Source organism: Marisediminitalea aggregata, assembly GCF_900129565.1.
GTDB classification, from domain to species: domain Bacteria; phylum Pseudomonadota; class Gammaproteobacteria; order Enterobacterales; family Alteromonadaceae; genus Alteromonas; species Alteromonas aggregata.
This window is the reverse complement of the sequence record NZ_FQWD01000010.1, coordinates 1-41,646: the sequence shown is the minus strand read 5'-3', so window position 1 is coordinate 41,646 and position 41,646 is coordinate 1. Positions and strand designations below refer to the sequence as shown.

General features: G+C 47.6%; 56 protein-coding genes. 29 read left to right on the top strand and 27 right to left on the bottom strand.

Annotated features, from left to right (window positions below; genetic code table 11):
- Positions 1-216: 216 nt before the first annotated feature.
- From BUB81_RS21390 to BUB81_RS21295, 21 genes are all read right to left on the bottom strand, one after another.
- Entirely contained in the window at positions 217-483 is a 267-nt protein-coding gene (locus BUB81_RS21390; RefSeq protein ID WP_073325402.1) for a hypothetical protein, read from the bottom strand.
- A gap of 312 nt (positions 484-795) precedes the next feature.
- Entirely contained in the window at positions 796-2,127 is a 1,332-nt protein-coding gene (locus tag BUB81_RS21380) for an SGNH/GDSL hydrolase family protein (protein WP_073325400.1), read from the bottom strand.
- Between the two features lie 10 nt (positions 2,128-2,137).
- Positions 2,138-2,386, bottom strand: coding sequence for a hypothetical protein (locus BUB81_RS22000; RefSeq protein WP_139241659.1), 249 nt, complete (start codon positions 2,384-2,386; stop codon positions 2,138-2,140).
- 9 nt (positions 2,387-2,395) lie between these two features.
- Entirely contained in the window at positions 2,396-3,280 is an 885-nt protein-coding gene (locus BUB81_RS21375) for a hypothetical protein (RefSeq protein WP_073325399.1), read from the bottom strand.
- Complete coding sequence (locus BUB81_RS21370; RefSeq protein ID WP_073325398.1) at positions 3,281-5,209, bottom strand: SGNH/GDSL hydrolase family protein; 1,929 nt, start codon at positions 5,207-5,209, stop codon at positions 3,281-3,283. It lies immediately after the preceding gene.
- Positions 5,206-8,643 carry a phage tail tip protein J-related protein gene (locus BUB81_RS21365; protein WP_073325397.1) on the bottom strand — a complete coding sequence of 1,146 codons (3,438 nt, stop codon included), beginning with the start codon at positions 8,641-8,643 and terminating at the stop codon, positions 5,206-5,208. The genes BUB81_RS21370 and BUB81_RS21365 overlap by 4 nt, the downstream gene beginning before the upstream one ends.
- On the bottom strand, positions 8,643-9,056 hold the full coding sequence (locus BUB81_RS21360) for a DUF6950 family protein (protein ID WP_073325396.1): 414 nt from the start codon (positions 9,054-9,056) through the stop codon (positions 8,643-8,645). The genes BUB81_RS21365 and BUB81_RS21360 overlap by 1 nt, the downstream gene beginning before the upstream one ends.
- Positions 9,053-9,664, bottom strand: coding sequence for a hypothetical protein (locus tag BUB81_RS21355; protein ID WP_073325395.1), 612 nt, complete (start codon positions 9,662-9,664; stop codon positions 9,053-9,055). Before BUB81_RS21355 ends, BUB81_RS21360 begins: the two co-directional genes overlap by 4 nt.
- Positions 9,657-10,253, bottom strand: a complete 597-nt coding sequence (locus BUB81_RS21350; RefSeq protein WP_073325394.1) for a hypothetical protein — start codon at positions 10,251-10,253, stop codon at positions 9,657-9,659. Before BUB81_RS21350 ends, BUB81_RS21355 begins: the two co-directional genes overlap by 8 nt.
- Positions 10,253-13,060 carry a tape measure protein gene (locus BUB81_RS21345; RefSeq protein WP_073325393.1) on the bottom strand — a complete coding sequence of 936 codons (2,808 nt, stop codon included), beginning with the start codon at positions 13,058-13,060 and terminating at the stop codon, positions 10,253-10,255. The genes BUB81_RS21350 and BUB81_RS21345 overlap by 1 nt, the downstream gene beginning before the upstream one ends.
- Positions 13,061-13,282 (bottom strand): DUF1799 domain-containing protein, encoded by a 222-nt coding sequence (locus BUB81_RS21340; RefSeq protein ID WP_073325392.1) that lies wholly within the window; start codon positions 13,280-13,282, stop codon positions 13,061-13,063.
- Between the two features lie 95 nt (positions 13,283-13,377).
- A complete protein-coding gene (locus BUB81_RS21335; RefSeq protein WP_073325391.1) occupies positions 13,378-13,695 on the bottom strand; it encodes a hypothetical protein in 318 nt (105 codons plus the stop codon).
- Positions 13,696-13,702: 7 nt separating this feature from the next.
- Positions 13,703-14,632 carry a phage tail tube protein gene (locus tag BUB81_RS21330; protein ID WP_073325390.1) on the bottom strand — a complete coding sequence of 310 codons (930 nt, stop codon included), beginning with the start codon at positions 14,630-14,632 and terminating at the stop codon, positions 13,703-13,705.
- Positions 14,632-14,793 (bottom strand): hypothetical protein, encoded by a 162-nt coding sequence (locus tag BUB81_RS22235; RefSeq protein ID WP_175555852.1) that lies wholly within the window; start codon positions 14,791-14,793, stop codon positions 14,632-14,634. The genes BUB81_RS21330 and BUB81_RS22235 overlap by 1 nt, the downstream gene beginning before the upstream one ends.
- Positions 14,790-15,245, bottom strand: coding sequence for a phage tail terminator protein (locus BUB81_RS21325; RefSeq protein ID WP_073325389.1), 456 nt, complete (start codon positions 15,243-15,245; stop codon positions 14,790-14,792). The genes BUB81_RS22235 and BUB81_RS21325 overlap by 4 nt, the downstream gene beginning before the upstream one ends.
- Positions 15,242-15,688, bottom strand: a complete 447-nt coding sequence (locus tag BUB81_RS21320) for a phage virion morphogenesis protein (protein ID WP_175555851.1) — start codon at positions 15,686-15,688, stop codon at positions 15,242-15,244. Before BUB81_RS21320 ends, BUB81_RS21325 begins: the two co-directional genes overlap by 4 nt.
- Positions 15,685-16,176 (bottom strand): phage protein Gp36 family protein, encoded by a 492-nt coding sequence (locus tag BUB81_RS21315; protein ID WP_073325388.1) that lies wholly within the window; start codon positions 16,174-16,176, stop codon positions 15,685-15,687. Before BUB81_RS21315 ends, BUB81_RS21320 begins: the two co-directional genes overlap by 4 nt.
- Complete coding sequence (locus BUB81_RS21310; protein ID WP_139241658.1) at positions 16,176-16,526, bottom strand: hypothetical protein; 351 nt, start codon at positions 16,524-16,526, stop codon at positions 16,176-16,178. Before BUB81_RS21310 ends, BUB81_RS21315 begins: the two co-directional genes overlap by 1 nt.
- Before the next feature lie 71 nt (positions 16,527-16,597).
- Positions 16,598-17,527 (bottom strand): hypothetical protein, encoded by a 930-nt coding sequence (locus BUB81_RS21305; protein ID WP_073325386.1) that lies wholly within the window; start codon positions 17,525-17,527, stop codon positions 16,598-16,600.
- An 11-nt stretch (positions 17,528-17,538) separates the two neighbouring features.
- Positions 17,539-17,895: a capsid cement protein gene (locus BUB81_RS21300; RefSeq protein ID WP_073325385.1), complete on the bottom strand. Its 357-nt coding sequence runs from the start codon at positions 17,893-17,895 to the stop codon at positions 17,539-17,541.
- 2 nt (positions 17,896-17,897) lie between these two features.
- A complete protein-coding gene (locus BUB81_RS21295) occupies positions 17,898-19,052 on the bottom strand; it encodes a hypothetical protein (protein ID WP_139241657.1) in 1,155 nt (384 codons plus the stop codon).
- Between the two features lie 255 nt (positions 19,053-19,307).
- Between BUB81_RS21295 and BUB81_RS21290 the strand changes: the two genes are divergently transcribed.
- The gene (locus tag BUB81_RS21290; RefSeq protein WP_139241656.1) at positions 19,308-19,538 is read left to right on the top strand and encodes a hypothetical protein; all 231 of its coding nucleotides are present in this window, start codon (positions 19,308-19,310) and stop codon (positions 19,536-19,538) included.
- Between the two features lies 1 nt (position 19,539).
- Complete coding sequence (dnaB, locus tag BUB81_RS21285; RefSeq protein ID WP_073325382.1) at positions 19,540-20,868, top strand: replicative DNA helicase; 1,329 nt, start codon at positions 19,540-19,542, stop codon at positions 20,866-20,868.
- Positions 20,869-21,013: 145 nt separating this feature from the next.
- Here the strand turns inward: dnaB and BUB81_RS21280 are convergent, their stop codons facing one another.
- The 6 genes from BUB81_RS21280 to BUB81_RS21255 all read right to left on the bottom strand — a co-directional run bounded on the left by BUB81_RS21280 (position 21,014) and on the right by BUB81_RS21255 (position 24,350).
- Complete coding sequence (locus BUB81_RS21280; protein WP_139241655.1) at positions 21,014-21,400, bottom strand: hypothetical protein; 387 nt, start codon at positions 21,398-21,400, stop codon at positions 21,014-21,016.
- Between the two features lie 116 nt (positions 21,401-21,516).
- Positions 21,517-22,461: a hypothetical protein gene (locus tag BUB81_RS21275; RefSeq protein WP_073325380.1), complete on the bottom strand. Its 945-nt coding sequence runs from the start codon at positions 22,459-22,461 to the stop codon at positions 21,517-21,519.
- A 2-nt stretch (positions 22,462-22,463) separates the two neighbouring features.
- Positions 22,464-22,676: a hypothetical protein gene (locus tag BUB81_RS21270; RefSeq protein WP_073325379.1), complete on the bottom strand. Its 213-nt coding sequence runs from the start codon at positions 22,674-22,676 to the stop codon at positions 22,464-22,466.
- Positions 22,677-22,716: 40 nt separating this feature from the next.
- Positions 22,717-23,199: a hypothetical protein gene (locus tag BUB81_RS21265; protein WP_073325378.1), complete on the bottom strand. Its 483-nt coding sequence runs from the start codon at positions 23,197-23,199 to the stop codon at positions 22,717-22,719.
- Positions 23,200-23,341: 142 nt separating this feature from the next.
- A complete protein-coding gene (locus BUB81_RS21260; RefSeq protein WP_073325377.1) occupies positions 23,342-23,938 on the bottom strand; it encodes a hypothetical protein in 597 nt (198 codons plus the stop codon).
- A 31-nt stretch (positions 23,939-23,969) separates the two neighbouring features.
- Positions 23,970-24,350 carry a helix-turn-helix domain-containing protein gene (locus tag BUB81_RS21255; RefSeq protein ID WP_073325376.1) on the bottom strand — a complete coding sequence of 127 codons (381 nt, stop codon included), beginning with the start codon at positions 24,348-24,350 and terminating at the stop codon, positions 23,970-23,972.
- A 131-nt stretch (positions 24,351-24,481) separates the two neighbouring features.
- On the opposite strand from BUB81_RS21255, the gene BUB81_RS21250 reads away from it, so the two are divergent.
- The 27 genes from BUB81_RS21250 to BUB81_RS21125 all read left to right on the top strand — a co-directional run bounded on the left by BUB81_RS21250 (position 24,482) and on the right by BUB81_RS21125 (position 41,348).
- The gene (locus BUB81_RS21250) at positions 24,482-24,745 is read left to right on the top strand and encodes a helix-turn-helix domain-containing protein (RefSeq protein WP_073325375.1); all 264 of its coding nucleotides are present in this window, start codon (positions 24,482-24,484) and stop codon (positions 24,743-24,745) included.
- Positions 24,746-24,756: 11 nt separating this feature from the next.
- Entirely contained in the window at positions 24,757-25,221 is a 465-nt protein-coding gene (locus BUB81_RS21245) for a hypothetical protein (protein ID WP_073325374.1), read from the top strand.
- A gap of 19 nt (positions 25,222-25,240) precedes the next feature.
- A complete protein-coding gene (locus BUB81_RS21240) occupies positions 25,241-25,516 on the top strand; it encodes a hypothetical protein (RefSeq protein ID WP_084526787.1) in 276 nt (91 codons plus the stop codon).
- Positions 25,513-25,959, top strand: a complete 447-nt coding sequence (locus BUB81_RS21235) for a hypothetical protein (protein ID WP_073325373.1) — start codon at positions 25,513-25,515, stop codon at positions 25,957-25,959. The genes BUB81_RS21240 and BUB81_RS21235 overlap by 4 nt, the downstream gene beginning before the upstream one ends.
- Before the next feature lie 3 nt (positions 25,960-25,962).
- Positions 25,963-26,430, top strand: coding sequence for a hypothetical protein (locus tag BUB81_RS21230; protein ID WP_139241654.1), 468 nt, complete (start codon positions 25,963-25,965; stop codon positions 26,428-26,430).
- Positions 26,423-27,439: a hypothetical protein gene (locus BUB81_RS21225; RefSeq protein ID WP_073325371.1), complete on the top strand. Its 1,017-nt coding sequence runs from the start codon at positions 26,423-26,425 to the stop codon at positions 27,437-27,439. Before BUB81_RS21230 ends, BUB81_RS21225 begins: the two co-directional genes overlap by 8 nt.
- A complete protein-coding gene (locus BUB81_RS21220; RefSeq protein ID WP_073325370.1) occupies positions 27,439-29,160 on the top strand; it encodes a Mu transposase C-terminal domain-containing protein in 1,722 nt (573 codons plus the stop codon). The genes BUB81_RS21225 and BUB81_RS21220 overlap by 1 nt, the downstream gene beginning before the upstream one ends.
- On the top strand, positions 29,150-30,181 hold the full coding sequence (locus BUB81_RS21215; RefSeq protein WP_073325369.1) for an AAA family ATPase: 1,032 nt from the start codon (positions 29,150-29,152) through the stop codon (positions 30,179-30,181). Before BUB81_RS21220 ends, BUB81_RS21215 begins: the two co-directional genes overlap by 11 nt.
- A 9-nt stretch (positions 30,182-30,190) precedes the next feature.
- Positions 30,191-30,901: a DUF3164 family protein gene (locus BUB81_RS21210; RefSeq protein WP_073325368.1), complete on the top strand. Its 711-nt coding sequence runs from the start codon at positions 30,191-30,193 to the stop codon at positions 30,899-30,901.
- Positions 30,891-31,043, top strand: a complete 153-nt coding sequence (locus BUB81_RS22230) for a hypothetical protein (RefSeq protein WP_175555850.1) — start codon at positions 30,891-30,893, stop codon at positions 31,041-31,043. The genes BUB81_RS21210 and BUB81_RS22230 overlap by 11 nt, the downstream gene beginning before the upstream one ends.
- A 226-nt stretch (positions 31,044-31,269) precedes the next feature.
- Complete coding sequence (locus BUB81_RS21205) at positions 31,270-31,545, top strand: HU family DNA-binding protein (protein WP_073325367.1); 276 nt, start codon at positions 31,270-31,272, stop codon at positions 31,543-31,545.
- Between the two features lie 42 nt (positions 31,546-31,587).
- Entirely contained in the window at positions 31,588-31,806 is a 219-nt protein-coding gene (locus BUB81_RS21200; RefSeq protein ID WP_073325366.1) for a hypothetical protein, read from the top strand.
- Positions 31,803-32,057, top strand: a complete 255-nt coding sequence (locus BUB81_RS21195) for a hypothetical protein (RefSeq protein ID WP_073325365.1) — start codon at positions 31,803-31,805, stop codon at positions 32,055-32,057. Before BUB81_RS21200 ends, BUB81_RS21195 begins: the two co-directional genes overlap by 4 nt.
- The gene (locus BUB81_RS21190) at positions 32,032-32,277 is read left to right on the top strand and encodes a hypothetical protein (RefSeq protein ID WP_073325364.1); all 246 of its coding nucleotides are present in this window, start codon (positions 32,032-32,034) and stop codon (positions 32,275-32,277) included. The genes BUB81_RS21195 and BUB81_RS21190 overlap by 26 nt, the downstream gene beginning before the upstream one ends.
- 16 nt (positions 32,278-32,293) lie before the next feature.
- Entirely contained in the window at positions 32,294-32,467 is a 174-nt protein-coding gene (locus tag BUB81_RS22225) for a hypothetical protein (RefSeq protein WP_175555849.1), read from the top strand.
- 17 nt (positions 32,468-32,484) lie between these two features.
- On the top strand, positions 32,485-33,093 hold the full coding sequence (locus BUB81_RS21185; RefSeq protein ID WP_073325363.1) for a hypothetical protein: 609 nt from the start codon (positions 32,485-32,487) through the stop codon (positions 33,091-33,093).
- Positions 33,094-33,285: 192 nt separating this feature from the next.
- Positions 33,286-33,687 carry a regulatory protein GemA gene (locus BUB81_RS21175; protein WP_073325361.1) on the top strand — a complete coding sequence of 134 codons (402 nt, stop codon included), beginning with the start codon at positions 33,286-33,288 and terminating at the stop codon, positions 33,685-33,687.
- Entirely contained in the window at positions 33,684-34,088 is a 405-nt protein-coding gene (locus BUB81_RS21170) for a Mor transcription activator family protein (RefSeq protein ID WP_073325360.1), read from the top strand. The genes BUB81_RS21175 and BUB81_RS21170 overlap by 4 nt, the downstream gene beginning before the upstream one ends.
- Before the next feature lie 86 nt (positions 34,089-34,174).
- Positions 34,175-34,489, top strand: coding sequence for a hypothetical protein (locus BUB81_RS21165; RefSeq protein ID WP_073325359.1), 315 nt, complete (start codon positions 34,175-34,177; stop codon positions 34,487-34,489).
- Positions 34,486-34,929: a M15 family metallopeptidase domain-containing protein gene (locus BUB81_RS21160; protein ID WP_073325358.1), complete on the top strand. Its 444-nt coding sequence runs from the start codon at positions 34,486-34,488 to the stop codon at positions 34,927-34,929. The genes BUB81_RS21165 and BUB81_RS21160 overlap by 4 nt, the downstream gene beginning before the upstream one ends.
- Complete coding sequence (locus tag BUB81_RS21155) at positions 34,917-35,435, top strand: hypothetical protein (protein ID WP_073325357.1); 519 nt, start codon at positions 34,917-34,919, stop codon at positions 35,433-35,435. Before BUB81_RS21160 ends, BUB81_RS21155 begins: the two co-directional genes overlap by 13 nt.
- Positions 35,435-35,653, top strand: a complete 219-nt coding sequence (locus BUB81_RS21150) for a hypothetical protein (protein WP_073325356.1) — start codon at positions 35,435-35,437, stop codon at positions 35,651-35,653. Before BUB81_RS21155 ends, BUB81_RS21150 begins: the two co-directional genes overlap by 1 nt.
- On the top strand, positions 35,653-36,150 hold the full coding sequence (locus BUB81_RS21145) for a DUF1804 family protein (RefSeq protein ID WP_073325355.1): 498 nt from the start codon (positions 35,653-35,655) through the stop codon (positions 36,148-36,150). The genes BUB81_RS21150 and BUB81_RS21145 overlap by 1 nt, the downstream gene beginning before the upstream one ends.
- On the top strand, positions 36,143-37,774 hold the full coding sequence (gene terL, locus BUB81_RS21140) for a phage terminase large subunit (protein ID WP_073325354.1): 1,632 nt from the start codon (positions 36,143-36,145) through the stop codon (positions 37,772-37,774). The genes BUB81_RS21145 and terL overlap by 8 nt, the downstream gene beginning before the upstream one ends.
- Positions 37,764-39,209 carry a phage portal protein family protein gene (locus BUB81_RS21135; protein ID WP_073325353.1) on the top strand — a complete coding sequence of 482 codons (1,446 nt, stop codon included), beginning with the start codon at positions 37,764-37,766 and terminating at the stop codon, positions 39,207-39,209. The genes terL and BUB81_RS21135 overlap by 11 nt, the downstream gene beginning before the upstream one ends.
- 17 nt (positions 39,210-39,226) lie before the next feature.
- The gene (locus BUB81_RS21130) at positions 39,227-40,129 is read left to right on the top strand and encodes a DHH family phosphoesterase (RefSeq protein ID WP_073325352.1); all 903 of its coding nucleotides are present in this window, start codon (positions 39,227-39,229) and stop codon (positions 40,127-40,129) included.
- A gap of 4 nt (positions 40,130-40,133) precedes the next feature.
- A complete protein-coding gene (locus tag BUB81_RS21125) occupies positions 40,134-41,348 on the top strand; it encodes a phage minor head protein (protein WP_073325351.1) in 1,215 nt (404 codons plus the stop codon).
- Positions 41,349-41,646: the final 298 nt, after the last annotated feature.

Sequence of the window (41,646 nt, the reverse complement as noted above, 5' to 3'; positions counted from 1 at the left end):
GTCCCGGCCTTGTGCCGGGATCTTATGAACAGTCTGTTTAGCTTAATATGGTTTGCTTTTAGGTCCCGGATAAATGCTGCGCATTTTTCGGGATGACAGTGGCGCGCTTCGCGCTTTTCGGGATGACGATTAGGGGAATGCCAGAGTTGACATGTTTATCTGTAGCGCGGCGGCAGGATTTAAAAAATATTATAATAGATTTTAAATCCTACTTATTTACGCGTTTCGAGTTGCATGACGTGTGAAACTAGCCTCAGCTCCATTCAGCAGTTCAACCTTCCAAATAAGTCCTTTTGGGGTGGGAGCGTAGAAGATCGTATCTTTCGATTCAGATGTGTTATCAACCGTCTTATACGGTGCTGAAGGGTAGCTGCCATCTGGATTACGTTTATAGATATTGAAGGTTCCGTTCTTCGGGTCAATGTTCACTAATTTCACACCACCGTCATCTGGTAGCTCTTGTTGATTGATTAAATTCTGCATATCGTGCTCCTATGGCTTTATTGCTGTATTTAAGTCTTTGTCTCGGCCCCAGCTACCTATAGTAACTCCGCGTTCGGAAGCCCAGGCTCTGATTGCTCTTTTTATAGCCGCTGTTAATGTTCCGTGACCTATGTAAATGGCCACTCCGGATTTCCCTTCTGATTGGGCAAAGAATTTAAAACTCTGCCCTTTATGGGTAATCCGAAGAATACGGCCAGTTACGTATTCTTCGACTACGACACCCTGGTGTGTTGTAGTTGAGTAGGTCATAGAAAATTAAAATGCTTAAAACAGAATATCTACGAATAAAAATTAGTTAACTTTTTCTATGAAAAACTTACTGGCCTTTATAGTGCCACTTAGTTCAACTCCGGATTTAACTTGAGCATAGACACTGAGCTTTATCGTTGTTGCCCCAGCAGGCACAACGACATCAGCCGACCAGCGCCCAGACACTTGCCCTGGAAAATCACCATTGGCAGCGGTTCGCCCGCCATCATACCCCACACTCGGGGCGGCCCAGACACCTACGGCAAAATAATCAATCCCAACGGCATCGAGTAGGATGTTCACTGAACCACGCAGAGTGTCTCCCTCCCCCCATCCCGCAGGTAATGCCACGGACTGCTCGATGATCGCAATGTAACCATCGCCAGTGCCACTGAGCGTCACTACCTGGTGAGGAACCGTACCGATCACCTCTTTGGACGCAGCACACCCAAATGTGGCTGAACCACTGGAGCGATACACTAGAAAACTGTCTGCGACCGTCCCGGTTGCGCCGTTGGCCAGGCTACCGCCCGTGCCATTAGCGAAAGGATTCGGCAGCGCGTTCCCATTGGGGTTGGTCGTAGCATCATAAGCGTTGGTTCCCACGGCATACGCTGCATCAGAAGGCCCAGCAAACACTGCGTTAAATTGCTCGGCGAGGGCGCGACCGAGCACCTCAGCGCCAATTTTAGTGGTGTGTATACCATCACGTAAATATCCTGTAACGGCGTGACCAGTAGCATAGTCGGTAAACACATCAAGGCCCGTCAGGTAGGTCATATTTGGATCGACACGCGCCCGCTCAAACAGCCATCGGTTAATGGTGCACGCATCGGCCATTTCTGCTGCCGTCAAAGGGTCTGCGGCATCATGTGGAAGTACCGGCAACGCGACCGCCTTGATACCATTATCACGCAGCGCATCATAAAACGTCGTCAGGTTGCCAATCACATCGACACCCAACCCCAAATCATTCGTACCAATCATCGTCACAGCAACACCACAATCACTAGCAATAGCCTGTGGCAATTGCGTGTTCACTAAATGAACTGTGCCCTGGCTCGCTAATGCTCGTAAATTGCTGGCCGAAATACTGTAGGACACATTAATGTAGCGGCGAAACCACGTTAGATATGACCAGTCGTTCCAGCCTGATTGATTAGCGCTGACAACATCGAATGCGTCATCTGCAAGCGAGTCGCCCTGAACGGTTATTTTGTTAGTTCTTGCAACTTGTCGACTAGTTATTAAGGCTGCGCTGGATGCAGGCCCAATTTGTTCCGGTGAGAGGGAGTCTGACAAGGCTTTACCAGCCGCAAGCGCAGCCTGGGTATCGGCTGTTGAAAGTAGTGTCGATGCTGTTGATATGGTCATGGCGTGTTCCTTAAATAATTAATGTTTCATTGTCGATGGTCTTAAGAAAGTTGTTGTCACTGGTATGTAATAGAACGCTCGGCCTGGACGTACTCTTTGCCTGGGGTCCACCGTTCGCCAGTAACATGTCATCAGCGGTATAAAGCACATCGCCTTCAGCAGTCACCATAAGCGTTCCTATAGAAAAACCAACACCAGGCTTATCTAAAAGAGAAGGTACTAAAGATGAAATTAGAGAATTAATTAATGAGAAAGTCATAATTTATCCTTACGGTATGCTGCTTGGCGAAGTATATGAGTCATTGTAAAACTTGCCGCCTTCGCTAAACGCTGCAGCGTATAGAGCGGTGTCAATATCATTTACAGTATTAAAAGACCTGCCGGATATACTTAAATCTTCTATGTATGCACGATACAAAATCCGACTTGCACCTGCATTAATATTGAAGCTTTGCCAAGCATCCCCTATTCCTACCAGTAGTGCGATATTGTCTGTTGCTGTTACCCCATTACCCGTCATAGAGGCGATTTGAACCGCTGAATATCGGGTGTAGGGCGTAGGGCGGCCGCTGAAGTGATCATCGTTAACATTGTCTGTGTAGTAAGTGGGAGATATTGCGCTATCCGCTTTACCGCCCTGAAAGTGAAAATGAAAATTGTTTGTGGCGCCAAACTGGCTGGTAAAATGGAAAGGCGACTGTTCGGCAGCATTATCCACGCCGACACGTGTCACTACCCCCCAATAACTTATGTAGTACGAGTGATTCGGATTAGCTACAATCCAATCCCGAACCGCTTCCGGACCTAGCCACTTGTAATTTACAGCTTCACTTTGATTGGTTAGAGAGTTGATGCCATGTATCCCCCCCTTTAACGTACGTTCAGCCAAAAATGCACTGCTGTTTGGCGATTTATTTGCGACAGTGAAATTAAGTGACGCGTTGGACGGATTGCCACCCACTATAGATTTCAAATAATGTGACAAAACATTTGGAATCGCTTCACCAGCATCTGGCAAACCGTTAAAACCATAGTCTACTGAACCACCATCAAACAACATAAGCGACCCGTTTGACTCAATTGGATCCCGTGTAATTATTCTCGGTGCATCTTCAGTTAGATTTACACCATGCAAGCGGATTAATCGGCCCATTTATAACCATCCCAATTCAGTAAGTCGTTCAAAAATTATCTTGGCTACGCACTGATAGCCCGGCGTGTTTAGGTGGATTGCGTCATAGCGCAGTGATGCTGGCACTGCCCCAGTTGCCATATCGTCCAAATCAGCCTGTGTGGCAGTTAAGCCAGCCCATTGCAACCCGTAACGACTGAGCAACTGTCGAACCGGAATAAATCGCCTGCCAAACTCAGCAAAAAACACCGCGTCGTCGGCATCTTGGTAACTGTTGCCACCGGGCTTCGATAGCACCAGGTAGCGAGATTGCGGGGGGGATAGGTACGCCGCCACGGCGCGGGCGTCATTTACAGTACGCGCATTAGTAGGGCCATTTTGTCCCATCCATATAATGGCGATATCTTCCTGGTGAGCATAGGAACTGGTTAAGTACAGCGGGTATTCACCAATGCATTCGACTGCATCTCCGTCTGTATCACGCTCAAACCAATATTGATAAATACTGTTAGTAATGGTTCTCCCAAACACCCCGGCCACACCATTTAACGTGGCAGCATACGACGACGGCCCCTGTTTAAGGGGGGCAGGAATAACACCGTTAATTGGCATTAGCGTAATATTGACACGACCTGTTGCGGGAATTTGGGCGTTATCAACTTCGCATAAAAAAGGATTGGCGTTAGTACGCGCTGTTATTGTTACACTATCCTCGCCACCCACACCTCTGTTTGTGACAGAAGCCGAGCTGCCAACGCTATTAAGTAATGACTGTAAGTGTTGTGTGTACGGGGTGCCATTTCCACCAGTTCCCGCAGTTAGCGAATCACCCCATGCAACGAAGTTGGGCCCACTTTCCCATTTGTTAGCAAGCCCAAGCGCCGCGGCCATTCGGTTGACGCTTTGACTGGTAGGATCACCATTTAAATCGGCCTCCAACCAAGTACGCCGCCCTGATTCGTCAACCAGCGCAAATGCTACGCCAGAAATGCTGCTATTAAAACTTTCTGAACCAGTTTGACTGGATATATTTTCAATGATCTCTGACGAGTCAAGAAATTCACCGGTTTGTTTTATTTTATCTATGCTGTTTGTTGTAGGATTGCCGCTTAAATCGCTTTCGATCCACGTTCGCAAACCATTCTCATCAACAACTGAATAGGCAATTGACTCAAGACTAGAATCGATGTTTTCCCAGCCCTCTGATTCAAAAAAGTCAAAAACCTCACTACCAGTATAAAAATCGGACACCAGCTTTATTTTTTCAATAGCATGGCTAGTTGGCTTGCCTTTTATGTCCGATTCTAACCACGTTCGCAAGCCATTCTCATCGACTATAGCAAACGCCAGTCCACTGGCATTTTGAGATTGATATTCAATTCCTAGATTTTCAATATCGTCTTTAACCGCTGGATTAAATACCGACCATTCCCAATTGCTTCCATCAAAACCATATAAACCATTGTTCGCAACAATTGGATCATTCCAAACAAATGCCATTACATTTGAAACAGATGGATTAGGTGCCGCTATCATTTCTTGGTAAGTCTGATAGTGCAGATTATTTTCTATGAGGGAAGCAAGTGTGAAAAATCTGTCAGCTAAATAGTCACGATACGTGGATTCCAGACTTAAAAATCTATCCAGCAAGGTTTGCGCTGAACTTTTTACTGAATTAACCGCATCGACTGCATTTTGCTGTTGTCCCAATGACGGAAACGGCGCAATAGTGGCTGGTTTATTGATAACATCGGCACCATCCCAATTCGCCGTTAACGTCACCGTTCTGGCGGTATTATCAACGCTCTGTACAAATCGGGGGCGGTAGCTGTCAATCCATAGCATGCTGCTTGGTATCGCACCAAACACGCTGTCGCTGTTGTTGATTTGAAGCGTATCGCTACCTGCGGCTATAGATACGTCCTTTAGTTCGAATACGTATTCATTCATGGCGCGATATACCCCGGTGGTACGTAAATGTCGTCATAGTCTGGTTCGTCGTTGCCTGGCGACTCATAGCTGTCTGAACTTATTGAGCCAGGTGTATTGCTCGAACGATTTTGATTGAACACCGTGAGTTCACATAAAACCGATAGGGGTCGGCCCTCACCTGACGCTGAAGTCACCAAAATACGGATTTCTAATGTATCCCACGGCTCAGAACGGGTTGTGTATCGGTATATCAGGGGAACAGATGCATAGTCATGCAACGGGTTTACGCTGCCAGTAACGACTGTTACCCATTGGTTATGGCCACTGGGGTATGTAGGCCCAGTGGGATCAGATGGTTGAAACGTGTATTTAACCTCTATTTCATAATTGGAAACCGTGCTGGTACCGGCACTTTTGGTGTAAAGCACCTTTAGAAACATGTCCATGTTGTAGTAAGACAGCCGAAAGTTGCTGTGAGCTACGTTCGGTGTTACTACATAACCTGGTCCGTACAGCGTAGGCATTGTCAGAGTGCGATCAATACGGTCGTTGCTCCTGCCGCTGGCAAAGGCATAGACGGTTGGCGGGCCGGTTAGCCCTTCGTCATTCAAGATCACGCCGCTGCCAGCTTTCATGGCGCTGCTTTCAAATACGCCGGATACACGTAGGTTACCGCCTTCGAATTTATCGCCATTCTCGTCTACCCACATTTCTGCGTTAGCCTTGGTCAATGAATCAAAGTCGGGAATGCCCAGATTTAACGTTGTCGGGCCTTTCCATACCACCAAATTGTCGGGTCCAAATGGATTTTCGTAATCACGTATTTCCATTTTGGTTGCGCCAATATGAGCGGTTGCGCCGTACCAGAGGTGGCGATCGCTGGCTGCGTTGTACTGGTATGCAATGTTGCCGTTACGGCTGGCAAAAATAAGTTCGTCCATGAATAAGCGGAATGTGCTTAGGCCGCTGGTGCCGGCCAGTATTTCGATACCTGTGTAAGAACCTTCTACGGTAACGCCTAGTTGCACTTTGCCTTCCAGTTCACCGGTGCGGGTTTCTAATGCTTGGAAGTACTGGTGAATACTTAACTCATTTTGATCTGCGTCTGTGATTAACACTTCGTCAAATGCCTGGGCGAATGCAGCCCCTTCAATCCAGTCGCCTGTTTGCGGGTCTTCGTAACCAATCTGGGCATTTTTGAACGCAGTGATTTGCGCCGTTACGCTTTCGGTACCTACCAAACTTTTTATAGCGAGGATTTCGAGCGTATTAGCGGCAGCTGCGCCAGTGGCTTCGGTCACGTTATAAAGCAACGTTCCGTAGTCACCACCCAATTGGCCGGTTTGAACTGACCACAAATTTAAGTCGTTGGTGATATTAGTGATTTCAGTACCGATATTTTGAGGCCGTCCAGGCAGTGTTAACCCGGCAATCAACTCCGGAGTTACTTCCTCTGCAGATATACCCACCAAATTCGGTACCGCAAATTGCACCCACGCAGGATCAACCAGGTCACCATCAACAATCCGGTACCATACATACAATGTGCCGTTTGGCGGTGTATTAGTAACGGTTAAAACCTTGTTTAAACCACCTTCAAACGCGTTTGAAAAATTATCTGAGAAGTAATACTTCCATTCATAGGTTGATGAACTATTGGGAAGTGCGGGCCCAGTAATGATTACTCGACCAGGTAAAACCTGAATCCCTACCTGGCCGGTTGGGGTAGATGGCACAACAGTACTGAATGTGCGGCTAATCGCTTCACTGGTTTTGCCGAATGTATTCACCGCGTATACCAAGGCTGTATAGTTTCCTACTGGCAAGTTGGCGATGTTGTAGTACAGCTCCAGGGTTTCGCCTGTTTTTACAACGGTACCGGCCTGCTCGATGGTAATTACATATCTCACTACCGAGTCAGACAACGGGTGGTCCCACGTAAGCACACCCTGGCGAACACTGCTATCCGGCGTTGGCGTATACGCCAGTGTTTCTACCGGTGCTACATAGGTATTATCGATTTGGAAATTTGGGGTAGCATCGAAATCAGGCGCAGTTTGAGCCTGGTTATACATGTCTGCACTGGTTTCCTTAATCTCCAGTTCTACCTGGCCGTTGCGCTCATCCAACAGGCTCTTTTCAATCTCATAATTACCAACTAATAAGTGCTCCGGCATGTTTAAATAAACTACCGCTCCCGCCACGAAATTCGCGTAGCAGCGTTTTAACACCAATTTAATGCTGTCACCTGCAGCATTGCGTAATAGCTTAATTACACCTAACCGCTGAGCCATGCTCTCTGTTTGCGTGAATAGCAAAGGGTTGTCGTCTTCGTACTCAACACCGGCGTCACGGTTGTCAATCATGTCCTGGGAGCGTATAGGCGTGATATCAGCGTCCTGGTAAAACGCGTTTTTATCGATGAATGAGCCATTAACGATATTGAATTTTGAACTCAGAGACGTAAATGGCTCGCGGTACGGCGCTCTGGCCAAGTGATTTTCAGTGATGGTGAATATGGCTGGGCCGCGATATGCCGCCACCTGAAGGCGGTACTTGCCGCCCGTGCTCTCTATCCATTTTCCAGCGCAACTGGTTAGCAGTTGGTTCTCAACAGCCTCATGCCCGGACGACAAATTAAACACGCCATTGCAGGTGTAGCGCTTTTCTTGCGTGGTATTCCCCTGTGAGTCAGTAACAGCCTGCAGCTCATCGCATATATTCGCCTCAGCTGCTATGTTGGCCAGATCAAACAGGTCGTCGTCTAATACCACTGCACCTTTGAATTTCTTCCACCAAAAGTTAATGAGTGCAGCATTATCACTCCACTCCCAGGTTGTCTCATCGTTCAGTCTGTGAGTACCTGAACCGCCAACTGTGTCGTCCTTCCGAGGATCGTATACTTTTACGCCACGAACCTTGAATTTCAAATCCTGAACACCGTTTGGCCAGATTTTTTCGTTGATCACAAATTCACAGTAAACGTCCGTTGCGTTGGTACCTATAAACGTACTGTCGACGTTTGACATCAAACTAAGTGAACGGGCCGTGGGGCCGGTTTGATTCCCTAATCTGGCCTCAAGATAGTAACCCTCACCTGACATAGCAGAGGTTCGCTTACCATCTACCTGGTACAGCACAACTGATTCACACTTATGTGGTACCAATGCCATGTAGAAGTGTTGCCACTCCCGCTTTCCCTGCTTAACTTTTTCATATTTAATAATGCCGCCAGAAATCACGGTTTCACCCACCACCATTCTTGGTTCGGGCTTACCAATGGTCAGTTCCTGGTTACTCGATGCAGATGCGGGAACGTCAGGGATTAGCTCTTTAACTCCTGCAGCCAGCGCAGCGGTGCCTAGACCTACAGCCACCGCTGTCGCGACACCGCTAGTAAACACCCCTGCAACTGCAGAGCCAATCAAACCTGCACCAACTGCTACGGCCATTACACAACCCTCCAACCGCGCACAGCATATTGCATTGGCATATGAACTAACCCGTGCGTTCCTGGTTGAATTAGAAACCCTGACCAACACACAGCAACAGCCTGATTTAACAGACCATCCGTTTGCATTAATGCAATGTCACCACGACCCAACAATAACGGGGCAACAGGTTCCCCGAGTGATTTTGAAATCGTTGATTCCAGTTCGCCAGTGCCATAGCGTTTCAATGCAATTAGGGAGCCTCGTTCAGTTCGGTACCGACCATCAAAGGCTGCGTAGTGATTTTCTCCTGTGAGTATTTCAACGCACTTGGCGGCAAACACGCAGCAATCGAACTCACCCCATTTGAACGGGGTAGCTCTACAAGACTCGAAATACGTATGCAGCTCAGTTTCCCAGTTCTTCAATCTCATTTGAGCCTCCGGACTGGATCATTGCCACCGCTTCTACCAATACCAGAGCCAACCGCATTGCTTCCGTCATAGGAACTCAAGGGCCCGCTTTGCAACCCTTCGATGTCATCGCAGTAGCTATCTCCCGGATACAATTTGCGCCAGGCTTTGGCGCTGTATCGCAGGTAGTTTTTCGCAGCTCTGAACCGTGCACGCGCACCAACCAGGCTGAGTTGAATTTTCTTAACGGTGTCGGAATCCACACCAACATTGCCAATAAATCGGTATATGATCAGCTCAGCTGCTTCTATGCGCCGGTTTTCATCCATACAGCCCAGGTAGATTTTAACGTCACGAGCAACAGCGTTATCGCTCACAGCATCGTTTACTATTGCCAAATCAATAGTTTGCAACATCATCATTAGGTCACCGAGCTGTGAGCCCGACTGTGCGCGCTCAACTGAACCATACTGGCCAACGCCGATCCATTTGCGGTTGTCCCAATACTTCTCCCCAATTCGCGATTGAATATAAACGTGCCCGGTTGGCCAATTGATGTCTGCTAACAGCAAAAGCTTGTTTGGGTCATCGCTACTCATTGCGGCGAGTAATGTAGGATTGCTAATCACGTAAACTCTCCCTGAATTTAAAACTAAAATCAGTGAGTACGGCTTTACCTGCAGAAGGCTCTGGGACAGTCTGCCCTGGGTATAGCATGCATTTGCACATAGGGTCGTTCGTGATCAATGCATCGCCATCGGATGGTATGAAACGAATATCAGGAACAAACTTCAGGCTGGCTAACCCTGAGCCGTCAACGGTAATGGTTTCTGTTAGCTCATGCAGATAGTCACCGAGTTGAAAACGGTCGCCTTCCAAAAGGGTCTGGTTAGGTAATAAACCGCGCACATTCAGCAAGGTGCCATCTTGGTTATCACCGTCTACAACGGGTGAACCAGTCCAGGCTGAACGTTGTTTATGTGCATAGTCCTTGAACCAGAAATCGTGCTCAGGCCCCTTCAGACGATTTAAGAAAGACCGCATGGTCACTGCCTGGTCATAGTTAAGATTTTTATATGCCAGTACGCCGTCCCAAAAGAGGTCGCCAGAGTCCACAATTACCCTGGCATTAAACTTATTCTCAGTCAGAGTCGACGTGTCTTTAGGCGTAAACCGACTGCTGGCTGGGGCCTTATCTGAAAATAGCGGGTAAATCATTAGGCTACCCTCGCTGCAGAGTAAAATTCGCCGGTACCGGTTTTCAGTTCCCGAATGAGATCTTGTTTTATCTGGGCATATAGTTGCATTGCATAACCTTCAATCTGCTCCAGCGAGTTATCGCTCCCATCGGTAGAGAACACCGGGGAATAATTGAAATAGACAACGTTTCCGGCACTCGCTTTACCACTGTTAATGGTGTCAACAGCTTGCGTTAACGCAACGTTCTGACGTGGGCTAACGATACGTTCACCACGTTGAATCAGTGCCGTTTGTTCATTGGCAACGTAGTCAACACCACCGTGATATGCCGCGCTGTATTGTTGATTCTTAATGGTGGCAACCTGGTTAATACCGAATGCAATTGCAGCAGCTGCTGCCGCTGCGCCTAACGCCGGTCCAACAACGGGTATTTGAGCGAGGGCAGTGTATGCGCCAGTTGCCATTTCATAGGTATTGATAACGGCTTTCGCGATGCTAAAAGCTTTATACATGGCAAAGGCTTTCTTGCTCTGGCCAGCCATTTGTTTGAAGCCGTATTCACCGATAGCTAGAACGGCATCGGTTTTTTCCAGTTCGTTTTTACGTTCCCATTCGTTCTTACTGAATAACAACTGCTGTATTTGGCCAGTTCGTCGAGTTTCAGCCTGCAGCAATGCTTCAGCACGAGCGTGGTCGTCTTTTTCTTTTTGATTCGCAAAACCCTGAGCCTGCAGAATGAGCTGTTCATTTCGTTTGTCGGCAGCAGCTTTCTGAAGCTGGTACTGCAAAAGCGCTTTACGGTCTTCAAAGCCCTGAATTTCAGCCAATTGTTGCTCATGCGCAACTCGCATAGCGTTAAGCTCTGCGTTATACATGTCGTTTTGGCGGCGCGCCTCTTCAGCTGCTGCCCGTGCCCGGACTTCGCTAATATCCTGATCACGCTGTAGCTCTAACCGGGTCGAAAGGTCGTTGTATTTTTGTTGGCTTACACCACCTTGTTCATATGCTTTGTCCAGCATTTGCTGGCGTTTAACATAGCTGGCATTAATACGGCCTTCCTGACCATCCAGAAAGGTTTCAAGATCCGAAACCTGTTTCGAATAATCAACTGCTGCAGGAGAATTTGACTCTTCCTCAACAGGCAACCATTCTCCGGGCAATGTTGCATTAAACAGTTTGGCTTTGGTTTCCGCTAAGGTATTAAGCTGCTTTTCGGCCTTTTCGATTTCAACCTTCAGCTCTTTGATACGTGCTGTATCTTGCAGCTCTTTGTTTGGGTCACCTTCACCAAACATTCGTTTATTGAGAATGCGGTTTACTGGGTCTTCAAGCTTTCTGAGTTCCGCCTGCGCATTCAAAAGGGACTGACGAAACTTCTGTTCTTGTGACGTAATATTCAGGATTTCGTATTTACGACCTGTTTGATCAAGCTCTTTATATTTAGCAATGAGGTCCGTAACGTCCTGCGTTAACTCTTGCGTTTCAAAAGAGGCATCGTTTGCAGATAATGCGAAATAACCCAACGTTAGCGCTGCTGTCATGGCGATACCCGCAGGGCCACCAAGGATAGCCTTAGCAGCCGTTAGTGCACGGGTACTAATTGTGGCCGCACTGGCAGCTGCTGCGTACGTTGTTGTTGCAGTGGCTGCGGCTCTTTCAGCGGCTGCCAGTCGCACGTTGCTCGCAGCAAGATTATTAACCGCTGCTGCTCTGGTGGCATCGTTTTTTGCTGCGGCTAACTGGCGCACTGCACCTTGCTGCAGTTGTTGAGCATAATGAAGTTGGGTGTTAGCGGCTGTGAGCGTGCTGGCAGCAGTGCGTTGATTTGCAGCTAACTGTGCATTGGATGCGGCCACATCTGCAATTTTCTGACTAATAACGGTGGCAATTGAGCCTGTTAATCGGCCTGCATACACTGCAGCAACAATACCAGCCGCAACAGCTAAATCGTCCAGCACATCAACGTTATCACCGAGCGTTTCCAGCGCTGACGTTGCGGTAGTTACCAATGGCACAATGGCTGAATTAATTGGAGCCGAAAGACGTTTTGCCAGATTGTCGTATTCAGACAAGAAGTCATTGAATGCAGCTGACATCGTGTTCGCCGCACCCTCAGCGGCTCCTTCATAGTCCTTTAACGCCGTAATTAACGTGCGTTTAAACATTTGGCTGGTAACTTCACCATCCACTACCATTCTGCGGAAGCCGCCACTGGCAACCCCAGCCGCTTTATCCAGAGCTTGTAATAAGCCTGGTAATGGTTCAACTACCTGGTTTAGTTCCTGGGCCTGAACGCGGCCCTGGGTGAATGCCTGAGTCATACCGTACATGGCCTGGCTAACCTGCACGTTACTCGCACCGAGTGTGCGAGCTACGTTGGTCATTCCTTCCAATATTTCACGGGATTCAGTAGCGGTTAATGTCCGTTGACGCTCCAGCACTAACAAGCGTGTGTAGCTGTCGGCCAGTACCGAATAACGCACATTTAAACGATCAGCAGCTTCCTCTAAATACCGTTGTGCCTCGGCATTTTGCGAGGCGCTGGTAGTGAGGTTCTCTAGCCGCAATTGCAGCATTTCGGCATCGGATGCAGCGCGGATAAAGTTAATGCCGGCTGCGCCGGCAGCGTACAGACTCACCGCGCCGGCAAGCGCTCGATAACTACCAGCCAAGGCAGTATTTTGAGCCGCTGCAGTGGCACTGGCGCGCCCCTGGGTATAGGTGGCTTGCTGCAGGCGGTTAATATCGGCAGCGTTACGCGCAGCACCGGCGCTCACGTCCTTGCCGTTATAACCAATCCGTAATGCTACGTTATAATTTGCCATCTACACCGATTCTCGTAAACATTGCTCAAGGTGCTGCACTTTAAAAAAGTCGTCACCTTCAACGATTAATCCCAGTTTTTTCCAGCACACATCGGCGCGGTGATAGTCCAGAGCGTATTTGCGGTTTTTGTTATCCAACACCCACTGCGTTTGCACCGTAGTAAAAGCTTTGAATGCCAGCCAGTTATCGGGATGAACTTCTACATCAGTTTCTGGTTTCACCAGGTCTTTGAGGTCTCCCCCAAAGAATTCCCAGTCGTCCTCCAGCTCTTTGCTGTTTTGATTTCCTCCGGTTGCCCAGGCTTCGGCAACCTCTGTTAATTTTTTATGGCCGCATCAAATTGAGCGTTGAGTGCTTCCGATGCAACACCGCCTGCTGCAGCTGGCGGCAGCACTCCGGATTCCAGATCAGCAACAAATCCTTCAAAGCCCAGTTCTTTGCCTTTTTCGTCCTGATACCCACGCATGGCAGACACGAAACCTTTCACCGTTTCGACGTCAGAGCCTTTGGCGATAACGGCCTCACCGTCTGCTTTCGACATAACACGCACATCAATTTCAACCGTGTTATCGCCAAACAAAGTTACCGTGCGAGTTACAATCCAGTTTTTTAATTCGCTGCGTTTAAACGCCATAAGTCACCTATGTAAATAAAAGGGAAATTTCATCGTTACCAGCATCTGGCAACAGCTTAAGATCAATGTCATAGCCAACGTTGTTGTTATCCAGGTTGGTGTACGACGGCTTTAACACCTGCACGCGGGGGCAATTAATCGTGCAAATATTGCCTGCCACTGCACCATGCGTAACGGCCAGAATACCGTGTTGACGGTTACTGTGACGGGCAAAGAAGTTGATGACATCGAGCGTAGGGGCTTCAATTTGAATTTTGCCACTGCCGTCGCGATCAGAATAAATAATGGTTTCATCTACCAGGCTTTGGTCATACACCGCTTCGTTGCCCGGATTCAGGCTTAACGAGTAAGGGCGCACAGCTTGGCCATGCAGCGTTACTGCAGACGTTCGACCTGGGCCTGTAGGCACAAATCCTAACCAGGGAGCATTGTTAACAGACGGCAGGCTATCTGCAGTATGCGTTGGCTCAGCCCACAATCCTTTAAAGGTAAACTCCAACATTGGAATACCCTTTTCCAGAATGAGGCTCACGCCACCACGTGCACCGTTAATCGCGTGTAGGTTGTTTCCAATTCGGAATTCCATGGCTAACGAACTGCCAAAATCAGATGCCAGGGTGTATGCAACGCTTACACCTGCATCTACCGTTTCAGTAAAACGACTGGCTCGCAGTAGCGGCCCGAAGGGTGGCGCGGTACCTACCGTTCCTGAGCCGAACAAATGCACACGCGTGGTAAACGTTACGTGTTCACCAAATGGAATGTCTTCATACGCACCTTCACCAAATCGCACTGATTCATCTGTGATATTTTCATTTTCGAATGCAATCGATGGCTCGGTGATTCGAATATAGTTTGATGCATCCAGGGTAGTTGCCGGGCCAGCACCGTAAGTGCTCTCTACGCCAACTAAAAGTAGTCTGTCACGGAAACGCATTACGCTTTCTCCTTAGTACCTTTAGTACTTTTTTCTTCAGCCTCAACCGGGGTAACTTTTTCGCCGTCAAGCTTGTACTGTCCACCCGGCAAACCTGCTGCCACGGCTTTTTTTAGCGCGGCTGGCAATTCCGGGTGTTTAAATGGTTTCTTGGTAGTCATGGATATGTCCTTACATTGGTTACCACGGTGCATGTGGTTTTGAACTGCAGTTGATACACCACATTTTGAGTCTCTTTGTTCACTTCAATTAAGCGGCCTGCCTGAAACGTTATAGGTGCGAAAGGTTCAACCATCAGGCCAATCAAAGTGGTTTTTACCTGGTTTCGCCATGTCAGAAGTTCGTTACCCGCCACGCTCCCGGAGCTATTGCCGGAAGCTCGAAATACCCCCACTACAGCAAATTGTTCCATGCTGTATTGTGAAACATCGATACCGCCGATTTCGTCGAAGTCGTGGGCTTCTTCGTCCAGGGGCAGCACAAACGTGGTGTTACGCTGTACAGCACTACGGAGCAGCGCAGGCATACTCATAGCGGGTTTAACGTTAAATCCAGCGGTTTTTAAAACCGTTTCAATCACGTTTAAATCAAGGTTATAAACAGGCGTACTCATTTCTGAAACCAACTATCTACCCAGCGCAGACAAATCTTGTCGATGCGCGATTGCTGTACAGGCGCTATGCCGATGATTTCCCGCTTGGGAATCGTTACCCGCTTACCGCGCCCAGCCTTGCCACCAAATTGATGTATAGCGGCGTATTTCTCGGTTAGTCCGTGAACCAGGTTCTGCGCTCGCACTTCGTGTGTAACGCTTTTGCTCAGTATCGAGGTGTCTACCAGGGTTTTGCCGTTTTCGGCTTCGGCCCGTTGCGATACCAGCCATTTACTGCCGTCCGGTGCTTTACCTTCATAAAACCGTTTGGCCACATCGCTATCGAGGTAACTGCCTATTTCGTCCAGCATGGCCGTAGGCTGCTGGGAAAACGTGCCTACCTGGTTAAATACCGATAAAACATCATCACCCGATAGGTTAATCTCGATAAACGTAGCGCTCACAGGCCGTACCCGCCCCAATCAAAACGGCTATTGCCACTGCCCACTTCAATTCGTGTATCGCTTGGCTTAGCCGGGTCTTCAGTACCCAGGCTTAATGCACCGCTGCTAATGTCTCGCAGCTGCGCCATGGCGGCTTTGTGGTTGTTTCTGGTGTCTTCGTCGGTTGTTACCATTAATTCGTACTTCACCAGCACCAGGGCGATATCAGGCAGCGGGCTGTTATCAATCTGGCTTTGCGACAGGCCATTGGGGTAACGCTTCGCCACATAGCCGTTTATCAGCCGGGTGGCAGCGTCAATCGCCAACGCAACACGATCTAATGCCGCTTGTGCAACGGCCACATCTTCAGTGGTAAAACTGCTGGTATCCTCGCTATTGGCCAAGGCGACCAGGATCAGAGTGTTAATGTCACCCTCAACCCGACCAGCCAGAATGTTGCCAAGCTCATAGGTACCAATGCGCTCGATAACCGCTACCGAGGTGATCACTATTCAGCGTCCTTTGCCTGGAATGCCGTCCAGGCTTCGTTACGCATATCCGCGCTCACATCAAAGCCCACCGCGTCCGTTAGTGCTTCAACCAGGGGTAAGCCGCTGCCGGTTAGATTGGCTTTATCCTCGATAACATCGGGGATAACCGCCAGTAGCTGCTCAAGTTCTGATAATACCGGCGCGACTGGCTCAGTTTTGACGTCAGGCGCTTTAATGGCTTTTATTTCCAATAAAGGCGCGGCGTCCTTGCCACTCAGGCTAATGGGTGCACCAGGTAGATACTTTTTCTGGTTATGGCTAACCGGCTCTACGCACTCATATTCGGTTAAATCTGTTGTCTCGCTCATGTCAGGCTCCTGTAAAGGGCCAACTCCGTGGCCCATGGTCGTCCCTGCTTCGCTCTCAGGTGGTTATAGGGTTAAGAATTCGCTACAGCGTTCTTAATTAAGAAGCCAGACGAAATGCCGGTGAGCAGAGGCTGGCGCTCGTATTCAACACCCGCAATCCAGCTCTTAGTGGCTTTGTCGTACCACATAGGCTCAACCAGCGGCTGACCATTCAGTACGTAGGTGTAACCGTATGACGGCATGGCACGAGACGTGATCACGGTAGGTACGTACGCCAGAATCACGTCCAGTCCCCATAGGTCTTCAAAAGCGTCATCTGCATCAACCACCATGGATTGTCCGATCACGATTTTTTCAATTTCAAATAGCTGTCGGTAATGCTCAAGTGTCAGCATTTTCAGGTCGTTATTGCTCATGCGAGCCAACAACTTAGGGTGATGTTTCAGCGTTTCATGGACTTTGGCTGGAATGACCATTTTATTGGGGTACGAACCAATTTGTGCGCGCACGGCTTCTTTGTAATCTGACACGTCTTTCAGCGGGTCTGAGTTGTCGTAGTTGCTCCACTGAGAGGTGCCAGACAACGTCACTTTGTTGTTGGTACCGTAGTTATTGGCATCACGTGCCAGGTTGGCCTGCTCAAATTCCAGGTTGTTCTGTTCAACCTGCATGACGGTTTCAACCGACTGGCGCTTAAAATCAATGCCAGGCGTACTTGCCTGGTCTCGCAGCCATTCGCGGGGGATTTGCGCGTCCAGGGCGTTATTGGTCAGGCTGTAGTTGCCTTTATCAAAACCCACTTTAATGCGTTTGGTGTTTTCACCCGGTGCGCGGCGAGTATTGATCAACTGAAAGGCTGATTTATCAAACTGAATGATTTTACCGCTGGCCTCGTCTACTGAAACCCGAGGAAACAGCTCGAAACCAATTAAACCCGGAGCCATGAAGCCCAGCGCGATTTTACTTAAAACTTTGTCGGTACGAATTGAAGTGCGATCCATTTCGTTGCTCCTTATGTGTTAGCCGGAATGAGTAACGCGGTAAAAATTGAACCATCGCCACTTGCAGCAGAAAGCGCACGCCCCACCACCTTCCCAGATGTTCTTGTAATAAACTTGCCGTCGGTACCGACTTCCAGTAGGGCATCGGCTGCAATAGCTGCACCGGCTTCACACGGCACGGTACCCAGCACATCAACCGCAGCTTGTTCGCCCACAGACGCGGGGTTGTAGCTAACGCCAAACATGTGCGAGCCTGCCGCCGCGTAGTTGCCGTCAGCGCCGACCGCTCGACATTGGGCTAATGCTGCAGCGGCTTGTACACTGATTGTTAAAAGCGCAACACGCGCTTTGTTTAAGTAATTTGCCATGGTTATGCTCCTTGACTTACGGCGATTACGGCATCTGCGTAGCTAACACCATGCGCCTTTGAATATTCTTCGGCTTTTTCGTCCAGGTCTTTGTCATGCGCCAATTCTGGATCGTCACCCATTGGCGACTTAGCACCCAGCGAACCGACAAACGCCTTAGCGAAGTCGTATTGACTTTGCTCTACAGTCTCGCTGTCAGATTTGCTGAAGCTAAACGTCTGCGCGTTGTCACCTTGTTGAAGGCTGGCCATAAATTCGGCCAGTCCAGCTGCATTAGCCGGGGTTAAGTGGCCCGCTGCAATCTGTGTGTCTACCACGGCCTTACAATCGGCCACACGCGCTGCAAAGGCTTGTTCTTCCAGGGTCTTTTCGGCGTTGTCTGCGCGAGACTTTTCAGCACTCAGTTGACTGCTAAAGCTGGCCTCGGCGTCATCTTTCGCCTGTTGAATGGCAGCATCAAGCTGCTCCTGAGTGTATGTAGTCACTGCAGGCTCCTCAGTTTTGGGTTTAGAAAATTCGGGGGCAAAGGGGTCGTGTTCATTTTCGTTAACCTCTTTGCGGGTTAACGCATCGCGCAGCCAGTTGATATTCCAGCGAGGCAGCACGCGATCAGCTTCCTCTTCAGAAAACTTATCAATGATGAAATCACGCAGGTCGGAGAACATGTCCAGCACACTGCGCTGCTGTTCAATCTCCATACTGAATTCAATGGTTTCATTCGGCTCGGCACTAAATTCAACGGTTTCCGTTGGATTGGTGTCCGCACCATTGAATTGCCAGCCTAAGCCCTCCAGGGCAGGTTCAACTGCGCCCAGGTAACCTATGTGACGCAGAGATAAACCTTTATCAGTTCTTTCCAGGCTAATGCTGCGATTGGGGAATGACTTGGCCGCAACGGCCTTAGCAAAGTCTACGTTAACGTTATCGGCGGTGACCTCCAGACGGTCATCGTCGGTTAGCCGCACACCGGTTACCCAACCCAATGCTGGGGCATTGGTTTTAGGGTGGCCAATCACCAGCGGGGCTTTGTTAGGGGCAAAGTTATCTACTACCTGCTGCAAGTCTGCGCGGCTGTAGCTCCGAGTTTTACCCTGGTTATCGGTGTGCTCACCGGCAAAGAAAACATCATGCCAGGGAAACTCCGTAACGGTAGTCATAGCATCTGCCACAACTTCGCTTATGGGTAATTTTTTGAATGTTGGGGTTTTCGTTTTCATGTAGCCATGATGGCCCGAGAAAACAAGTATTGCCGCCCGAAGAAATCTCCGGGGGAAGGTGATAACTGCCTTTTAATAACCTAACTGGGCAGGTCAGGAATTTCAATGAATTTTTTACTGACCTTGGACATGTGTGACCACGTTGCCCCTGGTTTGCCCAGGGGCCTTTTTACCTTCCAAATTGCGAGAGCCACTATGAAAACAGTGTGGGTACTACAACAGTTCACCTCCCGGTATTTCGATTTAACACAACCACATTACCTGGTTAAACTGACTCAACGAGAGCGACCGATTTACACCCTTGACGCTAACGAAGCCTACCAATTCAAGTCTGAACGAGACGCCAACGCAATACTTACCTTTGATCTGAAGCATGAAGGGTGGGCTGCACGCCAGGTAACATTACCCAATAGTCAGTTGCACTAGCATGCAGCCTGGCAACCCGCCCCAGGACTTAGCAGCTGAGCAGGCAATATTAGCTGAGCTGCTTTGCACTGAACTCCCCGACGACCTCCTGGACGGCCTAACACCCGACATATTCTATTACTCCGCTCACCGCTACATATTCGCCACAATTCGCTACTTGCATCAAAACAATGCCCCAATCGATGTGCTAACGGTTGCAGATTACCTAGCACAGCGCTCGCTACTCGAAAAGGCCGGTGACAAGTCCTACCTGGACGAGCTGGCGCGTAATCGCATAAACAGCGCAATGGCACATACAGCAAAAGAGCGGGTTAGTATGTTAGCTACGCAGCGCCAGTTAATTGCAACCGCTCACAAAATCAAAGATGCCTGCTACCACAATGACGGGCACACGGCTGCAGACATTCTGGAGCGCGCAGAAACCGCACTATTTAACCTACGCAATGCCCAGCATGAGGCCACAAAAGTACAAAGCGTAGGCCAATTAACACTCAGCATCGCCGACAAACTGCAGGCAATAGCAGAAGGTCGGGGCCCGGCAAAAGGGCTCACAACCGGGTTTGATGAACTGGATAACCTGATCCATGAACTGTCTCCGGGGGATTTGATTCTATTAGCTGCCAGGCCATCTATGGGGAAAACCACCTTTGCAATGAACCTGGTTGAGCATGCAATGATGCAAAGTACCGCACCGGTAATTGTTTACAGCCTGGAAATGCCTTCAGAACAAATCATGATGCGCTTATGGGCGTCGATGGCGCGTGTGAATTTAACGAAGATCCGCAATGCAAAACTAGACGATGACGAATGGGCCACAATTGCCAGCGTAATTAATACACTCAAAGCACGCGGCAATTTGTTTATTGATGACGCAGCGGCCTTAACCACATCAGACATCCGCACTCGCACCCGCAATATAATTCGCAAACACGGCAAGCCCAGCATGATCATGGTGGACTACCTTCAGCTGATGCGTGTGCCGTCGATGGCAGGCAATCGCACACAGGAAATAGCAGAAATATCCAGATCCCTAAAAGCCCTGGGGAAGGAGCTTGGCGTGCCAGTGGTAGCACTTTCACAACTCAACCGCACCCTTGAGAACCGGCAGGACAAGCGCCCCATTAATTCCGACCTTCGGGAGTCAGGCTCCTTAGAGCAGGATGCAGACATCATTATGTTTTTGTACAGAGACGAAGTGTACAACCCTGACACAGAAGCCCAGGGAGAGGCTGAGGTGATAATAGGAAAGCAGAGGAACGGGCCCACTGGAACAGCCCGACTTCTATTTCAGGGAGAGTTTTCAACATTCTCTAACAAAACCCTCCTTTAAAATGTTTTAAAACCGTTTTAAAAACGCCTACAAGCGACTTTCACCACGCCAGACGATAAACGCTACCACTCAAATACCAAAAAAGCCCGTGACGGGCTTTTGAGGGCTTCTTACAAAAAAGGTATTTAAAGGGATAAGACTAAGGCTACGAGTCGTCATCCTTCCGTGAGTCTTCACCGATAAAATCAAACCAGTCATTTAAGCTTGTTTTTATTAACAACAAAGAAGCTACTAAGACACACAGCGCAAACACAGAAACCCATATTGCAGCATAAACAAACCACTGAATTCCGATAAGACCGATGGATAGCTGAGCAATGGCTGCGCCAATAGTGGCGAGTACAGACCAAAATAAAAAGTCACTTAAATTTCTTAGTGGGGCGTAAATCTGCAATGAACTATCGAGCTTCCGTAGTTTCTCAAACCTCTTTATATACTGAGGACGGTCATACACATTTTCTTTTAGTTTTATAAGTATGAATGTTTTTAGTGATAATAAAAAACCACCAACAGTTAAGAATCCAGCAAACAAATTACCCCTCAGGTTTTCTTCGTAGAATTTAACAAACTTCGGTATATCCGTTACGTAACAATGCACAGCACCTATCGTGATAGTAGCTAGCAATGCACATAGGAGAAACCGTATTCTCATCTTATTGAAGCCTCAAATATTTCATCATGTTCAATACATATTTCAATTAACTTTTCCGTAACCCAACTACTCGCGAAGTCACTAACCTCAAGTTCACTAATATGAGAGGCTAATTCATCATAGTCATATTCACCAAAATTATCCGGTTGGTTCTGAATCCGAATAATTCGATCAATTCCGTCACCATCGGTTGCAAAAACTTTTCCTTGCTCAGCTTCATCCTGGCCTATTGCCTGTTCAACTGAACTCACAACTGCCTCTAGCACCCCTGAAAATGGTGCACTTGTTGAAAAACTAAACTTTTTTCGTTGCTTGCGAACATATCCAGAAAGTTGGCTAAAGTATCTTGCTTCAGGCTCCAGATATGCAAAATCAAACTCCAAAGACTTAATTTTTTCCATTTCGGATAGCAAGCTCGGTAGGCTTTCCCTACTAATCAAAACTTGCCACTTAAAAGTACCTTTATATTGCCTGCCAGCCGCTTTTGTGGCTGCGCCTTCGCTTTTTCCGCTTTCAAGCACTTCGACTTTCTTGGCCTCTTTCCTAACCTCTTTTAAGCGTAAGAACTTTTTCTTCATGCTTCGCATTGCCTGCCCGATACTACAGGATTGGTGATAGTGCTGATATAGACCAACACCCGAAGCTTTGTTGATCACAAAAAAATTAAAATCCATAATTCTGGAGTCGTCTTCAAGGCTATTTACCTGAATTTTAAATGCTCCTGAATTTTCTTTTAACTCGCAAAATGTGCGTTGATTTTTGACTGTAACAACTAAACCGAGGTAATAATCATCGTTGGAAGTATCGTCGATAAACATAAACCTACCAATATCGTCGGCACTTTCGAAGTTAGCGTAATCAGAAGCCATGGAGGCCATTAGTTCAGATAGTGGCAGCGAATCAGGAACTTCAATAGAAAAGCCTACAAATCTAACAAGCATAATTATTCCTTTTCAACTTGCGAAACGATTTCAGCCAGCGTGGAAATCAAATTAGATTTTAATTCACTGGCCAGGAAGGTATGCGGGGCGTTGTCAGCAACACGTTGGATCACTTCATCGCGAATTACATTGAGGTGTAACCCTTTGTCTTGAAGCGTGGCATAGGTGGTATAGATGATTTGCTCTAGTACACTAACTTCGTCGTCAGTTCCCATAAATAAACTCCCTTTTATCACTGAAAATTACTGTAGCTGATTATTTTTTCTCTGTCTCTGACCAGAGGATATCCCAGTCTGACAAGTGAACATTGCACTGCATTCCATAAATTCTGTCATAGTTACTTATGAGTTCGATCTTTCCTGTATATTCAACTAGCTGCCCCTTTCTAAAACCAAGCACATAGTCATCGTAGTTCTGGTTGTATAGATAGACTACTCGACTGAAATCAATAAACCCGTAACTAGACGTTGTTCCCATGTCAATGAAGAGTGAAATGGTATCGTCATAACTGAGATCAACATTCCGAATAGTACCTCTCCAGGTAACGTATTTACCTTTAAGTTCTCGCTTAAGAAGCGTAAATTGAGCCGATGTACTTTCTCTGCATGCTTTCTCTAGTTCTTTATATTTAATCCAAATATGCTTTTTTTCTTCGGGCTGAACTAGTGGCTGTTGGCTGTTCGATTGGCATCCAACAAGACTTAAAAAAAATGCCAGCGCTAAGATCTGTTTAATCATAACGCAATCCAATCGAGTTCGTAGCTGGCCGAAGGTGGGGGTTTCGTACCGTTAGTGAATGGCATTACATTAGCAGCGAAAAGTACGATTAAAGCGAAAATAGATTTTTTGTAATTCACATGCCCTCCTTGGCAACAGAGCCTTATTTCTTGAGCGAAGCCACCCAATCATAAGTTTGTTGAAGTTGCTCATCGGTGAGTTCGGTTAATGAACTACAACCGAAGTTAAATTCCAAATACCATTCTTTATCTTCAACACGCTCCAATTCTTTCAATCTTGCATAGATGAAACCATAACGGCTTCTACGCCATGATGGAGATTGGCGAGATGATTTTGCACGTCTAAGCCTGCCAAGCGACTGGCGCAAGTGGATTTCTACTTCTGGGTATTTTACCTGCTCGATGAATTTGTATGAGGAGAATTTGAATTTACGCTTTAAAGCAGACCATACAGCAGCATGATTACGAGGCTTTGCTTTGGAAACCTTTTCAGCCTTAACGATATCATCAACTAGGCCCCTGATAACGTATTGCTGTTCACTGGTAATATGATGGCTACCAGGCATTACATTAGGTTTCACAATCACTTCTTGGTTTGTAACATTGATATGATTAGTACCAATAGACACAATGTTACCTGTACCTGATGTGGTTACGCTTTGAGGGATAGAAGAACTTCCCTCACTTTCCGAAAAGTTCTCTTTAAAGAGTTGCGTAACCTTACTTTCAAAATCGTCCATAATTCACTCCATACTACGTGAAAACTACATATTAAAAACCTGCTGCTGTTACAAAAGGCAAAACGTTAGACGCAGTTACTTTTTGTTGTGATTCTTGTTCGAGTTCCAGTAGCCCGGCAATTATGCGGGCTTTACCTTTGGGGCTAACATTTCTGCCATGCTCAATTAATAAAGACTCAATAAGCTCGACAATATCGGCTACACGTTTAGTGTTGACTGAACGATTGCCTGTGACTACATAGCCAATATCAACACCTTGTCTACTTAACATTTCGAGCTGGAAGGCATTTGGGGCAGTACTACCTTTCTCCCAATCAATGAGAGTACGCCTCTTAGCGCCTGCTAATTCAGCAAAATCTACCTGATTAAACCCTAGTTTTTCTCTTTCAGATTTAATCCTTTCTCCAATCATGTGCAAATTCCCGCACAATAATGCTTTACAAGTGCAGATTTCTGCACTAAGTTAAACATGAACATTAACAAAACGCTTTTAGATATCCCGCCAAGGTTCACTAAAAGCACCACACGCAAGGTAAACATACTATGACCCCGAAAGAAATTAAAGCGGAATTAAAAGCCCGTGGATTTTCCATCAAAATGCTGGCCGAAATTTTAGGCAAAAGCGATGCTGCTGTTGGCCAGGTCATCAATAAAACCTCCTATTCTCGTGAAATTGCCGAAGCGGTATGCAAAGCCATTGATGCTGAACTACTAGATGTATTTCACGATGTGGAGCCGTACCGCCAATCCAAAGCCCAATTGCGTGAGCAAAAAAAGCAAGAGCTTGCTCAACTGTTAAGCGCATAAGGGGAACTGACATGATCACTACTCGCTCTCTCATTTTAACGCCGGTACCCACCGATATAGGTTTGCAAGCTGCTCAACGGCCAGATGTTCTATATTTCCTGAAACAGCAATCCCTCGTTGTGCCTGTAAGCGTTCTGCGCGAAGCGCAAGAAGCAAAAGACCCAACCACACTAAGTGACGCCGATTGGGCATTGCACGCAGTGTGTCACGAGTATCTGGGTCATCCGATAAGCACCATTCCACTGCAGGTAAAGGCGGCAATCGCAAAAGAAGTGACCGTACCCCAACAGCCTTCACTTCCTGCTGCAATAGCTCAATGTCTTGTAGCGTTAAAACACTACCTAGTAATGGCCGTTCAACGGTCTTACACAAAGCCTGGTACACAAGTTCTCTCCACCGATTCAAAAACAACATTAATGCTAGGAGAGTCTGGTACGCCCGTCACTGGTAAAGCTTCAACGGATTTTTACCGGTAACCCGGTGGAGGCATAACACATGTTCAATTCTAAAGAGCAAATTAACTGCAGTAAGCAAGTTGCAAATGCGTGGCGCGAGTCGCACGTGTGCGACTGGAACAAAAGCGGCGCGGTAATTACGTATATGGGCAATGTGTCCGGCTGGATTGATGCAGTGCGCAACCCGGAAGACTTCTGCCCTGGTTGCCTGGCTTTCACTGCTAATGGTGAGGTTTGGGAAACCGTTGGTGGAAACGACCAGCAAGGCGCTAACGCATGGAGACGTATCTCCTCTGAGGTTGGAGGTGAAGCATGACCCAGCGCGATTTATTAGACCAGCTCGACCTGGACCTACTGAACACTGAAAACGCACCCAGCCTCGATTTAGAGCTGGATGTAATTGCCATTATCAAACAATGCGAACGTAACAGCGGCCTCGGCCGTGACCGGTTTCTGGATCGCATTAACTTATGCCTTCGAGACACCGGGCAACGAGTAACGAAGATTCAATTAAATAAATGGCTATCACCCAGCCAGGAGAACTGCGTACCGGCCTGGGTCATGCCTGCTATTTGCTGGGCACTTCAATCAATTGAGCCTATGACCGCACTACTCAATCCTCTGGGCTTTAAACCGGCTGATATGCGAGCCGACCTGCTACGCCAAAAAGCCGAACTGGATGTAAGCAATAAAATGCGCCAGCAGGAATCCAAAGACTTAGAACGGGCACTTCAGCAAATTATGATAAGAAGGAGATAAGCCATGACTTTCTCAATACAGGGATTAGACGACACACCATGCATGTGCATAGACATGCATCATATTAAGGAATTTTGTTTGCTACCCCGTGCTATTTTGCTCGACAACAACGAGCTGGAAGCCGCACGAAAAGTCTGTGCACAGGCGATATTAGGAAGAATGATTTCAAGTGGCCACCATTCTATGTGCCACATTATTAGCGACACTTTCAAACAGCAATGTGTAGCAATGCACGACCGCTTTTATGCAATTGCCGCAACGCTCAGTGCAGCCTGGAATATTTGTGGCGCGGGCACAGGGCAATGGCAAAACATAAGCCTTTATCGCACGTTACGCCTTTGCGGTGAACGCGATTTCAGAATCGAAGCGCTCAGCATTTTCGATATTGAAGCCTTGTTTACCATGCCTTTAAACGAGTTTGAAACGGCGTTAAAACAGTATGACGTATGGCTGGAGGCAAGCAATGACTAAGCCTGCAGCACCAGTTAACACCATTATGCACCAGCTGATTACAAAGCTGGGAGAAGAAGAGTTTACATTACCAGCCGAGCAAAACGAGCTATGGGCCATTGTAGAAAACAGCGAGGTATATGCCTGCCTGTACCACGTTAAAGCTGGCCTGGCGTATAAAGCACTAAAAGAGCAGTTGCCGCATGGTGAGTTTGATTCAGAGTTAAAAAAACGTGGAATTCAAGTAAGAATTGCTCAGCAACGGATTGCCGTTGCTGACCTGATTCTGAATTGTCCAGCTCTAAATACGAAGACGTCTTCGTATTTGCCATCTGAAGATTTAAATCGCTCGACGTCGAGCGAATTAGAAATTGATGCAAACATCACCCTTGAATCATTCAGCTTTAGCCAACTAAACGAACTCACCCGTCTCCCGGAAGAAAAGATCAAATCACTGCAGCCAGAAGAACTGCAGGAACTAAGCAAAATGCCCGTGCGCGCCCTTAAAACAGCGGTAAAACAAATGAACCTGGACTTTGAAAGCGAAAGCAAACTTGAAGCCCAGAATGCCAATTTGAAGAAGCAGCTTGAAGAGCTGCAAATACAGCACGCCGACGCGATTAACGAAATGAATCGCGAAAAAATAACCAAGGCACCTGAGAAGATTTACGGACTCATGCCACTGGTCGCTATGATCCGCCAGGAAGCCCCATCAGTGAGCCAGGAGCTTCACGAACACGGCCTGAGCGCGGTTAACCTGGTAGAGCGGCTGATTGCCCCTAACCTAGACTACGCACAAGCTAAAATGGCTGCACAAGCGCTGTATCACTTTATAGCCGCGCCATACAAACAAATTGGCTTGGCCATAAGTCGCCTGGAAGAGCATTTTGGCGATGACTTAACCGGCGTTGATGCCGAGTTACCTACCTATAGTGAAGCAGAATGGGAAGAGGCCGAAAACAAACGCCAAACCATTATTTTGCTGCACAACGATGCTACCAAACCTCGTAAAAAACGGGGGCGTAAATAATGCATCCTGCTGTTCACCAATTTAACCAAATCGTAGAGCAGGTTATTCACGACAGTGACCCTTGGTCACGCGCAACCGAAAAAGCTCGCTCTATTGCCAGCAAACGCATGCACATGGTTACCGCTGTTCAAAAAGCGGCAACCACAATGACCATGCAAGCGGCACTGGCACACGTTATTCAGCAGTGTGAACACAACAAAGCCGACGAAGCATTGGTAAAAGCCTACATTGCATTAAATGGTCCTAAACCTGCCACCATCCGCTTATGGTGTAAAGCCTACGACGATACGGGCAAAAATGGTTTGCTTCCCAAGCACAATGGCACATCCCGCAACGACTACGGCTGGGAAGCCCGTGCGCTTGAGTTATATCACAAGCCACAGAAGCCCAGCATACGTAAGGTTGCCCGCGACCTGCGCGAAAAATACGGCTTTAAAAGCGCCAAAGAACACAATGTGCGCTACTTCTTTAGCACGCTGCCAGCTGACCTGCAGGAACGCTCGCCCTGGCGAATGGGCCGCAAGCAATACAAAGACGCGCTGCGTGAACATATATCGCGTACCACCGAAAACCTGCCGGTAGGCGTGTTGTTCCAGGGCGATGGCCACACCATCGACGAATACCTGCGCCACCCGCGTACCGGCAAACTCTGGCGTGCCGAACTTACAGTTTTTATGGACGTACGTAGCCGCTACATTGTTGGCTGGTACCTGAGTGTTGCTGAATCCAGTATTAGCACCATGGCTGCGTTAAGCCATGCCATGGGCACCCATAACCATGTGCCGGCGCTTATCCATATCGATAACGGCAGCGGCTTTAAATCTAAGCTAATGAACAGCGAAACATCCGGGTTTTATGCATCGTTTGGTATTGAGCCAATTTGGGCATTACCTGGTAACGCTAAAGCAAAAAACGTTGAACGCTTTTTCCGCACAATGGAAGACGACTTCGGCAAAGACTTTGATACGTACTGCGGTTACGACATGAGCCCAGACGCCAGCCGCTTGTTCAGCAGCTCTGTAAAAGCTGAAAAAGCAGCAGCTGAAGGCAAGATCCATATTCCTACTGTGGATGAATGGTGTGAAGCGTTTACAGACTGGTTGAATTTGTACCACAACCGGCCTCACCCCGAAGAACCAAATACTACGCCAGCTGAGTTATGGGCCCAGTTAGATCGTGTTCCGGTGGTGGATCACAATTTACTGGTTAAGCCCCGAGAAGAGGTTACCGTTTCCCGCTCGCTGGTAACGCTACACAAGCGTAAATACATCAGTGAATACCTTTACCAGTACGAAGGTAAAAAGCTCGTTGCAGAGTACGACCTGCACGACGACAGCACCATTCGTCTGTTCGACATGGACGGACGTTGGCTCACTACTGCCACGCTGAAAAACAAGAAAGACTATATCTCTACCAGCCGTATTGAAGACGCGCAGCGCAAACGCCTGCTGGAGCAAACCAAACGCCTTAACAACAAGATCCACGAAAAGCGTATGGAAGCCGGGCGCGATATCCCGCTGCATGTTGAGCAAGCCAGCGATATTGACCAACTGGAAGAGAGCTTCAGCAACCTTATGGCAGCTCAGGCACCACAGAACGACGACCTGAACTTTGACAGCCTGATGCAAAACGTTATCCAGGCTCCCGACCCAGAACCCGAAGAAAACGACGACTTCGACCCGTTATCCATTTACCCAGGAGAGACTACCCATGGCCGCTAAAACCATTGATAAACCTGCCAGCTTTAACGAGAACTATTCGGAGCAGGATATTACCCACGTTAACAACATTATCGACTGGATGAACGCCAGCCCATCGCGTACAAACCGCTGGCTGTCACGTTGCGCCGGGGTAAGTGATGCGTACATTTCAACGCTGCTAGCCGGTCGTCATGCGGTTAAGGCCGATGGCCTGCTTGCCAAAATCCTGCCCATTATGGAAGACACCGAGCGCGAACACCGCCCAGGTGATTTTATCGAAACCAGCATCTGGATGATTGTGCAGCATGCCTGCCGCATGGCCAGAGCTGAAGGCGGCTTTGCCGTTGTGGCCGGTTCGCCTGGTGTGGGTAAGTCTGCCAGCCTACGCCACTACGCCGAGCTGCACCCCAACACCATTTATCTATGCGGCAGCGAAGTAATAAACAGCACGGCGGTTATCGATATGCTGCTGGATGCCCTAAGCATTAAAACAGGACGTCAGCACCGCAAAAGCGCCAAAGTTGCCGCCATTGTGGAACAGCTTAAAGACACGGGCCGCTTAATCATTCTTGACGAAACCGACAAATGCCAAAAAGACACGCCCGATCCATTACGCACCATATCCGATGCTACCGGCTGCGGTGTAGTACTGGCCGGTAACGTAAACCTGCGCAACATGGTAGCCATGGGCGACAACCGCTACGACCTGATTGAAAGTCGCGTGGTGTTCTGGCCCGAGATTATCAACAAGATATCGCCTGAAGACGTAAAGCTGCTGATGCAGCCCTACATCACCGAAGACATGATCACAAAATACGAGACCTTCGACGAGGTAGCCCGGTACGCCTTTGACCTGGTTGGCGGCAGCGCCAGAAAGCTAATCAAGAGTTTGATTAAGCAGGTGCTCATGCTCGATAAGCATTCTCGCGAAAACAGCCAAAGCTATGGCGGTATTAGCCGCGAGCTAATGGCCAAAATTGCTAAATCCTATATGGGTATTGCACACCCTCCAGCAATACCGCGTAAGGCATCAGCCATATAAGGGGGGAGCATGTCACACACAAACAAACTAACCAAACAGGAACAAACCATGACAGACGAATTTCAGATCCCCCCTGGTTATACCATGCGTGCCAATGGCGACCTGGTAAAACTGGAAAACCTAACCGACCTTGAGCGCGAAGAGGACGCCCTGGTAAATACGATATTTCCCAGAGCCAAAGCCCTGCACGACGAAATGGCCGAATTTAAGTTCACCGCAATGCACCTAATTGAAGAAACCATTAAGCGCTGCGTGGAAGAGCACGGCATAAAGAAGTTCACCAAAATTAAGGGCAACGTGCAGTTCGTTAGCGTGAATGGCAAGTACAAAATTCAGCGTGCCGTTGATGATCGCATTGAACACGACAGCAGCATTGAAGTAGCCATTCAAAAGTTTGCTTTGTACTCAGACGTACTCAAAGAGCAAGCCGGGCCGGACGCGGTTAAGTTTATTGATATCGCCACCACAGCTAAGAACGGTAAGTACTCTACCTCTCGGTTAATCGACCTGTTGAATAAAGATATTGACCACCCACTGTACGTCGGTGCCAAGGCAGCACTCATGCAGAGCCTGTTTATTAGCGGCAGTAAGGCTTACCTGCGCTTTTACATTCGCAACATTAACGATGACTCCTGGGTAGCCATGCCGTTGCAATTTAGCAGCATCGCTGCCGTAGCTCCCCAGGTTGAGACCAAAGAGGAGAAAGCCAATGCCGCTTAATGTAGATACGTCAGTTGTTGAATCGGCTTCCGTTAGCCAAGAAGCCTCTCAGTTGCTAATGCAAATTGAGGAAGTCTATCAACATCGCAAGGACCAGTTAGGCCAAATCCTCACGCTTTTGAAAAAAAACGAAGCGGATTAAATTAAATGACATTGAAATTGAAGACCCTGACGTTGTGAAAGGCATATCTATCGGGATATCAATTGCTAACAACATTATGGGTGAGTTCCCAGCAAAAATTTGTAGAACAAGTGAAGTTCACGGCGATGAAGAAGAGTAAAGCACTCCGATTTCGTCGCCACCATTGGCACTGGCAACAGAGCCGTTAAAAACCGGGCATAAGCCCTTAACAACAAAGAGAGTAACTATGAACAAAGCACAATTAATCGATGCAATCGCCGCTAATGCAGACCTGTCAAAAGCCTCAGCGGCACGCGCTCTGGATGCATTCACCGATGCCGTCACTAACGCCCTGGCTGCAGGCAACAAGGTTAGCCTCACTGGCTTCGGTAACTTTGAAGTGAAAGAACGTAGCGAACGTCAGGGGCGCAACCCTGCAACAGGAGAGGCGATCACCATTGCCGCTTCCAAGTCGCCTGCATTTAAAGCAGGTAAATCCTTAAAAGATGCCGTAAACGCATAACTTAACCGGGGCGCTAAGCGCCCCCCAATGGAGAAACATCAAATGACACCATATGTATTTACAGGTTTTTTCCCGTCAAGCAAACGAGTTGGTGTAGTTCTGGAGCGTATCACTAATTGGGAGCACAAAAGCTCATTGGGTTACGGCGGTACCGAAATCACTTTAGATAGCGGTGAAACAATCCTGGTAGGGGAAACCCCGAATCAGGTTACGAAAATCCTTGAGGAAACGCTCAAGAAAGCTGAAGGAGAAATCGCATGAAAACACATGTTTTTAGAGGGTTTGGCAGAGAAAGTGAAATGTCTGTTGGCGTAGACCTGGCAAAAGTCTGCCTGTGGAAAGGCATTCAGGGCCAAGGCATGCAAGATCACTTCATAGGCACCCAAATCATTATGGACAACGGTGTATCGGTTCAGGTTGGTGAGTCTGCAATAGATGTTGCTCGAGTAGTAGAGTCACATCGCAAAAATACGATGGAGGCACTTGATGGCAACGTTACAGCAAGAGCGTGAATTACGGGAGGTAGCAAAGATTCTAACGAAAAAGCTTCGCCGCATTTACGGCGAAGACATGGGGTTCTTTTTAGTCGTTACACCGTTCAAACAAAACGACCCCGTCTCTGACTATATCAGCAACATTCACCGTGAGAGTGGTATCGCAGCATTAAGAGACACCGCAGCTCGCTTGGAATCAAGAGAAACCATCCCGGCCAGTATGGGCGGGGTGCAGTAACCAGAGGAGTTACACCATGAAACCAGGGCACTTTGTCATTAAAAGCGCAAAAGACCGCTACAGCGAAAACACCACGGTACCCAGCACCAGAGTAACTGAGGAGCAAAAAAAACAGTGTAAGAATCGCCGTAAATGGGAAGACGTGCAATTAGCCAGGGAGCTTGGCTTAAGTTACTCCGAAATCAATTAACGTAAGTGAGGAAAACCATGTTCAAAGATGCACCCCGCTCCGATTTAGAAAAAAAGATGATCGTGCTTTCAGTACTTGCTCGGTCTTCAAAAATGATTTTTCCGAAAGACATCCGTAACCAAAGTGGACTAGACCAGTACGAAGTTGCCCACTGCTTGCGCCAACTGCGTATTGAGCAATTGGTAATATTACTTGAGAACGGCACTTACACTCTGTCCGAATCAGGTGTTGAAAAAGCCACAGCCAACAAATTAATGGTACACACATCGGTAAAAGGTCGAGTAGAGAAGTACAGCCGCGCTGGCAATGTAATGGAAACGCCTGCAAAGCCCAAGCAACCCGCTAAGCCTAAAAAGCCCCAGAAAGCCCCAGCAGCCAAAACTGTTCCATTAGAGACAGCTGAACAACCACAGGCGGCAGAAGTTGACCAGGTTAACCCTGGGAGCATCGCCGACCTGTTTAACACCAATGAGCTAACCAACAATGGCACGTCGTTACTTTTCCGGTTACTCAATTCGCTGAAGCTGAAAGATCTCCAGGATGCAGGATTTACAGAACAGGAAGTGCGCGAATTTGGTGATGTATACCGGTTTGTAAAAGACCGTGCTGAGACATTGGAGTCTTAAAAATGTGTTTAATCGAACAGTTGAATCAGCTATCAGCTGAAAATAATGACATGAAACAGACGATCAAAATGTTGAGAACGTTTGTTGATGATGTGCTCCCTCAAGTTGGCCAATTGGTGATTCAAGATTTCGGAAATTTGAACTCAGCGCTTATTGCTTCCGAAAAGTATGTAAAGGATTCAGGGTTAAACAATGAGTGAGCCACTACGCCGTCAAATTAAAGCAGCCCAGGTAAAGCTGAACATGGACCAAGCCGATTACCTGGCCCTGCTTAATCGCATTACCGGTAAATCTAGCAGTACGGAACTAAATAAAACCGAAATTAAAGCAGTTTTAAACGAGTTTAAACGCTTGGGCTGGGAGCCGAACAATAAGAACGCAAAGCTGGTCCGCACCATTAAATTTTTGTGGATGCGGTTAGGGGAAGAGAACTGTTTGAACACACCAGACAGGTCAGCGATGGAAGCGTTCTGCAAGCGCTTTACAGATGGAAAATCGTTATACCGTGCACAAAGAGGCCAACTACAAAATATTGTTGAGGCCCTGAAGCAGTGGTGTGCACGTGAAAACATCAGCACAGGGCGAATCAAATGACAATTACACTCGACCACTTTAGTAACTCAAGTAAAGTTATAGCCAGGGCCATTGGCCCAGACGCTGCTTATCAGCTGTTACAGCAGTATGGTGGTCAGAGTTTCTATATTAGTGCATCACCAACCTCTAAGCACGTTGCAAGTAAAAAGCTCGGCATAGACGTGCACAGGGCTCTCGCAGAAATATGGCCTAACCAGGAGTTCGAGTTACCCGTAGTTAACAACGTTGAAAAACGCCTGCGCAACGACATGATCCGCGACGACGCGACACGCCTCTCAATGCGCGAACTCATTATTAAATATCAACTAACCCGCTACCAACTGCAAAAAATCATTAGCACGGGTGAAACGGTCGACCGTGGACAAGACCAAAATCAACAGTTGAAATTCTCGGGCTTTTAGCCCACGATATCCACGCCTCCACAAATACCTGTCCACGAAAATTACTTCGGGATATTCCCCTTTTAGCATTACTGCATGCTGTGGCCATGAGAGCCACAGAGTTAATTTCCCTTGCGGTAAAAATAAGCCGCGCACGAGATAAAGCACGTAGAAACGAGCTGGCCGCAACTTGCCCGCCACATTTACGTGACTTGTTGCGCAGTAACTTATCGCTAATTCGAATTGGTAAGCAGCTGAAAGAAGCCAGACGTATCGCTAACCAAAGAAAAGCAGACTACCGTCATACCTACAAATTCTCGTTGTTGCCAGAGACTCTCCAGAACAAGCCGAAAACCGCTTTACGCTCTACCGCACTGGGTAATTGCCAGGCGATGCGAGAACTTATTGGAGGCAGCAAATGAACCGATACAGTGCTACATCGTGGGACCGCCTCTTAACCTGTCATCACGACTGGAAAATAATCTGCCTTGAGTTAATTAAGTACATCGACCACAGCATTTTTTGTGGCTACCGGGGTGAAATAGAACAAAACAGGGCGGTGGCCAGCGGGAACAGCGAATTGCGTTGGCCACTGTCGAAGCACAACCAATATCCCAGTATGGCCATTGATATGGGGCCGTATTTCAAAGAGCTAAAAAATACCGATTGGGAAGACGCATTAGCGTTCGCAGCATTTGCGGGCGCGGTATTAACCATAGCGAAACAGCTTTATATGGCTGGCAAAATTTCTCACCAAGTGATTTGGGGGGGCGACTGGGACAGTGACGGTCGCACTCGTGATCACAAATTCAGAGACTACCCCCATTTCGAACTGACCGAGGAAAACGTATGGAACCTGTAACCATTGCACTAGCGCTCGCAAAAGCAGCTGGTGTAGATGATTGGCTAAAAGAAAAGATATCCGGAACGGTAACAGGAAAGGTTGCCAGCAAAGTAATTGACCTGGCTAAATCCGTTACCCGAAAAGATACGCCCGAAGAGGCATTGCAAACTGTTTCAACCAATATTGTTTACGCTAACGAACTGAAGAAGCAGATGCTGCAAAATGAGCACGAGCTAAAAATGGCGGCATATGAAGACCGCAAAGACGCCCGTCAAACTTACCGAATTCACCCGCAGCAGGCCGACAAAATAGCAGAGCGCGTTATGCGCTATAACCTACCGTTTATTGTTGGCCTGGTCATTATTAATTGCGTAGTCCTGCACTTTTTTCGCGACGATGCGGCTTTGCTTGCGGCTGTTAGCAATGTTCTTGGTATGGCAATTAAATCGCTTTTTGATGAAAGAAAAGAAGTAACCGGTTTTTACTTTGGCGGCTCAATGGACGCCAGTGAAAGGGAACGCTAATGGACGACGCAACTAAACAGGCGCTATTTACCAAACTTGGTGAAATTGACGCCAAGCTTGATGGCTTAAAAGAGGATAACCAAAACCAGTGGGAGCATCAACGAGGCTTAGATACCCGCTTACGCAAGCAGGAAACTCACAGTGCAAGTATTTCGGCAACGATAGCTGCATTTGTTGCAGTAAGTATTGATGTAATCAAGAAGGGTATTAGCGGTTAATGGCGCATTCATCCAAAACCCAGTTAGCAGTGCGTAGCACCTATGTAAATGAGCAGCAGGACTTAACCGCTGCAGCTGCTGAGCATGGCGTAAGCTACGGTACCGCACGTAACTGGAAAAAGCGTGCAAAGGACGAAGGCGACGACTGGGATACGGCACGCAACGCACTACTGCTCTCCCAGGGCGGTAAAAAGGAGCTGCTCAACCAGGTGCTGGAACGATTTTACATTCAAAGTGAACGCATCTTTGAATCAATCGAAAAAACAGAGCAGCTAAAACCCCAAGAAATGGTTGATTTAATGTCTAAGTGGGCTGACTCAATGAGCAAAGTCAGCAAGTTCCTGGGCACCAGTAACAACTTCGATAAAATAGGCTTTGCAATGGAGCTGCTGCAGCTATTAAGCACATTTATTCGAAACGATTACCCACAGCATGCCAATGCATTCTTGGAAATTCTGGAGCCCTTTGGCCGTGAGGTAAGCAAAACCTATGGCTAAGACCTCTGTTAATGAGTTCTTAAAGAGCTTAACGCAACTAGGTGATGAATTACGCCTGCAGATCGAAAACGAGGTAGAAGGCTTCGCTGCAGACGAGGACGCCAGGGCCGAGCGCAACCGAAAAACGCATGATCCGGTTACTGGGTTTAAGTTCTTCTGTAAAACCTATTTTCCGCATTATATCGATGACACTGAATCGGTATTACACAAGCACTTATTTAAACGCCTGCCGGAAATATCAGCCACTGCAAAAGGTGTCCGCGAGGCCATTATAGCGCCACGTGGTGAGGCTAAATCCACTATCGCCACCCAACTGCATACTCTATGGGAAATCATCACCGAGCAGACCCACAACACCGTTATTATCATGGATGCGTTTGAAAGCCAGGCTGCGCCGATGCTGGAGGCGATTAAAGCCGAACTTGATACAAACCCAAGGTTGGCCCAGGACTACCCGAAAATTGCAGGCCAGGGGCCAACCTGGAAGATTGGCGAAATGGTGACTCGTAACAACATAAAAGTCACCGCTTTTGGTGCTGGGCAAAAAATACGGGGTATTCGGCATGGGGCATACCGGCCAGACAGAATCAAACTGGACGACATTGAGAACGATGAAAACGTGCGTAGTCCAGAGCAGCGAGAGAAGCTTTTTAAATGGCTTAAAAAAGCGGTATTGAAACTTGGGCCACCAGATGGCTCATTAAAAATATTCTATATCGGCACGCTTTTACACTACGACTCGGTACTGGCCAAAACCATAAAACTACCAAGTTTTAAACATTCTAAATTTCAGTCGATTATCCGCTGGCCAATCAACATGGACTTGTGGGAAGAATGGGAAGAAATTCTGCGTAACGATGGCGAAGAGAAAGCCGAGCAGTTCTACATGCAACGCAAGAAAGCAATGGATGAAGGCGCAATTGTAAGCTGGCCTGAAAAACGACCATTGTTGTTCCTGATGATGGAACGTGCCGACGATAAACACGCCTTTGACTGCGAGTTTCAAAACGACCCAACTAACGAAGAAGAAGCCACCTTTACCGGCATTAAATTCTGGGTACATATGGCCGACCGATGGGTGTATTACGGCGCATGTGACCCGTCACTAGGCAAGAAAAACAAAAAGCGTGACCCCAGCGCCATACTAGTAGGCGGTTACGACAGGCAAAAAGGTAATTTACACGTAGTTGAAGCCAGCATTAAACGGCGCATTCCTAACCTCATTATTGAAGACATCATTACGTTTCAACGTGAGTACAACTGCATGGTGTGGGGTATTGAAGCGGTGCAGTTTCAGGAATTCATGCGTACCAGGCTAATGGAACGCGGAAAAGAGAAAGGTATTGCGGTACCAACCAGGGGCATTGTGCCTAACACCGACAAAGACTTGCGTATTGAGAGCCTGGAGCCCTACATAAGCAACGGTGAAATATTGCTACACAGCTCTCAAACCGTACTTTACGACCAACTAAGGCACTGGCCGGAAGCCGATCACGATGATGGCCCGGACTGTTTGCAAATGTTGTGGATGCTGGCAGTAAGTGGCGCAGGCGGATTACCCAAAGTAGGCACTGCTAAGCGCCGAGGCACAACAGACATGAGAGGGTATGGACATGGCGGATAAAGTCATAGATAAGAAGAATGCACTGACTGATTCAGAGGTTATTGACAACCTATTGGACCGGCAACTGCTTGACTTGCTGAATGAATTACCCGACCCGGACGTTATCCTGCGTAAGGCCGGTGTTGATTACGCGGTATATAACGAAATACTGGCTGACGCCCATGTGATTGGTGAAGTTCGCCCTCTACGAGCAGGTTTACTGGGCTTTAAATATGAAATTAAAGCCGGTGATGACAGTGCTCAGGCAGACAAAGCCAGGGAGCTGTGTGAAAGCATTTTTACACGGCAACCGAATGCCGCAATGCGCTGGCCTGACGTAACCTGGTCTATAGGCAAAGCGCCGCTCGTTGGAAGACGTGTTCACCACGTTAAGTGGCAGGTGTTAAATGGCAAGCTGGTACCAGAAAAAATATTTGATATCAGTACAGAATCTTATGCTTTTAATGCTGATGGCGAGTTACTAATCCGCACTATTCATTTGCCCGAAGGTGAACCGCCTGAGCCATACCGCTGGCTGGTAACACGTCACATGCCAGATCGCCAAAACCCGTATGGCATTGCACTATTAAGCTGCTGCTTTTGGCCATGGATGTTCAAAAACGGCGGTATGAAGTTCTTCGTTAAGTTCTGCGAAAAATATGGTGTTCCATGGCCAATAGGTAGATACCCACAAGGTACCGATGACAAAGGTATACAGGAGCTGGTTGAACGCCTGCAGAACATGATTGAAGATGCAGTTGCAGCTGTTCCTGAAGGGGTCGACCTTCAGCTGCTGGAATCAAAAGCAGGCGGTGAGCTTCCACAGGAACGCCTGGTTAACTTGTGCAACCGCGAAATGAGTAAGGCACTTACCAGCCAGAGCCTAAGTACCGAAATCATAGACGGTGGTAGCCGGGCCGCAGCCGAAACCCACGCGCAGCGCACAGTCGAAAACTTAAAGGCCGACAGAGCCCTGGTAGCCGACACCTACAACGAACTGTTCAAGATGATCACCGAAGTGAATTTTGGACCCAACGTTGAATCCCCTAAATTTAAGTATGTAGACAAAAAAGAGCTGAATACCAGCGATGTTAACTACTTTAAACAGGCCAGCTCGTTAGTACCTATTCGCCGCGAAGACATCTACAAGCGTCTGGAGTTATCTGAACCTACAGATGGTGAGGACGTTGTATTCACAGGTAACCAAAACCGCGAAAAAACACCGGGTGAACAGTCAGAATTTTCTAAAGCAGAAGATGAATGGACTGAACAGGATATTGCCATTGAGCAGATCATAAACCAGGTAAAACAGGCCATCGATGCGGGTGAAACCCTAGACGAGGTATTAACCAATATCGTTAATTCATACGCTGACATTGACACTGAAGCACTGCGTAACGTTGTTACCCAGGAACTGGAAGGTGACTTTGGACGCGGCATGGTAAGTGAAAGTTAAATATAAGGTAAGTTCAAATGAAAAAGTTATGTATCTATCATGGAAACTGTGCAGATGGATTTGGTGCTGCATGGGCTGTTCGTCATGCGCTGGGAGATGATGTTGAGTTTTACGCTGGCCACTACGGTCATGAAGCCCCTGACGTTACTGGCCGAGACGTTATTATTGTCGATTTCAGCTATGCACTTGACGTCTTATATGAACTCTCATTTAAGGCAAACAGCATTATTATACTCGACCATCATAAATCGGCTCAGCAAGACCTTATTGGCCTAGAAGTGGTGAAGGAAAAATTGGGATATGATGGTTTTTTCAATGAACTTGGTCCTTTCTGTGTATCACAAAACAAACCTTTAGTTGGCGCTCTGTTTGATATGGAACGATCGGGTGCCATGTTGGCTTGGGATTTCTTTCACGATGAACCTGCACCTGCTCTAATTAAGCATATTCAAGACCGTGACCTATGGCGTTTTGAATTGCCTGGTACTAAAGAGATTCAAGCAGCTGTATTTAGTTATCCTTACGAATTTGCCATATGGGATGAGCTTATATTGGAACGCTCAACCGACTCCCTTTATGAAGAAGGGGTCGCACTTATGCGAAAGCATATGAAGGATGTCAACGAACTCATCAGGTCAGCTGCGCATAGAACCGTTATTGCTGGCTATGACGTGCCAGTGCTCAATGCACCTTATTTCTTTAGCAGTGAAGCTGGCAACATAATGAGTAAAGATGAACCCTTTGCTGCTTGTTATTACGAAACAAGTAAAGGCAGGACATACAGCCTACGCTCGCAAGTTAGCGGTGTAGATGTTTCAGTTATAGCTGGCTTGTTTGGTGGCGGTGGACATAAAAACGCAGCAGGCTTCCGCATTGCGTTCGACGACCTCAACAAACTCCCACTAAAGCAGCAGAATTGATTTAATGGCTGATATAAAGGTAGATGGCCTTCCATTCAAAGAAGCCATTAAGTTCTTTCAGAATAAACTCGTAATACCATCTCGCCAATGGCGGGATTTGGTAGGGCCTGTACATTCAAAAGCCTTTACCGTTGCCGGAGCGGCTAAACTGGCCATCGCTACCGACTTCTATAATGCTGTTAACCAGGTTATTGAATCTGGCGGTACTTTAAACGACTTCAGAAAAGAGTTTGATCGCATAGTAGACAAACACGGTTGGTCATACAACGGTAAACGGGGCTGGCGAACCCGCGTGATTTTTCAAACCAACAAGATCACTGCTTATATGGCCGGTAAATGGGAACAGCTATGGCGTATGCGCGAGTATCGGCCATATCTGCAGTACCTAACTGTTGGTGATGAACGGGTGCGTCAGTCGCACCAGCGATGGCACCAGAAAGTTATCCGTATTGACCACCCCATATGGCGGCTAATTTACCCACCAAATGACTGGCTATGCCGCTGTGGCGTTAGATCACTTTCTCAGGACGATATGGAAGAGGAAGGTTTAACTGAATCCACGGTAGAAATGCCTCGCCAGTCCGACACGCTAGATCCCGAAACTGGCGAAGTAACCCGAGAATATGACGGCATAGGCTTTGGTTGGGATTATAACGTTGGTATGGAATGGCTGGGCCCAGAGAAGGCGTTTGGCCAGCAGCTGATGGAAGTGCCAGCCGATTTAAGACAGGCCGCACTCAATAACATCGATTTAAACCACTTTGAAAACCCGTTTAAACGCTTTTCAAACAAAGTTGCGTACCAGGTTGTAAAAGGTAAAACAGATATAGATAGCGGCGCTATTGGGGTAGGTTACTTCAATAACATCGTTATAAATGAGCTGGCCGACGAACTCCGGTACCCAACGAACGCGGCGGTCGCTATTCGCGACAAAAGTATTGCACAAATGCTAAATGGTTCACCTAGCCAAAGCATTGCACTTTCATCTATAAACCAGATCCCGGCGATATTGAGAAACCCTGATGCAGTGTTATACAACCAATCAACCCAAAGCCTGGTTTACGCCAAACAGGGTGACAACGGGTATTTGGCTCTTTCTGTGACTATAGCTGGGCAGGGAGAACTTAATTACGTTGAGTCTGCGTTTACGGTATCCGGTACCGAACTTATTAATGGACCCTATCTACTACTATTTGGCAGTTTAGCCGGTGCTAATTAGCGGTAATTATCGACAACATTTTTACCACTAACCCCCCACTTTTTTACCAGTAAAAACTCGAAGAGTGCCAAAATATTTCAAAACCTATTATAAAACCGCGCTCAGGTAATAAATGAGTCAATCCCTTATGTGAAAAGGGCTGGCAAGTGATTTTCTCGTTTTATCTAATTTTAAAAACTATCAATACCCTACATTATCACGCGCATACGAAAAAGGCCCACTCAAATGAGTGGGCCTTTCTCTTAATTGGGAGCCTGGCGGTGTTCTACTCTCACATGGGGAAGCCCCACACTACCAT

Coding starts and splice junctions, on each gene's coding strand:
- BUB81_RS22000 (WP_139241659.1), bottom strand. CDS start 2,386: ATGACTTTCTCATTAATTAATTCTCTAATTTCATCTTTAGTACCTTCT.
- BUB81_RS22225 (WP_175555849.1), top strand. CDS start 32,294: ATGAAACCAGGGCACTTTGTCATTAAAAGCGCAAAAGACCGCTACAGC.
- BUB81_RS22235 (WP_175555852.1), bottom strand. CDS start 14,793: ATGACTACCAAGAAACCATTTAAACACCCGGAATTGCCAGCCGCGCTA.
- BUB81_RS21380 (WP_073325400.1), bottom strand. CDS start 2,127: ATGACCATATCAACAGCATCGACACTACTTTCAACAGCCGATACCCAG.
- BUB81_RS21125 (WP_073325351.1), top strand. CDS start 40,134: ATGGCTGATATAAAGGTAGATGGCCTTCCATTCAAAGAAGCCATTAAG.
- BUB81_RS21205 (WP_073325367.1), top strand. CDS start 31,270: ATGAACAAAGCACAATTAATCGATGCAATCGCCGCTAATGCAGACCTG.
- BUB81_RS21310 (WP_139241658.1), bottom strand. CDS start 16,526: ATGAGCGAGACAACAGATTTAACCGAATATGAGTGCGTAGAGCCGGTT.
- BUB81_RS21235 (WP_073325373.1), top strand. CDS start 25,513: ATGACCCAGCGCGATTTATTAGACCAGCTCGACCTGGACCTACTGAAC.
- BUB81_RS21305 (WP_073325386.1), bottom strand. CDS start 17,527: ATGGATCGCACTTCAATTCGTACCGACAAAGTTTTAAGTAAAATCGCG.
- BUB81_RS21155 (WP_073325357.1), top strand. CDS start 34,917: ATGGAACCTGTAACCATTGCACTAGCGCTCGCAAAAGCAGCTGGTGTA.
- BUB81_RS21260 (WP_073325377.1), bottom strand. CDS start 23,938: ATGGACGATTTTGAAAGTAAGGTTACGCAACTCTTTAAAGAGAACTTT.
- BUB81_RS21300 (WP_073325385.1), bottom strand. CDS start 17,895: ATGGCAAATTACTTAAACAAAGCGCGTGTTGCGCTTTTAACAATCAGT.
- BUB81_RS21165 (WP_073325359.1), top strand. CDS start 34,175: ATGAGAGCCACAGAGTTAATTTCCCTTGCGGTAAAAATAAGCCGCGCA.
- BUB81_RS21150 (WP_073325356.1), top strand. CDS start 35,435: ATGGACGACGCAACTAAACAGGCGCTATTTACCAAACTTGGTGAAATT.
- BUB81_RS22230 (WP_175555850.1), top strand. CDS start 30,891: ATGCCGCTTAATGTAGATACGTCAGTTGTTGAATCGGCTTCCGTTAGC.
- BUB81_RS21275 (WP_073325380.1), bottom strand. CDS start 22,461: ATGCTTGTTAGATTTGTAGGCTTTTCTATTGAAGTTCCTGATTCGCTG.
- BUB81_RS21130 (WP_073325352.1), top strand. CDS start 39,227: ATGAAAAAGTTATGTATCTATCATGGAAACTGTGCAGATGGATTTGGT.
- BUB81_RS21230 (WP_139241654.1), top strand. CDS start 25,963: ATGACTTTCTCAATACAGGGATTAGACGACACACCATGCATGTGCATA.
- BUB81_RS21270 (WP_073325379.1), bottom strand. CDS start 22,676: ATGGGAACTGACGACGAAGTTAGTGTACTAGAGCAAATCATCTATACC.
- BUB81_RS21290 (WP_139241656.1), top strand. CDS start 19,308: ATGAAAACAGTGTGGGTACTACAACAGTTCACCTCCCGGTATTTCGAT.
- BUB81_RS21195 (WP_073325365.1), top strand. CDS start 31,803: ATGAAAACACATGTTTTTAGAGGGTTTGGCAGAGAAAGTGAAATGTCT.
- BUB81_RS21215 (WP_073325369.1), top strand. CDS start 29,150: ATGGCCGCTAAAACCATTGATAAACCTGCCAGCTTTAACGAGAACTAT.
- BUB81_RS21390 (WP_073325402.1), bottom strand. CDS start 483: ATGCAGAATTTAATCAATCAACAAGAGCTACCAGATGACGGTGGTGTG.
- BUB81_RS21375 (WP_073325399.1), bottom strand. CDS start 3,280: ATGGGCCGATTAATCCGCTTGCATGGTGTAAATCTAACTGAAGATGCA.
- BUB81_RS21245 (WP_073325374.1), top strand. CDS start 24,757: ATGATCACTACTCGCTCTCTCATTTTAACGCCGGTACCCACCGATATA.
- BUB81_RS21330 (WP_073325390.1), bottom strand. CDS start 14,632: ATGCGTTTCCGTGACAGACTACTTTTAGTTGGCGTAGAGAGCACTTAC.
- BUB81_RS21240 (WP_084526787.1), top strand. CDS start 25,241: ATGTTCAATTCTAAAGAGCAAATTAACTGCAGTAAGCAAGTTGCAAAT.
- BUB81_RS21335 (WP_073325391.1), bottom strand. CDS start 13,695: ATGGCGTTTAAACGCAGCGAATTAAAAAACTGGATTGTAACTCGCACG.
- BUB81_RS21210 (WP_073325368.1), top strand. CDS start 30,191: ATGTCACACACAAACAAACTAACCAAACAGGAACAAACCATGACAGAC.
- BUB81_RS21225 (WP_073325371.1), top strand. CDS start 26,423: ATGACTAAGCCTGCAGCACCAGTTAACACCATTATGCACCAGCTGATT.
- BUB81_RS21295 (WP_139241657.1), bottom strand. CDS start 19,052: ATGACTACCGTTACGGAGTTTCCCTGGCATGATGTTTTCTTTGCCGGT.
- BUB81_RS21350 (WP_073325394.1), bottom strand. CDS start 10,253: ATGATTTACCCGCTATTTTCAGATAAGGCCCCAGCCAGCAGTCGGTTT.
- BUB81_RS21365 (WP_073325397.1), bottom strand. CDS start 8,643: ATGGCCGTAGCAGTTGGTGCAGGTTTGATTGGCTCTGCAGTTGCAGGG.
- BUB81_RS21185 (WP_073325363.1), top strand. CDS start 32,485: ATGTTCAAAGATGCACCCCGCTCCGATTTAGAAAAAAAGATGATCGTG.
- BUB81_RS21360 (WP_073325396.1), bottom strand. CDS start 9,056: ATGAGATTGAAGAACTGGGAAACTGAGCTGCATACGTATTTCGAGTCT.
- BUB81_RS21345 (WP_073325393.1), bottom strand. CDS start 13,060: ATGGCAAATTATAACGTAGCATTACGGATTGGTTATAACGGCAAGGAC.
- BUB81_RS21220 (WP_073325370.1), top strand. CDS start 27,439: ATGCATCCTGCTGTTCACCAATTTAACCAAATCGTAGAGCAGGTTATT.
- BUB81_RS21265 (WP_073325378.1), bottom strand. CDS start 23,199: ATGATTAAACAGATCTTAGCGCTGGCATTTTTTTTAAGTCTTGTTGGA.
- BUB81_RS21145 (WP_073325355.1), top strand. CDS start 35,653: ATGGCGCATTCATCCAAAACCCAGTTAGCAGTGCGTAGCACCTATGTA.
- BUB81_RS21170 (WP_073325360.1), top strand. CDS start 33,684: ATGACAATTACACTCGACCACTTTAGTAACTCAAGTAAAGTTATAGCC.
- dnaB (WP_073325382.1), top strand. CDS start 19,540: ATGCAGCCTGGCAACCCGCCCCAGGACTTAGCAGCTGAGCAGGCAATA.
- BUB81_RS21200 (WP_073325366.1), top strand. CDS start 31,588: ATGACACCATATGTATTTACAGGTTTTTTCCCGTCAAGCAAACGAGTT.
- BUB81_RS21325 (WP_073325389.1), bottom strand. CDS start 15,245: ATGAGTACGCCTGTTTATAACCTTGATTTAAACGTGATTGAAACGGTT.
- BUB81_RS21255 (WP_073325376.1), bottom strand. CDS start 24,350: ATGATTGGAGAAAGGATTAAATCTGAAAGAGAAAAACTAGGGTTTAAT.
- BUB81_RS21160 (WP_073325358.1), top strand. CDS start 34,486: ATGAACCGATACAGTGCTACATCGTGGGACCGCCTCTTAACCTGTCAT.
- BUB81_RS21370 (WP_073325398.1), bottom strand. CDS start 5,209: ATGAATGAATACGTATTCGAACTAAAGGACGTATCTATAGCCGCAGGT.
- terL (WP_073325354.1), top strand. CDS start 36,143: ATGGCTAAGACCTCTGTTAATGAGTTCTTAAAGAGCTTAACGCAACTA.
- BUB81_RS21190 (WP_073325364.1), top strand. CDS start 32,032: ATGGCAACGTTACAGCAAGAGCGTGAATTACGGGAGGTAGCAAAGATT.
- BUB81_RS21175 (WP_073325361.1), top strand. CDS start 33,286: ATGAGTGAGCCACTACGCCGTCAAATTAAAGCAGCCCAGGTAAAGCTG.
- BUB81_RS21250 (WP_073325375.1), top strand. CDS start 24,482: ATGACCCCGAAAGAAATTAAAGCGGAATTAAAAGCCCGTGGATTTTCC.
- BUB81_RS21135 (WP_073325353.1), top strand. CDS start 37,764: ATGGCGGATAAAGTCATAGATAAGAAGAATGCACTGACTGATTCAGAG.